This window comes from Myxococcales bacterium, assembly GCA_016720545.1.
In the GTDB taxonomy this organism is placed as follows: domain Bacteria; phylum Myxococcota_A; class Polyangia; order Polyangiales; family Polyangiaceae; genus JAAFHV01.
Window position 1 is genome coordinate 57,672 of the sequence record JADKKK010000014.1, and the last position, 57,671, is coordinate 115,342.

General features: G+C 70.3%; 42 protein-coding genes (2 of these 42 cut by a window edge). 22 read left to right on the forward strand and 20 right to left on the reverse strand.

The features are described 5' to 3' along the window. Positions 1 to 67, forward strand: the 3' end of a protein-coding gene (locus IPQ09_22625; protein MBL0196969.1) for a hypothetical protein. Its footprint begins 464 nt before the window's first position; only the last 67 of its 531 coding nucleotides appear in the window; its start codon lies off the left edge, out of view; it ends in the stop codon at positions 65 to 67. Positions 68 to 82: 15 nt separating this feature from the next. Continuing rightward, positions 83 to 1,648, forward strand: coding sequence for a DUF262 domain-containing protein (locus IPQ09_22630; GenBank protein ID MBL0196970.1), 1,566 nt, complete (start codon positions 83 to 85; stop codon positions 1,646 to 1,648). A 130-nt stretch (positions 1,649 to 1,778) separates the two neighbouring features. Here IPQ09_22630 and IPQ09_22635 read toward each other — a convergent pair whose 3' ends face one another. Beyond that, the gene (locus IPQ09_22635) at positions 1,779 to 2,039 is read right to left on the reverse strand and encodes a hypothetical protein (protein ID MBL0196971.1); all 261 of its coding nucleotides are present in this window, start codon (positions 2,037 to 2,039) and stop codon (positions 1,779 to 1,781) included. A gap of 127 nt (positions 2,040 to 2,166) precedes the next feature. Between IPQ09_22635 and IPQ09_22640 the strand changes: the two genes are divergently transcribed. The 4 genes from IPQ09_22640 to IPQ09_22655 all read left to right on the forward strand — a co-directional run bounded on the left by IPQ09_22640 (position 2,167) and on the right by IPQ09_22655 (position 12,745). After that, complete coding sequence (locus IPQ09_22640; protein ID MBL0196972.1) at positions 2,167 to 5,805, forward strand: hypothetical protein; 3,639 nt, start codon at positions 2,167 to 2,169, stop codon at positions 5,803 to 5,805. Continuing rightward, entirely contained in the window at positions 5,802 to 8,402 is a 2,601-nt protein-coding gene (gene pglZ / locus IPQ09_22645; GenBank protein MBL0196973.1) for a BREX-2 system phosphatase PglZ, read from the forward strand. Before IPQ09_22640 ends, pglZ begins: the two co-directional genes overlap by 4 nt. A 4-nt stretch (positions 8,403 to 8,406) precedes the next feature. Next, positions 8,407 to 9,756 carry a BREX system ATP-binding protein BrxD gene (gene brxD / locus IPQ09_22650; protein ID MBL0196974.1) on the forward strand — a complete coding sequence of 450 codons (1,350 nt, stop codon included), beginning with the start codon at positions 8,407 to 8,409 and terminating at the stop codon, positions 9,754 to 9,756. 184 nt (positions 9,757 to 9,940) lie between these two features. Continuing rightward, positions 9,941 to 12,745: a DEAD/DEAH box helicase gene (locus IPQ09_22655; protein ID MBL0196975.1), complete on the forward strand. Its 2,805-nt coding sequence runs from the start codon at positions 9,941 to 9,943 to the stop codon at positions 12,743 to 12,745. Positions 12,746 to 12,809: 64 nt separating this feature from the next. Here IPQ09_22655 and IPQ09_22660 read toward each other — a convergent pair whose 3' ends face one another. Together IPQ09_22660 and IPQ09_22665 are read right to left on the reverse strand one after the other, a co-directional pair. Then, entirely contained in the window at positions 12,810 to 14,639 is a 1,830-nt protein-coding gene (locus IPQ09_22660) for a DUF262 domain-containing protein (protein ID MBL0196976.1), read from the reverse strand. Positions 14,640 to 15,024: 385 nt separating this feature from the next. Beyond that, entirely contained in the window at positions 15,025 to 16,314 is a 1,290-nt protein-coding gene (locus IPQ09_22665) for a sigma 54-interacting transcriptional regulator (GenBank protein ID MBL0196977.1), read from the reverse strand. A gap of 162 nt (positions 16,315 to 16,476) precedes the next feature. On the opposite strand from IPQ09_22665, the gene IPQ09_22670 reads away from it, so the two are divergent. Genes IPQ09_22670 through IPQ09_22680 form a run of 3 tightly spaced genes read left to right on the forward strand, consistent with a single transcriptional unit; the run spans position 16,477 to position 19,785 of the window. Beyond that, complete coding sequence (locus IPQ09_22670; GenBank protein MBL0196978.1) at positions 16,477 to 17,268, forward strand: hypothetical protein; 792 nt, start codon at positions 16,477 to 16,479, stop codon at positions 17,266 to 17,268. Continuing rightward, positions 17,201 to 18,484 carry a serine/threonine protein kinase gene (locus IPQ09_22675; GenBank protein MBL0196979.1) on the forward strand — a complete coding sequence of 428 codons (1,284 nt, stop codon included), beginning with the start codon at positions 17,201 to 17,203 and terminating at the stop codon, positions 18,482 to 18,484. The genes IPQ09_22670 and IPQ09_22675 overlap by 68 nt, the downstream gene beginning before the upstream one ends. Next, positions 18,445 to 19,785: a tetratricopeptide repeat protein gene (locus IPQ09_22680; protein MBL0196980.1), complete on the forward strand. Its 1,341-nt coding sequence runs from the start codon at positions 18,445 to 18,447 to the stop codon at positions 19,783 to 19,785. Before IPQ09_22675 ends, IPQ09_22680 begins: the two co-directional genes overlap by 40 nt. A 474-nt stretch (positions 19,786 to 20,259) precedes the next feature. On the opposite strand, the gene IPQ09_22685 is transcribed toward IPQ09_22680, so the two are convergent. Then, positions 20,260 to 20,979, reverse strand: coding sequence for a hypothetical protein (locus IPQ09_22685; GenBank protein MBL0196981.1), 720 nt, complete (start codon positions 20,977 to 20,979; stop codon positions 20,260 to 20,262). Between the two features lie 521 nt (positions 20,980 to 21,500). Next, entirely contained in the window at positions 21,501 to 22,136 is a 636-nt protein-coding gene (locus IPQ09_22690; GenBank protein MBL0196982.1) for a hypothetical protein, read from the reverse strand. Between the two features lie 434 nt (positions 22,137 to 22,570). Here IPQ09_22690 and IPQ09_22695 point away from each other — a divergent pair, with 434 nt between their 5' ends. Then, positions 22,571 to 22,720, forward strand: coding sequence for a hypothetical protein (locus IPQ09_22695; GenBank protein ID MBL0196983.1), 150 nt, complete (start codon positions 22,571 to 22,573; stop codon positions 22,718 to 22,720). Positions 22,721 to 22,776: 56 nt separating this feature from the next. On the opposite strand, the gene IPQ09_22700 is transcribed toward IPQ09_22695, so the two are convergent. Next, a complete protein-coding gene (locus IPQ09_22700) occupies positions 22,777 to 24,132 on the reverse strand; it encodes an AgmX/PglI C-terminal domain-containing protein (protein MBL0196984.1) in 1,356 nt (451 codons plus the stop codon). A 103-nt stretch (positions 24,133 to 24,235) separates the two neighbouring features. After that, positions 24,236 to 26,068, reverse strand: a complete 1,833-nt coding sequence (locus tag IPQ09_22705; GenBank protein MBL0196985.1) for a hypothetical protein — start codon at positions 26,066 to 26,068, stop codon at positions 24,236 to 24,238. 161 nt (positions 26,069 to 26,229) lie between these two features. Between IPQ09_22705 and IPQ09_22710 the strand changes: the two genes are divergently transcribed. Continuing rightward, positions 26,230 to 27,999, forward strand: a complete 1,770-nt coding sequence (locus IPQ09_22710; GenBank protein ID MBL0196986.1) for a sulfatase — start codon at positions 26,230 to 26,232, stop codon at positions 27,997 to 27,999. Between the two features lie 127 nt (positions 28,000 to 28,126). Continuing rightward, positions 28,127 to 29,680 carry a polysaccharide deacetylase family protein gene (locus tag IPQ09_22715; GenBank protein ID MBL0196987.1) on the forward strand — a complete coding sequence of 518 codons (1,554 nt, stop codon included), beginning with the start codon at positions 28,127 to 28,129 and terminating at the stop codon, positions 29,678 to 29,680. Positions 29,681 to 29,699: 19 nt separating this feature from the next. On the opposite strand, the gene IPQ09_22720 is transcribed toward IPQ09_22715, so the two are convergent. The 3 genes from IPQ09_22720 to IPQ09_22730 all read right to left on the reverse strand — a co-directional run bounded on the left by IPQ09_22720 (position 29,700) and on the right by IPQ09_22730 (position 33,524). Next, complete coding sequence (locus IPQ09_22720) at positions 29,700 to 30,959, reverse strand: glycosyltransferase (protein MBL0196988.1); 1,260 nt, start codon at positions 30,957 to 30,959, stop codon at positions 29,700 to 29,702. A gap of 230 nt (positions 30,960 to 31,189) precedes the next feature. Then, positions 31,190 to 32,305 carry a hypothetical protein gene (locus tag IPQ09_22725; GenBank protein ID MBL0196989.1) on the reverse strand — a complete coding sequence of 372 codons (1,116 nt, stop codon included), beginning with the start codon at positions 32,303 to 32,305 and terminating at the stop codon, positions 31,190 to 31,192. Positions 32,306 to 32,384: 79 nt separating this feature from the next. Beyond that, positions 32,385 to 33,524 carry a hypothetical protein gene (locus IPQ09_22730; GenBank protein MBL0196990.1) on the reverse strand — a complete coding sequence of 380 codons (1,140 nt, stop codon included), beginning with the start codon at positions 33,522 to 33,524 and terminating at the stop codon, positions 32,385 to 32,387. 472 nt (positions 33,525 to 33,996) lie between these two features. Here IPQ09_22730 and IPQ09_22735 point away from each other — a divergent pair, with 472 nt between their 5' ends. Next, positions 33,997 to 34,992 (forward strand): hypothetical protein, encoded by a 996-nt coding sequence (locus IPQ09_22735; protein MBL0196991.1) that lies wholly within the window; start codon positions 33,997 to 33,999, stop codon positions 34,990 to 34,992. 152 nt (positions 34,993 to 35,144) lie between these two features. On the opposite strand, the gene IPQ09_22740 is transcribed toward IPQ09_22735, so the two are convergent. The 3 genes from IPQ09_22740 to IPQ09_22750 all read right to left on the reverse strand — a co-directional run bounded on the left by IPQ09_22740 (position 35,145) and on the right by IPQ09_22750 (position 39,467). Next, positions 35,145 to 37,214, reverse strand: coding sequence for a beta-galactosidase (locus IPQ09_22740; protein ID MBL0196992.1), 2,070 nt, complete (start codon positions 37,212 to 37,214; stop codon positions 35,145 to 35,147). A 147-nt stretch (positions 37,215 to 37,361) separates the two neighbouring features. After that, positions 37,362 to 38,426 carry a phosphotransferase gene (locus IPQ09_22745; protein ID MBL0196993.1) on the reverse strand — a complete coding sequence of 355 codons (1,065 nt, stop codon included), beginning with the start codon at positions 38,424 to 38,426 and terminating at the stop codon, positions 37,362 to 37,364. 96 nt (positions 38,427 to 38,522) lie between these two features. Further along, positions 38,523 to 39,467: a bestrophin family protein gene (locus IPQ09_22750; protein ID MBL0196994.1), complete on the reverse strand. Its 945-nt coding sequence runs from the start codon at positions 39,465 to 39,467 to the stop codon at positions 38,523 to 38,525. Between the two features lie 111 nt (positions 39,468 to 39,578). Between IPQ09_22750 and IPQ09_22755 the strand changes: the two genes are divergently transcribed. The 5 genes from IPQ09_22755 (at position 39,579) to IPQ09_22775 (ending at position 44,867) form a co-directional block, all read left to right on the forward strand. Further along, complete coding sequence (locus tag IPQ09_22755) at positions 39,579 to 39,950, forward strand: (2Fe-2S)-binding protein (GenBank protein MBL0196995.1); 372 nt, start codon at positions 39,579 to 39,581, stop codon at positions 39,948 to 39,950. A gap of 9 nt (positions 39,951 to 39,959) precedes the next feature. Continuing rightward, complete coding sequence (locus tag IPQ09_22760) at positions 39,960 to 40,760, forward strand: SDR family oxidoreductase (protein MBL0196996.1); 801 nt, start codon at positions 39,960 to 39,962, stop codon at positions 40,758 to 40,760. Position 40,761: 1 nt separating this feature from the next. Then, positions 40,762 to 42,825, forward strand: coding sequence for a PAS domain S-box protein (locus IPQ09_22765; GenBank protein ID MBL0196997.1), 2,064 nt, complete (start codon positions 40,762 to 40,764; stop codon positions 42,823 to 42,825). 245 nt (positions 42,826 to 43,070) lie between these two features. Further along, positions 43,071 to 43,598, forward strand: a complete 528-nt coding sequence (locus tag IPQ09_22770) for a response regulator (protein MBL0196998.1) — start codon at positions 43,071 to 43,073, stop codon at positions 43,596 to 43,598. A gap of 51 nt (positions 43,599 to 43,649) precedes the next feature. Continuing rightward, positions 43,650 to 44,867 carry an ATP-grasp domain-containing protein gene (locus IPQ09_22775; protein MBL0196999.1) on the forward strand — a complete coding sequence of 406 codons (1,218 nt, stop codon included), beginning with the start codon at positions 43,650 to 43,652 and terminating at the stop codon, positions 44,865 to 44,867. Positions 44,868 to 44,891: 24 nt separating this feature from the next. On the opposite strand, the gene IPQ09_22780 is transcribed toward IPQ09_22775, so the two are convergent. After that, on the reverse strand, positions 44,892 to 46,532 hold the full coding sequence (locus IPQ09_22780; GenBank protein ID MBL0197000.1) for a long-chain fatty acid--CoA ligase: 1,641 nt from the start codon (positions 46,530 to 46,532) through the stop codon (positions 44,892 to 44,894). On the opposite strand from IPQ09_22780, the gene IPQ09_22785 reads away from it, so the two are divergent. Beyond that, complete coding sequence (locus IPQ09_22785) at positions 46,510 to 47,220, forward strand: SEC-C domain-containing protein (GenBank protein MBL0197001.1); 711 nt, start codon at positions 46,510 to 46,512, stop codon at positions 47,218 to 47,220. The genes IPQ09_22780 and IPQ09_22785 overlap by 23 nt on opposite strands. 247 nt (positions 47,221 to 47,467) lie before the next feature. Here IPQ09_22785 and IPQ09_22790 read toward each other — a convergent pair whose 3' ends face one another. The 5 genes from IPQ09_22790 to IPQ09_22810 all read right to left on the reverse strand — a co-directional run bounded on the left by IPQ09_22790 (position 47,468) and on the right by IPQ09_22810 (position 53,675). Then, positions 47,468 to 48,607 carry a DegT/DnrJ/EryC1/StrS family aminotransferase gene (locus tag IPQ09_22790; protein ID MBL0197002.1) on the reverse strand — a complete coding sequence of 380 codons (1,140 nt, stop codon included), beginning with the start codon at positions 48,605 to 48,607 and terminating at the stop codon, positions 47,468 to 47,470. Then, positions 48,604 to 49,560, reverse strand: a complete 957-nt coding sequence (locus IPQ09_22795) for an NAD-dependent epimerase/dehydratase family protein (protein MBL0197003.1) — start codon at positions 49,558 to 49,560, stop codon at positions 48,604 to 48,606. The genes IPQ09_22790 and IPQ09_22795 overlap by 4 nt, the downstream gene beginning before the upstream one ends. Then, a complete protein-coding gene (locus IPQ09_22800; GenBank protein MBL0197004.1) occupies positions 49,557 to 50,882 on the reverse strand; it encodes a nucleotide sugar dehydrogenase in 1,326 nt (441 codons plus the stop codon). Before IPQ09_22800 ends, IPQ09_22795 begins: the two co-directional genes overlap by 4 nt. Before the next feature lie 86 nt (positions 50,883 to 50,968). Next, positions 50,969 to 51,946, reverse strand: coding sequence for a methyltransferase domain-containing protein (locus tag IPQ09_22805; GenBank protein MBL0197005.1), 978 nt, complete (start codon positions 51,944 to 51,946; stop codon positions 50,969 to 50,971). A 334-nt stretch (positions 51,947 to 52,280) separates the two neighbouring features. Continuing rightward, complete coding sequence (locus IPQ09_22810; GenBank protein ID MBL0197006.1) at positions 52,281 to 53,675, reverse strand: hypothetical protein; 1,395 nt, start codon at positions 53,673 to 53,675, stop codon at positions 52,281 to 52,283. Positions 53,676 to 53,941: 266 nt separating this feature from the next. On the opposite strand from IPQ09_22810, the gene IPQ09_22815 reads away from it, so the two are divergent. Continuing rightward, positions 53,942 to 54,262, forward strand: coding sequence for a TMEM14 family protein (locus IPQ09_22815; protein MBL0197007.1), 321 nt, complete (start codon positions 53,942 to 53,944; stop codon positions 54,260 to 54,262). Between the two features lie 36 nt (positions 54,263 to 54,298). On the opposite strand, the gene IPQ09_22820 is transcribed toward IPQ09_22815, so the two are convergent. Further along, on the reverse strand, positions 54,299 to 54,646 hold the full coding sequence (locus IPQ09_22820; protein MBL0197008.1) for a hypothetical protein: 348 nt from the start codon (positions 54,644 to 54,646) through the stop codon (positions 54,299 to 54,301). Positions 54,647 to 54,985: 339 nt separating this feature from the next. Here IPQ09_22820 and IPQ09_22825 point away from each other — a divergent pair, with 339 nt between their 5' ends. Then, complete coding sequence (locus tag IPQ09_22825) at positions 54,986 to 56,128, forward strand: hypothetical protein (protein ID MBL0197009.1); 1,143 nt, start codon at positions 54,986 to 54,988, stop codon at positions 56,126 to 56,128. Positions 56,129 to 56,267: 139 nt separating this feature from the next. Continuing rightward, positions 56,268 to 57,671 carry the 5' portion of a VWA domain-containing protein gene (locus IPQ09_22830; GenBank protein MBL0197010.1) on the forward strand. The gene runs 1,200 nt beyond the window's last position, so the window shows 1,404 of its 2,604 coding nt (coding positions 1-1,404); it begins with the start codon at positions 56,268 to 56,270; its stop codon lies off the right edge, out of view.

Here is a 57,671-nt window from a genome sequence, read left to right on the forward strand (position 1 = left end):
CCAGCGTGAGGGAGGGCCTGCCGAGCTGCTGCCTTTCGTTCGCGAGCTCGTGGAGCGGGTACGGTGACGGTGAAAGAACGCCATGGACAACGAAGCTAGCTTCCTCAAGGACCCCACCGTCGTCTTCATGACGTCGCTGCTCGCCGACGTGCGGCGCGGAGCGATTCAGCTGCCGCGGTTCCAGCGCCGCAGCGTGTGGTCGGTTGAGCAGAGACTGAACCTGCTCGACAGCGTGTATCGAGGCATTCCCATTGGAGCGATCATGCTCTGGCGAACGAGCGCTCGTGTCGCCTCCCGCGAGAGGATCGGGCCCCACGTCGTGCAAAGCGGGTCGGAGGCAGGACCGCACCAATACATCCTCGACGGGGGCCAGCGCATCGCGACCCTCCTCGGCGCGCTGTACGCTGAGCCCCCGGCGTCGCCCGGCGTTGTCGAGGGACCGGTCGATCCCGACGACACTTTCGAGTTCTACTATGACCTCAAGGAACAGTGCTTCGTCACGCGCGGACCGGAAGAGCTGGCGCCCGATCATTGGCTGCCGCTTCCGGAGGCCCTGCAGACGGTCACGCTGCTCCGATTTCAGCGGAAGCTGCAGGGTCCGGACGCCGACGAGTGGGTGATGCGCGCCGACACCGTCGCGACGCGGTTCCGTGCCTACAAGGTCCCGATCATCTTGCTGGGCTCGGATGACATCGAGCTGGCCACGACCACCTTCAAACGGGTGAACAGCACGGGCACCCCGATGAGCGACATGGACATGGTCGCCGCGCTCACGTGGAGCCCGACGTTCGACCTGGAGTTGCTGCTCGCAGAGCAGCGGGAACTGGTCCTGGTCGAGGCGGGCTGGGAGTCGCTGGAGGACGAGACATGGCTCCGCTGTATCAAGGCTACGCTCGGGCTCGACCTCTACGCTCGCGCGGACGAGGTACGGATCGCGCTCCAGAAGGACGCAGCCGCCGTTCATAGGAGCGCGGAGAGCCTCGGAAGCGTCTCCGCATTTCTGCGCGAGACGTGCCACGTGGAGCGACCTGCGCTCGTACCTTACGCCCACCAGATCCCGCTGCTCGTGCAGCTGTTCTCCGTGCACCCGAAGCCGACCCCGGAGATGCAGACGAAGATCGCGGCTTGGTTTTGGCTAACGACCTACGCGGGACTCTTCGCCGGCATCAGCGGTTACGGGCTGTCTCGGGCGCAGTCCGACCTCGAGCGGCTCGCGCGAGAGGGAATCCTTCTCTGGCCCGGGCGTCGTCCGTTCAAGCGGGAGCCGCTCCCGAGGCGGTTCGACTTCCGGCACGCGCGAGCGCGCGCGCTGTCGGTCCAGCTCGCGAGCCGCCACAAGGAGGGCCCGCTCGACCTGGCGAGGTTCGGGGCGGACGCGATGGTACAGCTCGTCACGAGGGGGCCCGACAAAGAGAGCCCGGGACACCGGTTCTGCTTCCCCGGGGGCGGCCGAGGGGCGCCCATCGAGCTCGCTGAGATGCTCCCATCATCGTCGGAGCGCCTCCACCATTTGGTCTCCGACGCCGCTTGGCAGGCCTATCAAGACAAGGACATGGAGACCTTCGTGCGCCTCCGCACCGCAGACTTGAACGCGATGGAGGAGGAGCTCGTCAGCCATTCGGCTATCGAGCTCGACGCCGCGCGATGACTCCCGCGAGCCCCCCCGTGCCCGTGAGCGCGGTCCGCACGGTCGCCCTTGCCTCTGGCTGCAGCGGCGCCCGCGGAGCCGAGACCGTCCCAGACCGAGCCAACAGACCCACGCATGGTGTCCAGCACGATCACGCGCGGTCGCCTGGCGCTTCCCACGCCATGTCGACCGGCGCAAGGAGGTCCTCCTCGCGGAGCAAGCTGCCGCGGAGCGAGGAGCTCGCCTCTCGCGGGAGCGGGACCACACGGGCCACTGGACGACCGCGCTTGGTGATCACGAAGGAGCGACGGCTCGCCTTCGCCTTCATGGTCATGAAGGTATCGCTCGTGACCACATCGTGCAACCCGGCCACGACCGGCATCGAGAGCTCACCACGGAGGCACGGAGACACGGAGCCGAGAGGGAGCGAGTCTTCGCGAACGCCCGCGCGTCTCGCACTCTCGAACCCAAAATCTCCCTCTCCCCTCCGTGCCTCCGTGTCTCCGTGGTGAACTCTCTTCTTTCAAGGTAACGAGCCCATGACGACCATCACTGAAGCCTTCGATCTCCCCCGCGCCGAGGACATCCGCGCCATGGGCTTCGTCGTGAAGCTCCGCGAGTCCGATCCCGACGGCGACGAGGTGAAGAAGCTCGTCTCGGACTACGTGGTCACCCCGGCGGTCGCGCGGGAGCTGCCCGGCATCCTCGACGCCATGAAGCAGGTGTTCGACCGCGGCGAGGAGTACGGCCGCTTCATCCACGGCAGCTTCGGCAGCGGCAAGTCGCACTTCATGACCATGCTGTCGCTCCTGCTCGAGGGCGCGCAGCCCGCGTGGGCGAAGCTCGGCCCGCTCTTCGGCGAGCACCGCGAGGCCCAGACGAAGAGGGGGCACGACGCCGCCGACCACAAGGCCTGGCTCGAAAAGGCCGGGCTCCTCGTCGTGCGCATTCATATGCTCTCGATCCGCGGCAAGACCACCGGCTTCGACCGCGCGGTCTACGACGGCTTCAACGCCGCGCTGAAGCGCCGCGGCAAGGCGCCCTTCGAGTTCCTCGACGTGGACGGCCTCTTCGAGGAGGTGCGGAGGGAGGCGAAGGAGTACGGCGACGTCGTCTGGAAGCGCCTCGAGGCGGAGGGCATCGTCGGCGGCGCGAGTGACTTCGAGGGCATCGCCAAGGGGTCGGTGCAGGCCCGCGAGCGCTTCGCGCGCGCGTGGCTCACCTACAAGGGGCGCGACCTCTCGAGCGCGGGCGTCGACCCACGGTGGAGCGAGGGGCTCCGCCGCATGGCCGAGCACGCCAAGGCGCAGGGCTTCGGCGGCCTCGTCCTCATGGTCGACGAGTTCCTGCTCTGGCTCGCCGAGAAGTCGGGCCAGGAGTTCGTGCGCGAGATCCACGATCTGAGCCTCATCGTCGACCACGACGGCGGGCAGCGCCCCCTGCCCATCTTCGTGTTCGTCGCGCGCCAGCGGAACCTTCAGGAGTTTTACCCGGACCTCGTCGACGAGACGAAGATCCACGAGCACATCGACCACCAGCTGAAGCGCTTCGAGACCACGAAGCTGCAGGACGTGGAGCTGCGCCACATCGTGCGCGGGCGCGTGCTCCGCGCGAAGGACCCCGCCGCCGTGCGGCTCGCGATCGCCTCGCTGGCCGAGCGGCACCAGAAGGTGCTCCCGGCGCTGCTCGCGGGGGGCGATCTCGACTACCTCCACGACGTCTACCCGTTCCACCCCGCGCTCATCGAGATGCTCGTGGACGTGACGTCGCTCATGCAGCGCGAGCGCTCCGCGCTGCGCCTGCTCTACGAGCTGCTCGTACTCCACTATCCGAGCTTGCCGCTCGGCGAGTTTCTCCCCGTGGGCTCGGCCTTCGCGGCCATCTTCCCCGAGTCCGGGGTCGAGGCGAGCAAGAAGATCGAGCAGATGCAGGACATCCACCACCAGCACTACGCGCGCCTCGCGCCCACCATGGTGCGCATGGCCGAGGAGCCAGGCTCGGAGCTTGGCCCCGAGCGCCTCCGCGCGCTCGACCAGATCGTCAAGACCGTGCTGCTCGCCGAGGTGTCTCCGCGCCTCAAGCAGGGCGGCCTCACCATCGAGCGGCTCGTGCAGCTCAACTCGGCCGACGTAGACGGCGAGACCTTCCGCGGGCAGGTGCGCGTAGCCGAGACGGATTTGCTCGCGCTGGCACAACGCGTCCCCGATCTCCAGATCGCGGGCAGCGGGAAGATCGCGACCGTGCGCTACGTGCTCGGCCGCGTGAGCCTCGGGGAGGTGCTCACCCGCGCCCGGTCGAAGTGCGACAACACCTCCGAGCGGTTCAAGGTCTTCATGGCCGCGCTGAAGCGCGCGCTCGGCATCGCCGCCGCCAAGGGCTTCGAAGAGGGCGGCCCGAACCAGGGCGACTGGGACCTGACCTGGCGCCGCACGAGGCGGCGCGGACAGCTCAAAATTGGCAACGTGCGCGAGATGTCGCAGGACGACTTCGAGCCGCCCGACGGCGCCTTCAAGGTGCTCGTGGACTACCCCTGGGACGTGGACGGCCACACGGTCGACGAGGACCGCATGCGCGCCACGAACGCGCGCAGGAAGAAGGGCACGCTCCACACCGTGTGCTGGCTCCCGCGGCACATGACGCCCTCCGAGCTGAACGTGCTCACCGAGCTCGCGGCGGTGCGCTACCTGCTCTCCGAGGTCGGCCAAGAAGAGCTCACGGGCACGCTTGGGCCGCAGGACCGCCAGAAGCTCCTCGAGCAGGCGGGCATCCGCGAGCGATCCCTTGTTTCGCAGCTCGACGAGCTCCTGGTGGAGGTCTACATCCGCCACGGCGAGCTCTACGCGCTCATCTCGGACGTGGACTCGAGCCGCCCTCGCGAGACCCTCGCCGAGAACCTCGAGCACATCACGACGGTGCTCATGGACCGCCGGTACCCCCAGCACCCGACCTTCTTGGCCGAGCCCAAGAAGCAAGACCTCGAGACGCTGCTCGAGTGGATGGTGCAGGCCGGCGAGACGAACGTCTCGGTCGGGTTCGACGAGGCCACGCTGAAGGCGCTGAAGAACCTCGGGCAGCCGCTCGACCTCGTGAACCTCGGGCAGACCAAGGCCTCGCTGCGCCTCGACTCCCGGTACTTGAAGGACGTGCTCCAGAAGGCCGATCACGACTCGTTCGCCTGGACACCCGTGGCCGAGCACCTCCGCGAGACCTACGGGCTCCAGCCGCTCGTCGTGGACCTCTTCCTGTGCTTCCTCTGCAAGCGCGACCACCGCGCGCTCCAGGAGCTCGACGGCGAGCCGATCGACGCGCGGATAGGCATGCCCGCCTCGGCGCGAGTTCGACTCCAGAGAGGCAAGCTCGTCAGCGCCGCGGACTGGGGACGTCTGCGCGATCTCGGCCACCAGCTCTTCGATCTCCCGAGGCCGCCCGCGCATCGCTCGCTCCAGGGACAAGACGCGTTCGCCAGCGCCCTGAGAGAGCAGGGGATCGTGAAGCGGACAACCCTCCAGGGGGTCCACCAGCGCCTCGTCGATTTGGGCGTCGGCGCGGGAGTGGCCAAGAGCGATAGGCTCGAAGAGGTGGCGAAAGCCAACGGTCGCCTCGCCGCCATTGTTCAGTCCACGACCGACAGCCACAAAGCGCTGAGCGAGCTGCTCGCGGCCTGGCCCGACGACGCGGCCGACCCGCTGCGCGCTCTGGTGAAGCAGATCGAGACGATCCGCGAGGCCGCGGGCGCGCTCGCCGACAGCGCGCGAGGGAACCTGCGCGCGGGCGCGAGCCACCCGACGGTGGGCGTCGAGGTGAAGGCCCACCTCGACGCGCTCGAGGGTCGGTTCGCGGCGACCCAGAACGAACAGCCGCTCACGCGAGAGTGGGTGCTCGACTGGAACAAGAAGGCGCAAGGGCTCATTCAGCGCCTCATCGAGCAGCAGCAGCAGGCCTCCGGGGTCCCACTCCCAGTGCCCGCGCCGCCCGTGGGCATCGCGCAGCCCATCGGAGCGCCCCCGCCGCCGCGCCCGGCGCTCCTCGAGCAGCGCCTCGACGCGAGCGACGCCGGCGCGGTGGATAGCCTCCTCGCCGAGGTGCGCAAGGCGCTCCGCGCGGCGCGAGGCTCAGGTACAAATGCACGCATTCGCGTCGTCGTCACGTACGACGAGAGTGGCGAGGGCGGCGCGTGAGCTCCGCGCAGCACCTGCTCCGCCGCATCCTCGAGCAAGCGGGAGGCGCCGCCGAGTCCGGCTACGTGCTGGTCATCGACGGCGAGGGCCTCGAGGACCTCCCGACCCAGATGGCGACCCCCACGGGCGCGTACGGCGTCCACCGCGTGGGCACCGAGCTCGGCCTCCGGCACCTCTTGTGGAAGGCCCGCGGCGCGCCGCTCATCGCGGTGCTCCCCGAGGAGCTCGCGCAGCGCATCCAGCGCGCTCCCGATCTGCTCCGTCGCGCGCGAAACCAGCGTGTTCACGCGCTCTCGGTGAACGACGTGCTCGAGGTGCTCCTCGGCGTACGCGTGGTCGGGGCCGACGCGCCCCACATGCAGGCGCTCGCGCTCGAGCACGTGGGCACGCTCGCGACCGCGATGAGCCACCGCACGCTGCCGACGGTGGTCGATCGACGACTCTTGACCGAGCTGCTCGTCGACGCGAGCGTCGGCGCGCAGGTGCGCACGCAGACCCCAGCGCAGCTCCTCGCGGCGTGGGTGACCGATCCGCCGCGCTGGTCTCCGAACGTGAGCCGGCTCGTGCGCGACGCGCTCCCGGCGCTCCACGGGGACGAGGGGCGCCTCCTCGCGTGGGCGCTCGCCGAGCCCGAGCCGCGCCTCCGCGAGCTCGTGGTCCACGGCGCGGTGCTCACCGTGGACGCCCCGGAGCTGCCCAAGCCCCCGTGGGGGCCGCTGTGGAAGGCCGCGGCCGAGCCGCCGCTCGAGATGGACCGCCGCATCCTCCGTCGCGCGGCCGCGCGGCTCGCCGAGGAGACCCTCGTGGCGCTCGGCGACGCGTCCACCTCGCTGCTCACGGTGGCCGATCGCGTCGGGCGCGAGCACCTGACCCCCGCGCAGCTCCAGACGAGCCGCGTGTTACCGCTGGCCTTCAAGGATCGCTGTCACGCCCTCGCGCAGCAGGCCGCGGGGGGCGAGCCCGTCGGCGCCGGCGAGATCGCGTGGCTCTCGGAGCACCGCGCGGCGCGCATGCACAGGGCCGAGCTCGCCGTCATGGACTCCCTGGCCCGCGTCTCGCGCTACCTCGCCGCTTCAGGCGAGCCCTCGGCCGAGCCTCCCCTCGATCTCGCCGCGCAGGTGATTGGCTATCAGCGGAGCGGGGCCTTCGCGGACCTCGCGATGACCCAGCTCCGCCGCGCGCTCGCGAGCAGCGCGAGCTACCACGCCGAGGCCGGCAAGGTGCTCGCGGCGGCGCGCGCGCGCCGCGACGAGGGCAACCGCGCGTTCGCTGCGGCCCTGGCGAGCGGCTACGAGTCGGCGCTCCATCAGGGGGGGATCCCGCTCCACCGCGTGTGGAAGCGCGTCGTCGCGCCCGTGTGGCAAGAAGCTCCCGCGGCGAGGGTGTTCCTCGTCGTGCTCGACGGGTGCAGCTATCCGGTCTTTCTCGAGCTCCTCTCCGCGCTGGCGGCGGACAGCGCGTTCCCCCTCGGCCTGCGGTCGAACGCCGACGGCCGGCTGTGCGGTCTGCCCGCGCTCGCGCCACTCCCTACGGTCACGAGCCACGCCCGAGGGGCGATCTTCCTCGGAGAGCTGCCGAACGATCCGCTCGTCGCCGAGACCGTATTTCGCGATCAAGACGAGGCGAAGACCGACAAGGCGCGACTCAACCAGAACGCGAACCTCGGCTCCCGCACCCGGCGCCTCTTCCTGAAGGGCGATCTCGGCGACGGAGGCCAGGCGCTGCTCGCGGCGCTCGACGATGCCGCGCTCGACGTCGTGGCCGTGGTCTTCAACGCGGTGGACGATCAGATCGGCTCGTCGAACACCGGCGCGACGGTGCGGCTCGCGCCCGAGGACATCACGGCCTTCAAGCCGAGCCTGCGCGCCGCCCTCCAGGCGGGTCGCCGCGTGCTCCTCACCGCCGATCATGGGCATAGCCTCTATTTCGATCGCGCGCTCCGCGTGGGCGCCGGCAAGACTCCCCGCTATCTCTCGCTGGGCAAGGACGATCCCGTGCCCGACGGCTTCCAAGAGATTCAAGTGGGCGGCCTCGGCGGCCCTCCCGAGCGGCGCGCGTTCGCGTGGCGGAGCGGCGCGTACCTCGGCCAGCCGCAGGTCGGGTTTCACGGGGGGTGCAGCCTCGAGGAGGTCGTGGTCCCGCTCGCGTGGATCGCGCGTGACGGGCTCGCGGCCGAGGAGCCCCCGTGGTGGTACGGGCGCGGAGCCCTCGCCGAGCCCGCGACCACGACGTCTTCGCGCCCCGTGGCGCCGCCGCTCGTGACGCCCCTCCCCTCGGACTCGCTCACGCAGCCTGGGCAGCCAGTGAAGCCGCAGCTCTCGCTCTTCAACCCGGCCGACAAGGCCGACGCGCTGCCCCTCTCGCCTGCGCTCCTCGCGAGGCTCTCGAACGACGAGAAGGCCGTGCTCGTGCTGCTCAAAGAGAACGGATCGGCGCGAGCCACCGAGCTCGCGGAGCGACTCGGCAAGAACCCCGGGCGACTCAACGGCCTGATGCGCACTCTGCACCGGACGCTTCACGACGAGGGCGTCACCCTGTTCGCCGCCGAGACCCTGCCGAGCGGCGAGACCCTGTATCGCTACCAAGGGAAGGACTAGCTCGATGTCTGTGATTCCCGAGTCGGCCGCGATCGTCAACGCGCTGCGGAGCGGCGTGGTGCCCAACCAGGGCCTCGCGCACTTCGCGACGGGCCTCGAGAGCCTGCTCGACGCCGTGAACGAGGAGCTCGATTTCGTGGCCACGGGCCAGGGCAGCTCGAAGTGGCTGCGCGGGGAGTACGGCGCCGGAAAGACCTTCGCCGCGCGCTACCTGTGCGCGAAGGCGCGGCAGCGCGGCTTCGCGACCGCCGAGGTGCAGATCTCGGTGAACGACACGCCACTCCACCACCTGGAGACCGTGTATCGCCGTCTCATCGAGCGCCTCGAGACGGCCGCCGACGGGCCGAACGCCTTCCAGGCCGTGGTCGAGGGGTGGCTCTACCGCCTGGGAGACGAGGTCACGCGTCTGCGTGGTCTGTCGGAGAACGATCCGGGCTTCGCCGACGCCACCGAGCAGCGCCTCGAGGACAAGCTCGCCGACCTGTCTCGGCGAAACCCGGCGTTCGCCCAGGTGCTTCGCGCGTACCACCGCGCCACGCACGAGGGAGACTTCGGTACGGCCCAGGGCCTCCTCGCGTGGCTCGCGGGCCAGCCGCACACGGACCGCTCGGTGCTGCGCGTCGCGGGCACCCGGGGAAAGATCGACGGACAGGCCGCGCTCACGTTCCTCGGTGGGGTCCTGCAGCTCCTCCGTCAGTCCGGGTACCAGGGCCTCGTCGTGGTGCTCGACGAGGTCGAGACCATCCAGCGAATGAACGCGCAGACCCGGCAAAACTCGCTGAACGCGCTCCGGCAGCTCATGGACATGCTCGGCAAGGGCGAGCTGCCTGGCCTCTACCTGGTCGTCCCCGGCACGCGGGACTTCTTCGAGGGGTACAAAGGGCTGAAGGCGCTCGCGCCTCTCCATCAGCGCGTGCACGTGACCTTCGGGGAGGACCCACGGTGGGACAACCTCCGCGCGCCCCAGGTACGTCTCTTGCCGTTTACCGGAGAGCGCTTGCTCACGGTGGGCCGCCGGGTCCGTGATCTCTACCCGGCGAGGAACGCGGAGCGCGTCGCGGCGCGCATCGACGATCGCTTCCTCGAGGCGCTCGTCGAGCAGGTGACCGCTGGCTTTGGTGGAAAGGTGTCTCTCGCGCCGCGCCTCTTCCTGCGTGAGCTCGTGGACGTGATGGACCGCGTAGATCTTCATGAGGACTACGTGCCTGCGGCGCACTACCGTCTCGCGTTGGACGACGGGAAGCTCAACGACGAAGAGCTCGCGGCGAAGCACGGGACACCGGTCGACGAGGCCGCGGAGGAACCTCCTCCGGAGCCCCCCGTCGCGGATAAGCCTCGACGCCTGGAGGGATAGGCCCGGTGCAAGCGAGAGGAGAATTCACCACGGAGGCACGGAGGCACGGAGCCGAGAGAGAGGATTCTTGTTCGAGAGGAGAGAGCCGCGCAACTCTCGCTCTCGAACAAAAAATTCTCGTCCTCCTTCTTGCCTCCGTGTCTCCGTGCCTCCGTGGTGAATTCTCCTCAGGGAGGGCCGCGCCATGACGGGCATCGCCAGGCTCCACCCCCACCTCCAACACGCGATCGTCCACGATCTGGGCTGGCGCTCCCTGCGCCCCGTGCAGGAGGCGACCATCGACGCGGTGCTCGACGGCTGCAACGCCGTCGTGCTCGCGCCCACCGCGGGCGGCAAGACCGAAGCCGCCATTTTTCCGCTGCTCTCGCGCATCCTGACGGAGGGCCCGAAGCCCGTCTCGGTGCTCTACATATGCCCGATTCGCGCGCTCCTGAACAACCAAGAGGAGCGCCTCGAGAGCTACGCGCGGATGGTGGGGCTCGACGTGTTCAAGTGGCACGGCGACGTGAGCGACTCCGCGAAGAGACGCTTCCGCGAGTCACCCGCGCACATCTTGATGACGACCCCCGAGTCGCTCGAGGTGATGTTCATCAGCGCGAAGACCGACGCGCGCGCGCTCTTCTCCGAGCTGTCGGCGGTGGTCATCGACGAGGTCCACGCGTTCGCCGGAGACGACCGCGGCGCTCACCTCGCCGCGCTGCTCGAGCGGCTGACGGCGCTCTGCGGGCGAGACATCCAGCGGATCGGCCTCTCGGCGACCGTCGGGAATCCGCGCGTCATCGGCGAGTGGCTCCAGGGCTCGAGCGAGCGCCCGTTCCGGCTCGTGGATCCGCCGCGCCCCCGCGCCGAACGCGATCTGCGCGTCGAGTCGGTGAACGACCTCGCCGAGGCCGCCTCAGGGATCGTGTCGATCGCGCGTGGCAAGAAGAGCCTCGTGTTCGTGGAGAGCCGCTCCAAGGCGGAGGCCGTTGCGCAGGCGCTCGCCGGCTCGGGCGTGGAGGTCTTCATTCACCACAGCTCGGTGAGCCGCGCCGACCGGACGCTCGCAGAAGAGCAGTTCGCCAAGGGGCAGAACACCGCGATCGTGTGCACGTCCACGATGGAGCTCGGGATCGACGTCGGCGATCTCGACCACGTGATCCAGGTGGACGCCCCAAGCACGGTCGCGTCGTTCTTGCAGCGGATGGGGCGCACCGGGCGACGGGCCCACACGCGCGCCAACTGCACGTTCTTCTGCCTCACGCCGGAGTCGTTGCTCCAGTCGGTGGCGCTCCTTCGCCTCGCCGAGTCCGGCTGGGTGGAGGACGTGCGGCCCGCCTCGCAGGCGATTCACGTGCTCGCTCACCAGGTGATGGCGTTGATTCTCCAGGAGGGCGGGATCTCGCGTCACCGGCTGCTGCCGTGGATCGAGGCGGCCTACCCGTTCTCGAGCGTGCGCGCCGAGCGGCTCCACGAGCTCGTCGACACGATGGTCGAGCGCGGGATTCTCTACGAAGCCGATGGGCTGCTGTCGCTCGGGCAGCGCGGAGAGAAGCTCTACGGGCGAAAGAACTTCTTCGAGCTCTACGCGGTCTTCACGGCCCCGCCGGTGCTGCGCGTGCAGCACGGGAAGGAAGACGTGGGCCACATTCAGGCGCTCTTCGTCTCGATGCAGGATCGCGAGGCGGGGCCCCTCTGCTTTCGACTCGCGGGGCGCGCGTGGGAGGTGGGGCTCGTCGAGTGGTCAAAGGGCGTCATGCACGTGAAGCCCGCGGAGCGCGGGCGAGTCCCGAGCTGGCTCGGGTTCCCCGGTACGTTGTCGATGGCGCTCTGCCAGGCGATGCGCGAGGTGCTCCTCGAGCGCCCGAGCGAGGGCTCAGGCTCCGAGGCCGCCTGGCTCAGCCTGGTCGCCGCGCGTGAGCTCCGCGATCTGCGGCGCTCGTACGAGGACGTGCTCGACGAGGAGACCGCGCCGCTCGAAGAGGGCACGGATGGGGTGACGTGGCACACCTTCGCCGGCGCGGCGGTCAATAGGCTCCTCGCCGCGGGGCTCGAGTCCGCGTGTGGGAAGCGCTGGATGGCGGGCAACCTGTCGCTCCGGTGCAAGGATCTCACGATGGGAGCGGCACGTGACGCCGTGCGCGCTTTGCCCGCGCTCGACTGGGAGCGCACCGCGTCGACCGCAGCGCGCGCGATGGCCCGCGGGATGGTGAGCAAGTTCCAGCCGTGTCTGCCCGAGGCGGCGGAGGACCGACTCCTCGGGGAGCGGCTGCTCGACCTGGCGGGGACGTTGCGCTTCTTGGGAGGCCTCCGGCTCGGGGGCACGCACGCGGCACCAAGGGTCGAAGGACCGAGGCTCCGTGACGAGGAGGCGCTTGGACCGCTTCCGCAGGCTGCGCTCGGTCTGTCGCCCGACGCGGCCGACCATGCGCCTCGGGCCGAACGTGAGGGGCTTGGAGCGCCGAAGAACCCCATCGAGTGGATCGATACGCCGGAGGGCCTCCGCGGCGCGCTCGCCGCGCTCCTCGCCGAGCCGGTCGTTGGCCTCGACGTGGAGACGGCGCTCGACTTCGGAACGCTGTGCCTTGTGCAAATGGCCACTCCGACGCGGACCTATTTGATTGACCCGTTCGCGGTGGGGGACCTCGGGGCGCTCCAAGAGGTGATGAGCGCGGAGCGCCCGCAGAAGGTCATCCACAACGCCCAGTTCGAGCGACGAGTGCTCGCGCGCGTCGGAGTCGCGCTCGGGGGCGTGTTCGACACCCTCCAGGCGTCGCGGCGTGTGCATGGGCGGAAGATCGCCGGTGGGCACAGCCTCGCGGTGGTCTGTCAGCGCGAGCTCGGGTTCACGCTCGACAAGGGGGAGCAGACCTCCAACTGGGGGCGGCGGCCCCTCGACGCGGCGCAGGTGCGGTATGCGGCCCTGGATGCCGAGGTGCTGCTGGAGCTCTACGCGCGGCTCGAGACAGCGGAACCGAGCGAGACGACCCAGCTCGCGCTGCGACCCTGACCGTTGTAGCCGCGCAGCGGTGAACCGAGCTAGGTCGCAGATTCGCTGCTGCCCAGCGGGCCGCTCACGACGAGCCGGAGGTCCCTCGAACTAGCGCGCCGCCGAACGTCTTGCACACCTCCGCAGAGTCGCGTCCTTCGACGGGCTTGCCCATCGCGTCTTCGATCAGGTCCAACAGGCGAGATGCGCGGTCGCGGATGAATCCGTCGAAGTCGTCGGCCCGAAGAAGGTGGGGTGCGATCGCGTGAGTTGGAAGCAGCTCGTCGAGGCCTCTCGCGTCGATGCTCCCCTCACGCTCCAGGCTGGCGAGATAGGTACTCGGCTTGTGGCCCCCGATGGTGCGATTCGCCTTGGCGGTGATGGGCGACTTGTTGATGACGCTGTTCCAGCGGTCCCGCTCGTAGCCCATCTTCTCGCAGTGAGCGCGGGGGAAGATATGATGGATGTCGACCGCGACGTCATAGTAGTTCGTGATGTCCAGCGGGTCGCCGTTGCGGAAGTCGCGAGCGCCCAGGTCGAGCAGGAGCGCCATGACACCCTTGTATGCAGCGCTCAGCCTCGTCTGCATCGAGAGAAGACGCATCGGAGAGAAAGTCGCTTCCTTCACCGTCCTTGGCTCCGCACCGCCCCCAATCCACGCGAGCACCTCGGGAACGTCGAACGCGTAGCGTCCCTCGTTGGCGCTTCCATACAACTCGCCAAACACTCCGCACCAGTACCATCGCGCGAGCTTGTCGTGCACGGCCGCCTTCTCGAAGTCGCCTCCGAGCTCCGAGCAGATCACGCTGAGGGGGATGAGCTGCGTCTGATACGGCAGGGTTCGCGTCTCATAGACCCGCGCGCGGTTGAGGAAGCGTGCCGCGCGAACGAATCCTTCGTGGATTTTCGCGTTCTCCGCCACGTACGCGTCCAGCTTGAGGTCGAGAATGTCCTTGCGTCGGCATCCAATCGCCCCGCCGCTCTCGACCGATCGCCGATGTGTCGCGCTGAGCGTCGCTGACATGATGAAGTCCGTACCGTCAACGTCTCGCAAGATAGGATACTGATGTAGCGACGTGTTTCGAGTCGCCCAGTCCGCTCGAAGCTCGAAATCGTCCGCGGCGTATATCGCAGTAAGCAGCTCGAACACCGTCAATGGCACTCCACCCATGTTCACGTTCTCGAACACGTGACACACGGCCTCTTTTGGAGTGTCGCGAAGGAGCTCGATGAGGGGCACCTTGTACTGCTGAAACCGAAGCCAGACCTCCATTTCGAAACGACCCAACGCTTCGAGAGGCTCCTGGGCGAAGTTGTAGTGACGTTGGAAGCCGTTCTTCCACTGCGCGAACTTGACGTTGTCGTACACGAGCGCGAGTGGAAAAAACCGGACCGCGTACTCCTTTTCGGTCGTGCTTACGTCCAGGTCGACGTTCCGGCCGAAGTCGCTCGTCAGCATTCGGGAGGGCGGCAGCGAACGTACTGCGTCGTTGCGGTCCTCGGCGGCGTCGAGACAGCGAGTCATCTCGAGGTAGTAAACGCGCTCGATGCGCTTCTCCTTGTTCTTCTCGGTGCAGGTCTTGACCGGCTTACCGCTCATCAGCGAAGCGAAGAGCGACGTGAGGCGCTGCTGTCCATCCAAGATGAGCTTGCTCGGCTGAACAGGCTTCGCGAGCTCCACTCCCTCGATCGTTCGAGGTTTGAACTTGGATCCCTCGCCGCCGGTCTCGAGGAGCATCGCCGCGCCGATCGGGTACGAAAGGGAAATGCTGGCGATCAGCTTCTTGATGCGCTCGTCCTCCCAGACCCAGCCCCGCTGGAAATCAGGAAGTTGATAGTTCCCCCTCCGCACTTCGTTGAGGAGCTCGCTCAAGAGAGGTTCGCTCGTGCTGAATGTCGTGCCCGTGGCTGTCATGGTCTTGGCTCCCGTGCTCGCTGCGTGAGCTCCGCCAACCAATGACGGGGTTCATCGAACCCCGGGACGATACACGAAGGGGGCTGGTCGGATCGCCAACAACGACGAGCGCGCCCCGTTGGAGCGGGCCTCGCGTGCGGCGCAAAGGGGGCAGCGGCGTTCGACGATCTGCTTGGACGGCCAGATCCGCCGCCACGCTTCCGCGCGAGCTGCGCAACGGCGGACTCGGTCCACGGCCGCTTCCACTGGGCAGCGTCGACCCCCTGGAGCCGGTCTCTCGCCCTCGAGGGAGGAGCAAAGGTGGACCGCGTAGAGTACTGCCGCGCGTGGGGCTCGTGTATCGATGCCCGGAGACGCGAAGATAGCCGCGCCCGGCGAGGGAGCCTCAGCGCGGGGTCTGGCCGGCGCGGAACCGTCGAAGCATCCCACGTGAGATCCCCAGCCGCCGCGCCGCGCCGCTCTCGCTCCCCTCGAGCCGGAGCGCCTCGGTCACCCGCTCCAGCGTGAGCGCGGAGGCGCGGCCGCTCGCGACGGCCGAGGGCGGCCCGAGGATGGTCTCGATCGCCTCGAGCGTCAGGCTCGGGCGCCGCTCGGCGGCGAACGCGCGGCTCAGCACCGAGGCGACCTCACGCACGTTGGCTGGGAGCTCGTGGAGCATGAGGCGCTCGAGCGCTTCCACCTCCACGTTCGCCGCGAGGAGCTCCTCTCCGTTCTGCCGCGTCACCGCCTGCGCGATGGCGAAGAGGTCCTCGACGCGGTCGCGGAGGGCGGGGAGCGCGATGCGCGTCGCGAGGCGCGCGAGAAGATCGCGGCGGAAGGCGCCGGCGGCCACCGCCTCGTCGAGGTCGCGGTTTGTGGCGGCGATCACGAGCACGTCGACCGGCAGTGGCCTCACGCCCCCGACCGGGAGGAGCTCGCGGTTTTCGAGCACCCGCAGCAGCTTGGCTTGGAGGTCGGCCGGAAGCTCACCGAGCTCGTCGAGAAACACGGCTCCTCCTTCGTGCTCGCGGAACACGCCTGGCGAGCCCCTCCCGCTGCCCGAGTAGGCGCCAGGCACGTACCCGAAGAGCTGCGCTTCGAAGACGCCCGAAGCGAGCCCCGCCATGTTCACCGCACCGTACGGGTGCGCGCGCCCGACGGCGGCGGCGACGGCCCGCGCGGCGAGCTCCTTGCCGGTGCCCGTCTCGCCCTCGATGAGCACGTTGGTGAGCGGGCGATCGCGGAGCGCTTCAATGTCGGCGGCGACCGCGCGGAGGCCGAAGGGGCCCACGAGCCTGCCATCGATCGGAGCGGACGGGTCGTCGCTCCCGCGGAGCTCCTTGCGGTACACGAACAGCGTGCGGCCGACGCGCACGACCGCCCCGTCGGCGAGGGCCGCCCGCTCGCCCGGGCCGAGCCGACAGCCATTGACCCAGGTGCCGTTTCGCGAGCCAGCGTCCTCGACGCCGAGCCCGCCGCGGTGCGAGAACACGAAGTGCCGTGTCGAGACCCTCGTGTCTTCGAGACCTCGGGAGGCGAGCCATTCCCTACCCACGGGCTCGTCATCGAGGGGCACGGGCAAGGCGCGCGCCGTGGGGAACCCCGCGACGAGCGCCTCGCGCCCTCGTGCGCGCTCGCTCCGGGTGGGCTGAGGGTGCTCTTCGGTGGAGGGCGCGGTGGGCTTCGCGGCGGTCATCCGTCTCGCACTCTATCCCGACACGGCGGAGGAGCGCCTGATCGCGATCCGGCCGGGGGCGAAGCGCGCGGATCGCGATCCGCCGAGGACGCCGAAAAGCCCTGTAGTTTCCGCTGGCACCTCCCTTGCTCAAGGGCTCTCTACCGCAACCCCAGGAGTCCCATGATGAGCTCGCCCGTCCGTTCCCTGCTCGCCGCCACCCTCGTCTCGCTCGCCGCGCTCGTCTCCGCGTGTGGCAGCGCGCCCGCCCCGTTCGCGCTCTTCCCCTCGGGTCAGTCGGTCCTGCTGCTCGATGCGCCCGTGCACCTCGGAGACAACCGGGCAGGCGGCCAGAGCTTCCCGAACGGCACAGCCGAGGCCGGGCGCATCTGCTCGCTGGTCAACCTGCCGCGCGCAGCGCAGGCGTACTTGCAAGTGTCGAACGTGCGACAGAGCGAGTCGCTGGGAGACATGGTGACGATCAACGGGCGCGGAATCAGCCTGCCGATGACCCTCGAGCGCGACCACGCCGGCGTCACCCCCAACGCCACGAGCGCGTCGCCCATTCACGCCGTATCGCTTCCGGCGGGGCCGAGCGAGATCTGCCTCGTGGCGGGCATGCGCCAGTGTGGCGATCTCGACGACTTCGAGGTGGACCAGCCTCGCGCTGTTCGTTCAAGGCATCGACGAGCGCGAGATCTCCGTCCGCCGCAACCTGACGCAGGGGCGGCCCGCGCCCACCGCCCCCCCGAGCGTGCCCTGGGGCCGAGACCAACACCCCTACGTGACCGCCAGCTATCGCTCCTGCGACCAAGACTGAGCCGACCAAGGCTGAGCCGGCGGCGATCCGCCGTGGTCGTGGCGCGCGTCCCAGGTTACGCTGCCGTCGGGGGACACTTTGCAGAGCATGACGACGATCGACGCGGACCCGTTCCGCTGGGTGGGCGCAACGATCGAGGGAAAATACCGAATTGACGCCCTCGTCGCCGAGGGCGGCTGCGGCGTCGTGTATGTCGGCCATCACCTGGGCTTCGACCACCCCGTCGCCATCAAGTGTCTCAATCTCGAGTCGTTCCCCGCGAGTCGTCGGGAGGCGTTCCTCGAGAGCTTTCGCGCCGAGGGTCGCATCATGTCTCGTCTCTCCCAAGAGTCTCCATCCATCGTGCGCCCCATCGACATCGGCGGTGCGCTCTCGCCCTCCGGCCAGTGGACGCCGTACCTCGTCCTCGAATGGGTGCCCGGGCGGAGCCTCCAGGAAGACCTCGCCGAGCGCGCAGCGTCCGGGCTCGGCGGTCGCTCGATCGCGGAGGCGCTCGCGCTGCTCGAACCCGTCGCTCAGGCGCTCGGTGTGGCGCACGACCAGGGGATCGCGCACCGCGACGTGAAGCCGGGCAACATTCTGCTCACCACCTCTCGAGGACTGAGCACGTGCAAGCTCGTCGATTTCGGCGTGGCGAAGACCATGACCGTTGCGCGCATCGCCGCCGGCGTCGAGACGACCGCGGTGGGGCCCAAGGTCTTCACCTCGGCCTACGGCGCCCCGGAGCAGTTCGATCCGAGCTACGGCGCGACGGGCCCTTGGACCGATGTGTTCGCCTACGCGCTCGTCTTCGTGACGGTTGTCGCGGGGAGGCGCGCCCTGGAGGGCGACGACCCTCAGCGCCTCTGGGCGCAGGCGGTCGACCCGGAGCGGCGCCCCACGCTGCGCGCGCTCGGCGCCGGCACCTCCGACGAGCTTGAGCGTGTGCTGACCCGTGCGCTCGCCGTCGACCCGCGCAACCGGTACCGCACCCTGCGCGAGCTCTGGGCCGACCTCGCTGCCGCGTCGCACGCCGGCCCGAACACGCTCCGCGACCCGCCACGCGTCGCCCGCACCGCGATCGAGACCGCGCCGCCCCTCTCGCTGGCCGCGCCGCCCTCGCTGGGGGCGCCGGTGCCGCCGACGCTCCGCGATCCGACGCTGGCCGCGCCTCCGGCGCGCCCGCTCGACAACCTCGTTCGCACCGAGCCGGCGCGGACGGGTGAGCGCGCCTCGTTCGCCTCTCCGCCTGGGCCGCCGCCGCCGCCAGCGCACATCCCCCGGCCCCCGCCAGTGGGTCGGGACCGCCCGGAGGTGGCCCGCTGTCCGCGTCCACGGGCGCGCTCATCGCGGTGCTGCTGCTGCTCGCGGCGACCGTCGCGCTCGTGGTGATCTTCGCATTGCGCGCGCCCTCGCCGGCGGCGAGCGCGGCTCTCGCCGTGGACGGCTCGGCCGCCGTCGTCGACCCCGCTCCTCCCGCTCCCGAAGCCGAGCAGAGCGCCACCGACGGGACCGACTCGAAGCGGCCGGTGCTCGCGCCGGCCGACCTCGGCTTCGTCGACACCCGCGCTGGCTCGGGCTGGGGTAACCGGTGTTTTGCGAGCCTTAAGGCCGGGAAGTGGGGCTGGGCGAAGGCCGAGTGCGACGAGGCGATGAAGCTCAATCCGGCTTCCCCGAACCCCCGCGCGAGCCTGCTCTACAACCAAGGGCTCATCGCAGCCCACGCTGGCGACGTCGACGAGGCGCGCAACCTCTACACGGAGTCGCTCAGGCTCCGCACCCACAAGGACGTCCAGGAGGCCCTAGCCGCGCTGGGTAGCGCGGTTGGCCGCGTTCCCGGGAACAAGGACCTGAGCGTCGCCGTCGCCGCAGCGCGCGCCGCCGCGGTGAGTAAAGGCTGGAAGTACGAGGGCATGAGCGCGGTACCGGGACACTCCGCCGCGATCGTCCAGTATTCGAAGACGCCGGGAGGCGCGCTGCCTCAGGCGCGGATGGAGTTCGTGGGCGCGGGCCCAGTGGTGTCGTTGGAGGCTACGACGCTCGAGCAGAAGAAGTCGGGCGAACACGAGATGTGGAATCTCGCGGGTGACGGTCGCCGATTCGTGGTCATCGAGGGCGCCGCGGCGATGCCCCAGACGGCCAGCGAACGCACGATTGAGCTCGTGGGCGACACGTGGCGCGAGTCCAGCCCGGCTCCCGGCTGGCCGACGCGCGGCGTGGATGAAGACGGCGACGGCGTGCCCGAGATCCCTGCGCACATCGTGGGCCTGACGATCGTGCAGTGCCCCCGCGTCAGCTGTCCGACCTACGGGAAGGGCGTCAGCGTCCAAGGCATCATGGGCTGGGACGGAGCGGGGTTCGCGAAGGACCTCGCGTCCTTCGTGCCCCTCTACCGAGCGCGCCTGGCGCGGGCCCGCGCCGACGCCGTGACCCTTAGGGCGGCCCGGATCGACCCGTCGGAGTGCCCCACGGCGGCGCTCGACGCGGCGGCCCGCGTGTACGTCTACGCGACGCTCACCGGCGTGGACCGCGCGGCGGCGATGCGTGAGGCCGACGACACGATGGCGCGCTACTCGCTCTCCGCCTGCAAGGACGACATGACCTTCAACGACTCCTTCAAGGACTGGCAGGTCCTCCGTTCCGAGCTCTGGAAGACGCCGCTTCCCTCGCTGACTCGGGCCCGTCGCCGCTGAGACGGCGTGTCGGAAGGCGACCGCGCGTTGACGTTTCGTGCCCTGACCCCCGCCCCGCCGATGGCCCTCGGGCGTGTAGAAGCGCACCGGCGGGCAACTCCTCGAGGCGCACATGAGCGCCGCGTGGCGCGCCTCGACGGCCGTGGGGCACTACGCGAGCCGCGTCGCCCGCCGCGAAGAGCCGCGATCAAGTCGGCGTGCACCGGGATCGTCGGAGGTGCGTTCATGGGTAGACTCGTCGGTCGAGGGCAAGATGTTGACGATGACCATCCCGAAGATGGACGCAAGTTGAGCACCGGCGCGAGGGCAACCCCGTCCACTTGAACCGGGTCAGCGGCTGGACGTTCAACTGCCATCGTCGCCTCCCTTCCTGTACGGGCACGATACCGTACATCGTTCACGATCTCGTCCCCCCCGCGATGTAGGCCCCAGGCGACCGTCGACGTCAACCGAGGCGCTGCGGCCGGCTCGCGCTCAACCCTTGATGCAGCGGTACCCGTGGAAGCCGGTCGTGTCGGCCTTGCAGCGCCCCTCGCTCTTGCAGACCGGCGAGGCCTTGCAGTCCGCGTTGGTGGCGCCGCAGATCTTCCCTCCGGAGCTCGGGCTCACCACGGAGCAGAGCCCCTCGGTCTTGCAGAGCGGCGCGCGCTTGCAGTCGGCGGCCGAGCCGGCCGCGCAGGTCCCCCACCCCGGCCCCATCGACTGAAAGGTGCAGTGTCCCTGCTTCGTGCACACGTCGGCGAGCTTGCAGTCGGCCTCGCTCACCACCGCGCACGTGACCGAGAGCGAGCAGTTCCCGCGCGCTTTGCAGGCGCTGGAGGCGCGGCAGTCCTCCACCGACTTGGGGACGCAGCGCTCGTTCTCGACGGCGCAGGCGCCTTGCTCCTTGCAGTTCGTGGACTTGCGGCAGTCGGCGTCGCTCGTGGCGATGCACACCACGGAGGTCTTCTTGTCGATCACGGGCCCGTGCTTCGCGTCGCCCGGATCGATCACCGTCGACAGATCGACGACCTTGGCCGTGCACTGGCCGTCGACCGCGCAAGGGCACGAGTGGCTCGACGCCGCGGAGCCGCCGCCGCCGTCGGCGCCCGCGTCGCCCTTGGTCTTGCGCAGGCGATCGCACCCGGTGAGGAGGGGGAGGACGCACGCGAGGGCGACGAGCACGGAGGCGCACGCGGCGCGACGGAAGGGCATGGTCTACGATCCCACGGGTCGCGGGGGAGCGGCAACGGGCTCCTCACTCGCGCACGGGACGCGCATGACGAAGGAGCGCCCCACCCGTACACCCCCCTAGCCCCCCCCGGGCCATCTTCGCGCGGCTCGAGGAGTGCCACGCCGAAGTGCGCGCGACCTGGCTCTGGCTCGAGCGCCGCAACACGGCTGCAGCCCGGCAATTCCCCGGTCTGATCGCGGGCGGTGGCACGCAGCGGACGACGCGCGCCTGGCCAGCGGCGCCCGCCGGGCCTCCGAGCCCCGCCCGCCCACGCGACCCCGAGCTTCATGAGGCTCGGGGTCCGCGCGCGGAGCCAGCGGCACCCCTGGCTCCTTAGCACCGCGGTCTCCCCGCGCGTGAGGGAAGCCGCGGAGCCCGTAGACTCCTCGGGTGTCTCGCTTCGGGGCTCGGGCTCGGGCTCGGGCTCGGGGTCGTCGGGGGTCGGGGTCGCGGTCGGGTGGCGTTGGTCTTTTCCCGACACACTCCTAAACGAAGCGGGCGCTCACTGCTTGACGAACTTCGCCGAAAAGAGCGAGACGCTGTCGTAGCTCGTGAACGCGCCGCATGTAGACGTCTGGGTGCCGGCGCCGCGATTGTTGTCGACCTTCGTCTCGCACAGAATGATGCCTGCGCCGCCGTCGGGGTTCTTCTTCGTCACGCGGCGCACCGTCTGGGCTCCGTTGTCGTCCACGACGTAGCTCAACTCGCCCGCAAGGAGCACCGCGTACTTGAGCTTCGTGCCGCTCGGGACCGGCGAGCCTGGAAAGATCCGCGCCTCGGTCAAGTAGTAGAGCCCTTCGCCGACCGGTCCGCCCGTGCCGACCGGGAGCGTGCCGGGATCGTCGATGACCGTCACCGAAGGCGCGTTGGTCACGAGGTCGTGACACTGCGCTCCAGCGTCGCCCGGGAGCGCCCCGGTATACGCAGGACACCCCCCGCTGTCGTTCCCCGCCTCGGCGACGGGGGCCGCCGTGTCGGCGCCGCCGTCCAAGGCAGGCTGCGGGCTCGTGTCGCTGCTCGCGTCCGAGGGGGCAACGGCGCCACCGTCCGTCGTCGCGGGGGTGCTGCTGCACGCGGCCGCCAACCCGAGAACGCAGAGACAAAGAGGGACCGCGAGGGCGAAGTGGACCTTGTTCATCCATGGAGGCTACACGAAGACCAGGCGGCGAGCGCGGGAGTCTCTCCCACGCGGTCTGCATCATGCGGGTGGCCCGCCGCCGGGGGGCCGCCGGCCCCCTCGGCGCCGGGGCCTGGGTCTCGACGACGAGACGCTTCCGCTCTACGGCAACGTCTTCCCCAGGGAACCCGGCGGGGGGGGGGGCACCGCCCTGTGGGGGGTTCGTGCTCCGATCGGGGGGGGGCCCGCGCGCCGCGCCTCTCCCCGCCCGGCCGTCTGGGCGCCTGGTCCAACGAACCTCGGGTGAGCGCCCGCAGGCCAGAGGCTGTGGTCCAACAGCTCGTCGGTGTGCTCAAGGAGGAACGTGTGAAGGAGACCCTCATGACCGCCGGTGAGATCCTGATGCTCGCGGCGAAGCTCGCGGCGAAGCTCGCGGCGAGCTGCACGGGCGCCGTGTGCTCTTGCAGAAGCTGCTCACGCTCCGCTTCGGTCCGCTCTCCGAGGGGGCCATTCTGCGCGTAGAGGCCGCCGACGTGCCGACCCTCGACACCTGGGCGGAGCGCGTCCTCACCGCCGCCTCGCTGGACGAGGTGCTCGGCCCCTGACCGCCCACGTCGCGGGCGGCCGGGAGGTAGTCAAGGCGATCCGGCGCGACGCGTCCTCACTCTCCCGGACTGAACATGACAGGGTAGGTGACTGTCACGCTCCCGCTCTCCGGCCGTGGGAACTTCATGCTTCGAAAGGCGCCCAAGACGCACACGACGACGCCCGCGTCTTGCAGATCCGAGTTGCCTTCTTGCGCGCTCGAGACCGCCCCGCTCGGGTCGATGACGAACTTCACGACGACCCGCCCCTCGAGCTTCGGGTTCGCGCGGAGGCCGAGCTCGTAGCAGGAGCGCAGGCGCCCCAAGTTTGGGTGCACGACGCGCCGGATGACCTCGGGGGACAGACCACCTTTCGTCAAGGCGGCGCCCGCGCGCACGGCGCCCTTCGCCCGGTACTCGCCGGGGCAGTCGCGAGCGCCGACGGGCGGGCCGTCGGAGGCGTGGAAGAAGTCGTTCACCTTGACCCCAACGCGCGTCGCGGGCGCCACGACGGTGGTCTGGGTCCGCCCTCCGTTCGCCCCGCTCATCGCGTTGGTCGGGTCGATGCGCAGCCCGCTGAGCGTGCACTCGCCTGGTAGCACGTTCGGCACGGTGAACGTGCCATTCGCGGCGGCGACCACGCGGCGCTGAAACCCCTTGAACATGACGTCGACGACGAGCTGCCCGCCTCCCGCCGTGGTCGCGCACTTGCCATCCCGCTCCACGAGCACGCCCGTCACGTTTGCGCTCGCGGCGAGCGCCGTGACCTTCAGCGTGGCGCGCGACTCGGCGCCCGGCGTGAGCTTCACGGGGGCCTCCGAGTGCATGGGCCGCCGCGGGTCCTTGTCGTGGTGGAGGGTCACGACCGCGTCGCCGACGGGGAGCCCAGTGAAGGTCGCGGCGCCGTTGTCTCGAAGAGTCGAGCTGAAGCCGTGATTGCCCACCGACACGTTCACGAACGCGCCGACGCAGGCCTTGCAGTCTGTGTCGACCACGAGGGACGCGGCCTCCGGGACGGTGATGGTCAGCGCCACCGCCGACTGACCCTCCGCGATCTCCTGGGTGACCCACGTCTCGGAGCGGCCCTTCTTCGAGACCTTGATCCGCCAGGAGCCGACGGAGAGCCGCGACGCGAAGTGCCCCGCGGCGTCTGTCGTGGTGGCGGGCGGCGAGACCATGCCCACCGGCTGGATCTCGATCGCCGCGCCCGCGATGGGCTGGCCAGCGCCGTCGACCACGGTCCCCGCGAGCGCGGTCCCGGGGAGCGCCTGAGCGGCGGTAGACGCCCCGTCCGCAGCGGGCGACGCGTCGGTCACCGGCGCGGTCGTGGTGGGCGTGCTCGTGGCGGGGGAAGGGGCGGAGAGGGCTGGGGGATCCTTGCAGCCCGCCGCGACGAGCGCGAGGACCACGACGGGAAGAAGACTCGCTCTCATGGTGACCTCTCCTTGTGCGTACAACGCTAGCTTAGCCAGCTATCCACTCTGCTCGGCAGGCGCTCTTCATGGTGTCAGCGCTCGGGTTCGAGCCGCCTCGACCTCAGAGGTCGTCGAGCCAGTGCTCGTTGCGGAAGCGCGCGAGGAGGCGCGCCGCCGAGCCCGGTGGGGAGAGCGCGCCGTAGAGGTCGAACGGGTTCCAGAGGCGGATCACGTTGCCGTCGATCACGGTGGCGGCGACGGCGCGTTTGGCCTTCGCGTCTTCGCCCGCGCCAAGCATCGACGTGAAGAAGCGCCGAAGCGCGGGCAGCGTCGCGATCCCTCGTGGCATGTCGGCCCAGCGCTTCGGGCCGTCGCTGATCGCGAGGAGCTCGAGGCGCTCGAGGCCCGAGAGGTCGAGCGGGAGCGACGCGGCCTGGTGGGCGAAGAGCCCGAGCCGGCGGAGCGAGGACATCCGCTCGAGCGGGCGGAGGGCGCCTTCGGTCGCGCCGTGCATGTGGACCACCAGCGTCTCGAGCCCGGACAGCTCGGGGAGCCAGTCCGGGAGGCGCTTCACCGAGAGGTGCAGGTGCCGCAGCGCGGGGAGCCCGGCGATCCACCGAGGCGGCTCGTCGCCGTCGAGGGCGAGCGTCTCCAGCGGGTTCCCCTCGGGGAGCGCAGCCTTCGTCGTCCACAAGAAGCGGAGCGGCATCCGCGCCACGTCCTCCGACGTGAGGAACCCGTCGGGGTAGATCGCGGCCTCGAGCCGCAGCTCGCGCGCCGCCTTCGGTCCCGGGCGCCGCCACGCTCCCATGTCGAGGAACGAGAGCGGCCGCGCGAGCAGGTCGGGGGGCGGATCGTCGCCGCCGACACCGAGCACCCCCTCGAGCGAGGGAATGCGGAACAGCGCCGGATCCCACGTCGCCGAAGACGAATTCCAGCCGAGATCGATCGCGTGGAGCTTCCCGAGTCGCCCGATGTCGGCGGGCAGACCTCGAGGGAGGCTCGTGTCGTAGAGCGAAAGGATCTCGAGGTCGGCGAGCTCGTACACCTCCGGCCAGAGATCGCGCATTCGCTGGTGGTACAGCCCGAGCGCGCGGATAGGCATCGACGGGAGCGCGCGCCGGAGCGTCGGCGAGACCTTCTTGCCCGCGAACCACCGCTCGGCGAGGTCGAGGATCACGACCTCGCCGGGAGAAGCGAGCAGCGCCTTGCCCTCGAGCGCCGTCCGCACGGGAGCGCTCGCGAGGTCGAACGCCGGCGCGGCGCGCGCGGGCGCGGCGGCTCGGGTCCCTTCTTGGGCCGCGGCCGCCTTGGGCTTCGCGCGCTTCGGCGGGCGCGCGGCCTCGGGGGCGAGCGGCAGCCCGAGTTTTTGGCGGAGCGACTGGCAAAGATCGCACGCGCACCGACCCTCGCGGATGAGCCCCCGCACGCGCTCGCGGTCGGCGGCCGGGACCTTCGAGAGAGGGTATACCGAGTCGAACACCCGAAACTCGTGGTCGTCGCCCGCCGTGGGGTTTTGGGTGGTCACCGCGAGCTTGGTCCCGAAGTAGAAGATCGGGTCGGGGTTCTTCGCGAGCGCGTCCTCGAGCGTTCGCGGTTTGGGGCCGAGCTCGGCGCCGTACGGGCGGATGCGCTCGGCGAGGACGTCCCACATCTCGAGGGTGACGAGCTCGGCCCAGTGGTACGAGGCGTCGGCCTCCCCGACGCAGAGCCCGGCCGCGTCACCGAACGAGAGGGTGATGTTCCCCTCGTCCGCGAACCAGCTCCCGTCGCGGATGCCGTCCGAGGACTCCATCGCCAGGTACGCGCCGGTGATGTCGCGGAGGCCCTTCTTCTTGGCGAGGGAGTCGATGCGCCGCGCGAGCACGCCCCAGGTCGTCTCGAGCAGCGCCTCCCGGGTCGGCCCGTCCGCGGGGCCGCGCGCGAGCGGGATGAAATAGACCGATCCACCCATGAAGCGAGGGTGACACACCTGGGCTCGCCACATCCAGCACGGTCGGAGGGCCGACCCGCGCGGCTCTTCGGTGCTCCACCAGGCCTCCTTCGTGTAGCGTCGACCCATGGGGCGTTGGATTTCGTTGGGGCTGCTTCTCGCCGCGGGTGTCTTCTCGTGCAATGGCACCGGCGCCGACAAGGTCGGGTGGAAAAGGCGGCAAGGGCGGCAAGAGCGAGGCGCCGGGGCCTAGCGCGGTCGCCACTGCCGCTCCGAGCGGCAGCGGCGCGGTCGCGGTGACCGGCAAAGGGCGGCCCGACGGCAAGGCCCGCCCGAACATCCTCTTCGTGCTGGCCGACGACCAGCGCGCCGACACGCTCTCGTGCATGCCGAAGCTCGGCAAGCTGCTCGCGCGCGGCACGACGTTCAAGAACAACTTCGCCTCGACGCCGCTCTGCTGCCCAGGGCGCTCATCCGTCCTGACTGGCAAATACGCCCACAACCACGGGGTGCTCTCGAACGGAGACATCGAGGACGAGGACGGCAGCAAGTCGCCGGGGGCCATCGACTTCCGGAAGAATGGCAACGAGTCGAAGACCTTCGCCGGGTGGCTCCAGCAGAAGGGGTATCGCACGGGGTACTTCGGCAAGTACCTGAACGCGTACGACAAGATCCTCGAGACCGAGCCAACGCACGTCCCGCCCCACTGGGACGAGTGGCGCGCCTTCTCGCACGCCGAATATTTCGACTTCGACCTGCTGGAGCGCGGCCTCGGCGAGGCCAAGGCGACGCGCCGCTGCTACCTCTCGAACGAGGCGGAGGACGACGGCGATCGCAAGGGGAAGAAGAAGGGCAAGGGCGCCGCGGCCGAGAAGAGCGACGGCGAGGAGAACGCCAAAGGGAAGAAGAAGGGCAAGAAGAAGGAGCGCAAGTGCAAGGGCGTCGCCGACGAGGTCGTCCGCAACGGCAAGGAGAACTACTCCACCGACGTGCTCCGCGATCAGGTGATCGGGTTCATTCGCAAGGTGTCCCAGGAGGGGAAGCCGTGGATTGCCCACTTCGCCCCGAAGGCCCCTCACGGTCCCTTCTTGTCTCCGGCGCGGTACCAGCCCGATCCCGACGAGCCGACCTTCTCGAAGGAGGCGCTCGACCGCCTCTCGAGCTGCGCTCTCTTCGACTGGAAGGGTCGCCCCCCGAGCTACCTCGAGGCCGACATGACCGACAAGCCGCAGTGGATCCAGGAGACCAAGGCGAAGCGCACCGCCGAGGACCGCCTCGACCGCGTGCGGCACATGCAGCTCGCCAGCGTGCTCGCCACCGAGGACGCGATCGAGGACATCCTCAAGGTGCTCGGGGAGCTCGGCGTCGCCGACGAGACGATCATCGTCTACACGGGCGACAACGGCTTCGCCTGGGGCGAGCACTGGCACACCCACAAGAACTGCGCGTACGAAGAGTGCATCCGCGTGCCGCTCGTGGTCATGGACCCGCGCGCGGCGGGCGGGCCCCGCACGGTCGACGACTTCACGATGAACGTGGACCTCGCGCCGACGTTCGCCGCTTGGTCCGGCGCGAGCGTGCCCGAGAAGGTCGACGGCATGAGCTTCGCGGGGCTCGTGGACGGGACCGCCAAGGGGCCCTGGCCACGCACCGAGGTGCTCTCCGAGTGCTGGGGCCCGGGCATCGCCGGCCGCCCCGACACCCACGCCGCGGTGCGCACCAAGAAGTGGAAATACGTCGAGCACTACGCCGACAACGCGCGCACCAAGCTCCGCGTGCACGACGGCAGCCCCGAGCGCGAGCTCTACGATCTCGAGAAGGATCCGTTCGAGGTCGACAACCTCCTAAGGCTCTCCCCGGCCAACCTCGCGCGGACCGGCCACACGAAGGACCTCGTCGACACGACCACCGCCGACCTCGCCGCCAAGCTCAAGGCGCTCGAGGCGAAGTAGCGCACGCGGCGGCGCGCGCTTGGCCCGCGGAGACGGGCGCGGCGGGGCTATTGAACGGGCGTACTCCCGAGGGAGGGGCGCGGGAGTTGGTGGTTGACGGGGCGCCAGCCGCCACCCACCATGTCCCATGAGCGTTCGCAGAGCTTTGGTGACGGGCCTTGCGGCGTTGGCCGTCCTCGCGAGCTGTACATCGAAAGACCAGGAGATCACGCTCGGCGAGAGCTCCGATGCGCTCATCGCGAACAACGCGCTCCTCCGCGGCGCCTCTCTCGCCCCGGGGCAGCTCGCGTTCACCTTCGACGACGGCCCGGGCCCACGCACCCGCGAGCTCTCTACCTACCTGAAGAGCCAGGGCATCCCCGCGGTGTTCTTCATGAATGGCCGGCACCTGGCGACGCCCCTGCCGCCGCTCGACAACAACGCCGACATCGTGGCCAATCCGGCGGCCCTCATGGCGCAGCTCCAGGCCGACGGTCACCTCATCGCGAATCACTCCACGACCCACGGCGACCTGACCCTTCAGATAGTCGAGCCTAACGGGACGACGGTCGTCTACGAGGAGCTGCTCCAGACGGACAACTCCATCAGCCCGTACGTGCCGCCGCGGACGTTCCTCTTCCGCGCGCCCTACGGCTACTGGAACCAGGCAGACTTCGACGCGCTCAAGCTCACTCCGATGAACAAATACATCGGCCCCATCTTCTGGGACATCGGCGGGACGGCGCGGAGCTATCCCAACGCCGGCGCCGACTGGGCCTGCTGGCAGGGGCAACTCTATACGTCGAGTGGCGCCCTCGCGAACGGCACCGGCTACGCCACCACGGCGCAGTGCAGCGACGCGTACATCGCCGAGATCAACAGCCTCGGGAAAGGCATCGTGCTCATGCACGACCCCTACCGTTGGGCGCGGGGGTCCACCGTGGATATGGTCAAAGACATGGTGCCGAAGCTCAAAGCGCTCGGTTACACGTTCGTGCGCGTCGACAAGATTCCACAGATTCTGACGGCGCTCGGCTGCGACACCACCTGCGCGACCTGCTCGGGCACACAAGCCGACGAGTGCCTCACGTGCAAACCCGATGCGTACCTCGTCGGGAGCTCCTGCTCGCCGTGTACGGTCTGCGCTGCCACGGAGTACGCGCAGGTCGCCTGCAGCGCCACCGCCGACACCAGGTGTGCGGCCTGCTCCACGTGCGAGGCCGGCACCGCGCCGACGGCCGCCTGCACACCCGCGGCCGATACGGTCTGCACCGTCTGCCCACCAGGGACCTATTCCGACGGCACCGGCCCGTGCGTGCTCGCCGCGGTCGACGGGGGCGCGGTCGACGGGAGCACCGACTCCGGGCCCGGGACCTCCGACGCCGGGAATCCTGGAGACGCCGACGCCGCGCCCGGAGCCGACGCCGCGCCCGGAGCCGACGCCGCGCCCGGAGCCGACGCCGCGCCCGGAGCCGACGCCGCGCCCGGAGCCGACGCCGCGCCCGGAACTGTGGACGGTGCAGTCCAAGGAACCGCGGACGCCGCGATGCCTCGGGCCGACGGTCCCCAGCCCGAGGCGGCACCTGGCGATGGCTGCAGCGCGGGCGGACGCGCACCCGCTTCGCCCTTCGCGGGAGCCGCCCTCGCGCTCGCGTTCACCTTCGCCCTTGGCCGCCGCCGCAGAAGCGCCACGACGGAGTAGTCCCGAGCTCCTTCGCGGGTCAGCCTCGGGAGCGCCGCGAGCGGCCGTTCGCCTCGATCGCGCGCAGAAGCTCTTCGTAGCTCTTGACCCCGGCCTCGTTCGAGAAGTGTGGCCGCGCGATCTCTCTCGCCCGGGCGAGCGAGGCGTGATCGTCGGCGCTCGAGCCGTGCTCCGCGTGGGCGGCCACTCGCCGCGCCGCGTCGTCGAGCGCGTCGTCGTCGAGCGAATCGAGCGCAAGGCCCGACCCGGTCCGCCGGACCCAAGACATCATTTCGGAGTTGCAGCCATAGGCCATCGGCCTCACGCCCGACGCGAAGAACTCGGCGAGCTTGGTGGGCATCGAGCCGCGCTTCGCCGCGACCTCGTGGAGAAGAAGAAAGCCCCAGTCGATGTTTCGGAGCCAGTCCGCCATCTCGTGGTGAGGCGCCGCGGTCACGCTCCAGCGATCGGCCGGCAGCCCCTCGCGCGTGAGCAGCTCGCCGTAGGCGTCCGTCTGTTGGCTGAGGACGAGGAGGTGGGTCCGGGGGCTCGCCGCGAGGATGCGGCGCGCAAGGCCCATCGTCGCGCCGACGTTGTAAGACGAGTTTAGCGCGCCGACGATGCCGATGACGACGCGGTCCACGAGCCGGCGCTTGAGGTCGCCTCCGGGGCCGTTCGCGTCCGACACTGCGCGAGGCCCGGCGGGCCGGAGCGAGAACCGGTCGAAGTCGGCGCAGGTGGTGATGACCCGCAGGGGGCGACCGTCTCGTCCGCACTCGGCCTCGAGGTCATTCGCCAGCAGCTGAGTCAGCGTGACGAAGCCCGAAGCCGAAGCGAAGAGGCTCCGCTCGACGAGCTTGCCCGCGGCGTAGGCGGCAGGCCGGCCGAACCAGTCCCGGCGCTCCTCGACCCACGTCCCGCGGACGTCGAACAGGTACGGAACGCCGAGCGTGGCCTTCACGGATCGCGACACCAAGGCCCCCTGATGCGCCCTCGCGTGCACGAGGTCGACGTTCTCTCGGTGCGCGATCGCGTGCGCGGTCGCGATCGTGCGCCCGAGCGACTCCGCAGCGCGCCGCCCCGACCCCGCGACCTCGACTTCGACGGAGGTCCACCGGACGTCGCCGAGGGCCTCGCGCACGTGCCGCACCTTCTCCGGATCTGCGAGGTCTTTCGGACGCTCACAGCTCAGCAGGTGGTAGTCGAACCCTCGCTTCGCGAGCGCCGCGATGGGCCGAACGACCTGCGAAAAGGCCAGGGGTTGCAGCACCCCGTCGAAGGACACGTAGAGGAGTTTCACGAAGCGCCAGGGATGAGGCCCCACGGGCTCGGGGGCGTTTGAGAGGTGCTGGGCGGCACATACCAGCTTGGGCCACCCCGAGCAACGGGGTCGGCGCAGCCCATGCTACCCCCGCATCCGTTCTGCCGCTTCGCCGCCGATGGTCGAAGCTCGGAAGCGAGGTCGCTCCGGCCCGCCAGACCGCCGCTGCGGGGCCGCGGGAGGTCGCACCAAGAGAAGCGCGTGACCGCTCAGCCACCGGCGGGCGCACTGGCCACGCATTGGAGGTGGGTGAGCGCGCCCACCGGCGGGGTGCCCGCGGCCGAGAACACGATGGCCTGGTAGCATGCGTCGAGGACCTTGCTGGACTCGGTGTTCTCGACGTAGCACCAGCCCGCCGCGGTGTCGCGCGCGCAGGTCTCGCCGGGCTTCTTCACGATCTGGTTGGCCTGGCAGACGGTGAGCGACGCCTCGTCCGATGTCTCCTTCTGGCTCTCGCGGAACTCCTCGAGGATCTCGGGAGCCGGATCCGTCAGACCGTACGCCGCGCACTTGTCGCCCTTGTTGGGGAGGGTCTCGAGGATCAGGCAGGAGACCTGGCCCTTCTGGTCGCGGGCGAGCTTCTGCGGGAGGCACTGGTTGGCGAGCGCGTTCTTCAGGCGGTCGACGATCGACTTGACCGCGGGCCGGTAGCCGTAGCGCGGGTTGGGCTTGCCGTCGACGTCCTTGGCCTCCTGCTTCTCGGCCGCGCCCTCGCCCGTGGTGAGCGGGCAGAGCGAGCTGATGATGCCCTGGTCCTTCAGCGCGTGGACGACACGGAACTGACGCTGCGTGGGGTACGCCTTCGCGCGGCTCTGCGTGGTCGCGGCGGAGCAGAGCGGCGGGTTCTTCGTGCCGTCGGGTCGCAGGTCTCCTTGTTCGTGGCGCCGCACTGCACGGGGCCGCGAGGGGAAGGTGCAGGCGTACTGGAGGTCTGGCCCTTCGTGTCCCAGTCGCGCAGCTCCTGCCGTCGAAGTTCGTGCCCGGCGTCGCGCTCGGCGCGGGCCGGCCGTTGCGCGGCTGACCGACTGGTCCATGCGCGCGTCCATGCCCTCGAGGTTGTACTTGTCGGGATCGCGACCGATGATCTTGACCCAGTCTTCCTCGGTGACCTTGCTCTTCTCGACGTTGCTCGCGTCGAAGTGGATGAGGTCCTGCGGGACACCGCCGACGACCGCGAAGAACACGAGGTCGGGCGCGCGCGGCCCCTTCTCGAGGTTGCAGAGGGCGTCGGCGTCGCCGCCGGCCTTCGGCAGGTTCTTGGAGAACAGCGGGTTACGGCACTTGCCCTGCCCGATGTAGTTGCCGTTCGCGTCGTGCTCGGTCACCCGGTCGGGGATCGGGTCTTGGTGAGGCCGTCGACGTAACGCTTGATGGGGTACTGCGGGTCGACACCGAAGCGCTGCTTCATCTTGTGGAAGCGCACGTTATGTCGTCGTCGCCCTTGCCATAGAAGCCGTCGTTGTCCTTGCACTTCGCGTCGGCCTGGACCTTGGGGTCGTTCTTGAAGCCGCAGGAGGTGCAGTCGGCGCTGCCGGGATTGGTGTCGCACGCGGTGGTGCCCTTCGGCGCGGTCGAGCCGCCACCGCGGTCGGGCTCGCGCTGCGCGCCGGCGATCCCCATCGAGGCCGGGAACTTCGTGTTCATGAACGCCCAGCCCTGGTGGCCGATGGCGAGCGGATCGACGGCCGAGTCGTCTTCGTCGGTGAGCATGACGATCGCGACGAGCGAGTCGGCGCGGAGGAAGTCCGCGCGCTGCCGGAGGATGGTCTCGTCGACGCCGTCGTAGTCGGCCCCTCGCGGGCTGCGCACGACCCTCGCGTACGGGTCGGGCTGGACGAGGAAGTGGTACCAGCTCTCGAGGCTCGCCTCGAACCGGCAGCCGTACTCGTTCACACCGCCGATGAGGCCGGCGAAGGCGGTGTTGAAGTCGGCCAGGGTCGTGTACGGCGTCGAGCCAGCCGACGGCTTCTTGGCCTCGTTGCGCTTCACGCCCGGAAACCAGGAGAGGAAGTTCGAGGGCGACGCGTTCCCGATCGGCGTCTCTTTGGCGCCCGAGCGGTTGATGAGCTGCCCCTTGTCGTCGTTGTGCGCGTTCAGCGTCTCGTCGGTCGGGTTCTGCGCGTCGGCGCACGCGTCGGAGCCGAAGCCGCCCATGGACGACGAGACCACGCCGACGTGGATGTCGACGATCGGCTTGAACTCGGCCTTTCCGGTCTTGCACTCCTTGCCCTCCTCGGCGGCGGGGTCGGCGCGGTCGCCCGTGGGTCTGCCGCTCTCGTCGACGCAATTCGGGGTGGAGAGGCTCTCGATGAGGTCGGGGACGGCCTCGCTGATGATGGCCTGCTTGTCGCCCATGGAGCGCGAGTTGTCGATCACGAGCAGCAGGTCGATCTTGTCGACCGCGGCCTGCCGGATGGCTGACGCTCGACCCCAGGGACCCGAGAGCGTCGGAGTGGGCGCGGAAGCGGTCACCCCCTGACAGGCCATCAGTCCGCCCACCACGGAGGAGACCGTCAACCCGCGCATGGTTCGCATGGTTCGCATGGTTCGCATGGTTCGCATGGTTCGCTCCCGAATGACCGATGTCGCGCGCGGGAGATGTTTGGAGGGCCCTGGATCTGCCCGCCCGACGCGGCGCTCGTGTCAGCCAAGAGACTATGCGCAGCACCGCACGCTTTCCAAGCGGCTTCTTCGAGCGAGGATGCGAGGGCGGCTTTCAGGATGCGTGTGTAGTGCTCGATCGCCTCGGCGCCGGGCGCTGAGCCTCTTGAACGTGAACTTCCCCTCGGCAAACGGACAGGCTGACTATGCCGCCATGGTGGCGAGTTGTCTCTTTAGTTCGAACCCGATCGGGCTCGTTGTCGATAAACTAGTGGCGCCGGGGTTTTGAGATTTGTCGCGGGCGGTTATCGTGGCTTCCGCTACGATGACGGAGCCGTCCCGCCCCACGGCTTCGGCGGCGCCGTCCCTTCCATTTCGAGGACTAATGGGCGAACGAGCACGGATACCCTGGGGAGTGATCGTGATCGTGCTTTGTGCGCTCGGCGCGCTCGGCGGGGTGGGGGCGATCGTGGAGTACGCGGCGCGCGATCCGGAGTACGACCGTGCGAGGAGGGCTTCTCCCGCGCTTGCTCCCCGCGGGACGTCGATCTTGGCGCTCGCTCGAGTGAGCACCCCCCTGCCACCGATGAGCGACAGGGTGCGCGCCATGCCGCTCGTCACCTTGACTCCCCAGGCGCTCTTCTTGGGAGACGCCGAGGTCATGGCGACCCCTTCGCGCGAGGCGCTGGTTCGCTTCGGGCTTCAGGGAAGGCCCACGACGGCAAGTGACGAGCAGCCGACATTGCCCACGCTCTTCTCGATGCTCGAGCCGTACCGCCCGGCGGCACCCCGGGCGAGGGGGCCGCGCGGGCTCGAAAAGAATCTGGACGACCGTATGCCGCATGGCGGGGTCCGCGTGCTCTTGTCAGAGAATACACCGTACCGGGCCTTGCTGGACATCGTTCAAACGGTGGAGAAGGCGGGGCACACCGACTTCTATTTCATCTCGGTCGGCCCGGACCAGCGCGGGCCCGACTTCGCGTTCAAGTATTCTACACGGATGGGGAGGGACGGGCACCGCTGCGTCGAGGCGAAGGTAGACCTGCTCCTTGTGCCGGAAGGCGTTGGCATGGTGGCACGCCGCGCGGGCGTTGGCATGGTGGCACCCGTGGGCGCGGGCTGCGAGCAGGGCGTCGGACTTACGATTCCGCGCCAGCAGGTCGCTTCCCAGCTCGCCGCTTGCGTGAAGAAGGTGCTTCATCATGGCTGCGTGGTGCGTTACGGCATCACCGCTACCCCGGAGGTGTCGCCGGGAGCGGTCTACGAAGTGCTCACGGCGCTGGAGCCTCCCCAGCACGATGAGGGCGACGAGTACCGGTGGCCCGAGTTCGCGGCCGTCGCGTTGAAACTGCTTGAGCCCATTGGGCCGATGTCCGTCGAAGAATGGCAGCGCACATACTCGATCAAATGATGCGCCGTGGTCCACGCTCCGGCGCACACACCCGCGCCGGGTACGCTCCCGCCTCGAAGCCGCGCCTTCGCCCGGCCCGTGCCGCATGGAAGACGATCGCCCCCGCCAGTCGTGCATGGGCATATGAGGCCGAGTCGCTGACCGGGTGACCCTCACTCCACGCCCATCACCCGCACGGTGCGCGCCGGCACGTCGAGGGTGAACGCGCCTGCCTCCGCCACGACGGGACCCGTGGGCGTGCGCTCGAGCAGATCGCGGAGCGCGCCGACACGCCCGACGGAGAACGTGACCTCCACCGCGGCGTCGGTCGGGTTCATCACGAACACCACGCGGGCCTCGCCCTCGCGATCCTCGTGGACGGTCACGAAGCACGAGGTGGGGCTCACCGGGTAGGTGGGCAGGCCGAGCTCCCGGACACGCTCGGCGACCAGCGCGTCGGCGTCGGTGGCCTCGTCGAGCGCGCACACCTCGAGGCCCTCGATGGCGTGCGGCGTCGCCATCGTGCGCATCTGCCCGTCGCGCGACGGCACGCGCGGGCCGAGCGTGACGCGCGCGCCGGTTTTGCGTGCAGACTGCAGCTTTTCGACGAACTCCGGCTTCAGGCCCGCGACGCTCGCGCACACGATCCACGAAGCTCCCGCGGTCGACTCCTCGAAGCTGTCGCCGCCCGCGTACGCGAACGGCACGCCGCGCGCGAGCAGCGCACGCTCGAACGCGAGCAGGAACGACTCGGCGACGAACGTGGGCACCTCGCCGGTGCCGAGCTCCTCCTCGAGGCACGAGTCGCGAAAGCCCACGCCGATCACGTTGAAGAGCGTAGGGGTCACGGGGCCGAACGCGTGGGTGGCGCGGGCGAGCCGCCGGAGCGCGCGCGGCACCACGAGGCGCACGGGCACCCGCCGGCGGAGCTCGTGAAAGCGCACCGTGTCGAACAGTGAGTTCAACCGGCGGTACGCGTCGGCCAGCGGCCGCGGCGCCCCGTGCGGATCCACCGGCGCGCCGATCCAGCGCTCGCGGTCGACCGCCATGTAGAGGTTGTACGCGCGGAGGCCGTAGGCCATCGCGGCGAGCAGCGTGTAGAGCGAGTCGTGCTCGTCGAGCGGCGCGAAGATGGGCGGATAGCCCGCGCCCATCTCCGCCGCGAAGGGCGGGCCCCCAAAACCCTCGGCGCGCGTCGCGAGCTCGGTCGTGCGGCGCAGCAGCGTCATGTGCGCCTCGGGCGTGGCCGGGTGGTAGTAGTCGAGCCCGACGAGGTCGACGATCTTCGCCATTCGGCCCGCGTTGAGCGCGGTGGCGGCCTCGCCCGGCGGCAGGTTGTGCGACGTGGGAATGCCTCTGAAGCCCGCCTCCTTGCCCACCTCGGCGAAGCGCACCATGGCCGACGCGAGCAGGTGCTCGTGGAAGGTCATCCAGTCCATGTGGCGCACGAGGTCGTCCGGCGCCTTGGCGTCGAAGCGGGTGGGCGGCGACACGCTGGCGAAGGTGGTGAGCTCGCCCTGCTCGCGCCACGCGGCCCGCAGCGCCTCGATCGTGTGGTACTTTTCGCGCAGAAACTGGCGAAAGAGGCGGAGCGCGTCGGGGTGGTAGTCCTGGTCGTACGGCCCGTCGCGGAAGTACAGCGCCCCCTCGTTGTCCACCTGAAAGAGCACGATCGGGCCCGCGGGATACACCCGGTCGGCGAGCTCGCGCCCGACCGCGCGGAGCCACTCGGCGGCCTCGTCGTGGAACGTGTCGCTCGCGTAGCTCGGCACCGGGAAGGCGACGGGCACCATCGGGAGAATGACCGGGTTGTTCTTGGGCGTGCGGGCCTGGCAGGCGGGGTCCCACACGACGCGCTCGGGGACGCCGAAGAAGGTGAGCTCGGCGTTGATGTGCGGCCCGGGCCGGAGGATGACGTAGAGCCCGCGCTCGGCGGCGAGGTCGACGAACTTGCGCACGTCGAGCCGCGGATCGATCGAGCCGAAGTCGTAGCGGTTCTGCGAGAGCTCGTGCACGCCCCACGGCACGTAGATGTCGACGAGGCGCATGCCCATCGCGCGGAGGGCGTCGAGCGCGGGCGCCCAGTCTTCCACGTCGTGGCGGAAGTAGTGCATGGCGCCCGCGACGAGCGGCACGAGCACGTCGGGGCCGCCGCCCGCGGGGCGCAGCAAGAGCCCGTCGGGGTGCACGGAGACCGCCGGCGGCGACCTGCGGATGGCGGAGGGAACGCCGCGTTCAGTCATGAGCACGACGGTTAGCATCGTCGGCGCCGCCGCGCAGCAACCCCGCGACCCGCGCCTCCACTCTCGCGGCCCCTCGCGAGGCCCTCGCCTCCCCCTCGCTTCCCCCGCTCGCCTCCCCCTCGCTTCCCCCGCTCGCCTCCCCCTCGCCTACGCGCGGAGCTCGTCGCCGACCGCCCGACTCAGGAGCGCGTGGAGGCGGCGCATGCCGTCGTCGTGCGGCGCGAGGCGCTCGAGCGCGGTGCCTACCTTCCCGACGGTGGGGGTCACGAACTTCAGGAACGCGCTGTTGTTCTTCTCGCGGTCGATGAACACGAAGCGGCCGGCGTCCTTCAGCTTGCGCTGCACCGTGACGAGGTCGAACTCGTAGAGGAGGCCCTCGCGGCCGGCGGCGTCGAGGCCCGCCGCGTCGGCGTATTCGCCGAGCCGAGCCTCGACGAACGCGCGATCGAAGGTCTGGTAGCTGTCGTTGAGCAGGGCCACGAGATCGTACACGCGCGGCCCGAGGAGCGCGTCTTGGAAGTCGATCCACACGAGGCCGTGCGTCTTGCCGGGGCGGCGGGGCTCGTCGCGCACCATGAGGTTGCGCGACTGGTAGTCACGGTGGGTGAAGCCCCGGGAGAGCTCGGACACGCGCCGCGCGAGGGTGTCCGCGTGGACGGAGAACTCGGCCGCGTCGTCTGCGGTGAGCGCCTTGCCGCGCGCGTCGAGGCCCCACTCTCGGAAGTGCTCGATCTCCCAGCGGAGCAGGGTGTAGTCGAACGAGCGACTGGCCACGATCGACCCCGCGGGGAGCTCGCGGAGCGCGGCCTGCGCCTCGGCGAGATCGCGGACCGCACACGTGTAGAGCGCAGGCTTCTCGGTCGGCACGCGCGAGAGGTAGTTGGCGAGGGTGTCCTCGCCGAGGTCCTCGAGGAGCAGCCAGCCGTTGGCGGTGTCCTCCGCGAACACCTCGGGCACGTCCACGCCGCGGGCGGCGAGCAGGTCGCGCACCTCGAGGAACGGCCAGCGCTCGGTCGTCGCGCCGTTGTGCACCTCCTCCGGCTTGGGGCCATCGGGGACGAACATCGCGACGAGGCTCTTCCCGCCTTCCTGCGGGGTGACGCGAAAATAGCGGCGCGTGGAGGCCCCGCCCGGCATCTGCGAGATGTCCACGGAGGCCGACGACCAGACCTTCGCGCACAGGCGCTCGAGGGGCGCGAAATCCAACTCCATTCCCCATGGTCAACCCATTCGCCGCGCCACGCGAAGCGTTTTTTTTCCTGACCCTGCGACCGCGGGGGCCCGGCCCACAGGCCCGCCGAGGCCGAGCTACGCGAGGATGCCACGGTGAGGCTTCGCGGGCGCCGGGACCTCGGTCGCGTCGATGCGGCGCAGCAGGTTGATCTCGATGGTACGCGAGATCGCGAAGAGCGCGAGATCGTTGGGGTCTAGGCCGAACGGCTGCTCGAGCTCGTCGCCGATCGAGTCGAGGCCGAGGAGCGCGTACGACACGAACGCCACGACGGCGACGGAGGCCCAGCCGAGCGCCTCCGCGGTGCCGAAAGGCAAGAGGGCGCAGTACGACCCGACGATCCGGTGCATGAGCACAGTGTACGAGTACGGGATCGGCGTGGTCTTGATGCGCTCGCAGGCGCCCTGGACGTCGGTCAGAGACACCAGCGACTGCTCCAGGATGGGTGCATGGTACATGTGCACGAGCCCGCGCCGGCGCGCGGCGAGGAAGTGCTCGCCGAGCAGCCCGAGCAGCGCGATGGGCACGTTCTCGTGGGGGGCGATCGCGGCGAGCTCCTCCGCGGTGAGCACCTCGTCGAGCCCGAGCCTCGCGTCTTGGTCGCGCAGGTGGTGCCGGAACGCGTGGACGTAGGCGACGACCATGCGCACGAGCCGCTCTTGCTCCTGTCGCACGGCCGCGTGCTCCTCGGGCGAGGCCCCCTCCGGCGCCACGATGAACGTCGTGATCTGTCGGGCCAAGCTGCGCGTGGTGTTCACGAGCGCGCCCCACAGCTTCCGCCCCTCCCAGAAGCGGTCGTAGCTCGCGCTGTTCCGGAAACCCAAGAAGATGCCGAGCGGCACGCCGATGAGGGTGAAGGGAGTGGTCGTGAGGCTGAAGTGGAAGTGTGGCAGGTGGTGGTAGGCGTACGACGAGATCACCGCGAGCGTAGTGACGCCGGCCACGCGGGGCCAGATGCGTGGGAGGGCGCGTCCGCCGAGCGCAATGTCGTAGATCCACGCGTTCTTGGTCTGCACCCACATGGCGGCCGAGGGTATCCTCCACGGGGTCCTAGGGCTAGACCACCAGCGCCGTAGCTGCGCGAGGCGCCTCTCTGGCCCCCCGGAGAGGGTCGCGGCTGCTACGCTCGACACATGGCGAAGGCGTTCGTGTGCCGGTGCGAGGACGTCACTGTGCATGAGCTCGATGACGCCATCGCCCGTGGTTACACGGACATCGAGTCGCTGAAGCGGTACACCGGCTTCGGCACGGGGTACTGCCAGGGGAAGGCGTGCGTGGCCCTCTGCGCGCGGCGCCTGGTCGAGGCCGGACACTCGGCGGCGCTCCCCTTCACTCCCCGGCCTCCCTTCCACCCGCTGCGGCTCGCCGCCCTAGCGGGGCTCGCGGCGATCGCGGAGGAGGACGCGCGCGACGAAAGAGCGCGCGAGGCGCGAGCGGTCGCTGGGTGTGCGGCATCGGACGAGGACGAACCGGTCGAGGCGGGGCCAGAGGCCTCGGGGGAATAGGGCGGAAGGATGAGCAGCGTATTCGTGAGTGGCCTCTTGGCGGGGCGCTCGGCGCTCGTGACGGGCGGCGGCAGCGGGATCGGCGCCGGCCTGGCGGTCCGCCTCGCCGAGCAGGGGGCGCGGGTGATGCTGGTGGGGCGCAAGCAAGAGAAGCTCGACGCCGTGCAGCGCCAAATCGTGGCGGCCGGCGGAGTCGCGGCGACGAAATCGTGTGACGTGCGCGACTTCGCGAGGGTCGAGGAGGCGGTGGCGGCGACCGTGGCGGCGCATGGCGGGCTCGACATCCTGGTGAACAGCGCGGCCGGCAATTTTCTGGCGCCCGCCGCCACCCTGAGCGCGAACGGCTTCCGCACCGTCATCGACATCGACTTGTGCGGCACGTTCAACTTCTGCCGCGCCGCCTTCGGGGAGCTGTCGAAGGCCCGAGGCGCGGTCGTCAACATCACGGCGACGCAGGCGACGGTGGCCACCCCGCTCCAGTGCCACGCCGGGGCCGCCAAGGCGGGCATCGAGAAGCTCACGCGCGATCTCGCGCTCGAGTGGGGACGCTTCGGCGTGCGGGTGAACGCGATCGCGCCCGGGCCCATCGAGGGCACGGAGGGCATGACGCGCCTCGCTCCGGGCGACGCTCCCGCCGCCCTGAAGGCGCGCGTGCCGCTCGGCAGATACGGCACGATCTTCGAGATCGCGGAGGCGATGACCTACCTCGTATCGCCCGCCGGCGCGTACATCACGGGCGCGACGCTGCTGGTCGACGGGGGCACGACGCTCATCGGTCCCGGCCCCTTCCTCGACATGATGGGCGGTTGACGTGTCCGCCGCGGAAGCGCCGGCGAACGAGCACGCGCGCCTCGAGTCGCTCGGCCGCACCGCCCTCGTGGGGACGCCGCGCGAGGCCGCGTTCGACGACCTCGCGGAGCTGGCGGCGACCGCCTGCGGGGCCCCGATCGCCGCGGTGAACCTCATCACGCGCGACCGGCAGTGGTCCAAGGCGCTGTTCGGGGTGCCCGCGGGCCTGACGCTCGACGTCCCGCGCGAGCACTCGCTCTGCGCGCACACGCTGCTCCACGACGGCGTGTTCGTCGTGCAGGACGCCCGCGACGACGCGCGCTTCGCCACGACCCCGTTCGTGACGGGGTCGCACGGCCTGCGCTTCTATGCGGGCACGCCGCTCGTCATGCCCGACGGCTCGGCCCTGGGAGCGCTCTGCGTGATGGCGACCGAGCCCCGCGATCTTTCGCCGGAGCAGCGGCGCGCGCTCGCCGCGCTCGGGCGCCTGGTGGTCACCCAGATCACGCTCCACGAGGCGCGCGAGAGCGCTCTGCGCGAAGCCGCACAGGTCCGAGCGAGCGCGGTCCCGCCGCTCACGCAGACCGCGCTCGAGGCGTCCGCGAGCGGGATGGTGATGGTGAACGACGAGGGCGCGATCGTGCTCGTGAACAGCGAGATCGAGCGGATCTTTGGCTATCCGCGGGCCGAGCTGCTCGGTCGACCGGTCGAGGTGCTGTTGCCCCGACCCGCACGCGAGCGGCACCCCGAGCTGCGCGCCACCTTCCGCGCCGACTCGCGGCGGCGTGCGATGGGCGCGGGCCGCGATCTGTGCGGCCTGCGGCGCGACGGGACGGAGTTTCCGCTGGAGATCGGCCTCACGCCGCTCGAGACCCCGCAGGGAAAGATGACCCTCGCGACGGTCGTCGACCTCACCGTGCGCCGCGCCTCGGAGGCGAAGATCCTGGAGCAAGCGCGCGCGCTCGCGAGCACGACGGCCCTGCAGACGGCCATCCTCGCCTCGGCCAACCTGGCCATCGTCGCCACCGAGCTCGACGGGACCATCCGCAGCTTCAACCCCTGGGCCGAGCGGCTGCTCGGGTATGCCCGCCACGAGGTGGAGGGCACGGTGAACTACACCGTGTTTCACGCGCCCGACGAGCTCGCCTCGCACGCCGCGACGCTGTCGCGAGAGCTCGGCCGGGAGGTCGCGCCCGACTTCGACGCCATCTCGGCGCGGGCGGCCGCAGGGCAGGCCGACTCGCGCACCTGGACCCACACCCGGAAGGACGGCTCGCGTTTCCCTGTCGCCCAGGCGGTGACGGCGCTGCGCGACGGCGGCGGCCACGTCGTGGGCTTCCTGGGCGTGGCCAGCGACGTCTCGCACCTGCACGCGGTGGAGAGGCTGAAGAGCGAGTTCGTCGCCGTCGTGTCCCATGAGCTGCGCACGCCGCTCACGTCGATCCGGGGCTCGCTGCGGCTCCTCGGGTCGGAGGTGAAGGGCAAGCTCCCGCCCGAGGCGCGCGCGCTCGTCGAGATCGCCAGCGCGAACACGGAGCGGCTCATTCGGCTCGTGAACGACATCCTCGACATCGAGAAGATCGAGGCCGGCAAGCTCGCGCTCAAGCTCGAGCCGCTCGATGTCGGGCGCCTCGTCGCGAGCGCGCTGCAGGGGCTGAGAGGCCTCAAAGACGGGGCCGCCGCGACGAGCGACGTCCCGCCGGGGCTCACCGTGCGGGGCGATCGCGATCGGTTGACCCAGGTGATCGTCAACCTCGTGTCGAACGCGGCGAAGTTCTCGCCCGAGGGGGCGCCGGTGCAGGTCTCGGCCGACCCGGTGGGCCCCTCGCGGCTCCGCGTGTCGGTGAGTGATCGCGGGCCGGGCATCGACGACGCGGAGGTCGGCAAGCTCTTCGGGAAATTCCAGCAGCTCGACTCCCGCGACGATCGACAGCGCGGAGGCACGGGCCTCGGCCTCGCGATCTCCAAGGCGATCGTCACCCAGCACGCCGGCACCATCGGCGTGGGCCGCAGGGCCGGGGGTGGCTCCGTGTTCTGGTTCGAGCTGCCCACAGCCCAGGCGGGCGCCGCGGAGGAGACCTCGTGATCCCGCCGGTCCCCGTCGCCGACACCGCCTCGCTCCGCGAGACCTATCGCCTCGGTCTCGCGGCGAAGCTCGCGGCCATCGCGGAGGCCATCGCGGCGGCGCGTATCAGCGCCTCCGGCTCGCTCGACGACGCCGAGGCCCTCGCCCACCGCCTCCACGGCAGCGCAGGGGCGTTCGGTTTCGGCGCGGTCGGCGAGGCCGCTGGGCGGCTCGAGCGGGCCCTCTGCGTGGCCTCGCGAGCTGCGATGAGCGAGCGCCCGTGGTGCGCCATCGAGCTCGCCGTGGCCGAGCTGCACCGGGCCGTCGCGAGCGCTCGCGAGACCGTTGCGTGCGCAGCGCCGTCGGGCCCCGTCGCGCCGGACAGGGTGAGCACGGTGCTCATCGTGGACGACGAGGCCGACATTCGCACCATCGGTCGCATTTCGCTCGAGGACGTGGGCGGAATGCGCGTGCTGCTCGCGCGGAGCGGCGAGGAGGGCCTGGCGATCGCCGCGAGCGAGCGCCCCGACGTCATCCTGCTCGACGTGATGATGCCCAAAATGGACGGCCTCTCCACCCTCGCGCGCCTCCGAGAAGACCCGCGCACGGCGTGTATCCCCGTGCTCTTCGTGACGGCGAAGGCCCAGCCGCACGAGGTGGAGCACTATCTGCGCGCGGGCGCGCGCGGCGTGATCGCGAAGCCGTTCGAGCCGCTCAGCCTGCCCGAGGAGCTCCGGCGCGCGCTCTCGGCCCCGCAGCCCGCGGACGGTGGTCACCACGGCCACGGCGCCTGACGACGCCACGGCGCTTGACGCGGCCGCGCGCCCGCGTGCTAACCATCCTCGATGCGAGTCGTCTTTCTGTCGCCCGCCTACCCCGCGGAGATGTGCCACTTCACGCGCGGGCTCGCCGAGGTGGGGACCACCGTGTACGGCGTGGGAGACACCCCTCGCGAGGCCCTCCCCAGCGCCGTCCGGCCCTACCTGGCCGACTATCTCACGGTGCCGCGCATCACCGACGAGGCCGACGTCTCGGACCGCGTCTCCGCGTGGCTCCGCGGGCGCACGATCGATCACGTGCTGACGAACTGGGAGCCGCTCGTGCTGCTGGCCGCGCGGCTCCGCGAGCGCTGGGGGATCCCGGGCATGTCCGTCGACGTGGTGCGGGGCTTCCGCGACAAGGAGATCATGAAGGTGCGGCTGCGCGCCGCGGGCCTCCGGGTGCCGCGATCGTGGCGGGTGCGCACGGCCGACGAGGCGCGCGAGGCGGCCGAGCGCGTGGGCTATCCGCTCATCCTGAAGCCCATCGCCGGCGCGGGCTGCGCCGACACGTACCGCGTCGAGAGCCGCGCCGAGCTCGAGCGCGTACTGCCCACGATGAGCAACGTCGCCGAGGCGAGCTGCGAGGAGTACATTGAAGGTGAGGAGTTCACCTACGACACGGTCTCGCTGCGGGGTCGCCCCGTGGTCGAGAGTATGACCGCCTACATCCCGAAGCCGCTCGAGGCGCGCACGCACGAGTGGATAAGCCCCATCGGGATCAGCATTCGCGACCTCGCGCAGCCGAGGCTCGCGCCGGGGCTCGAGCTCGGGCGCGCGGCGCTGGCGGCCCTCGGGATGGGCAGCGGCTTCACGCACATGGAGTGGTATCTCACCCCCAGCGGGGAGGCCGTGTTCGGCGAGATCGCCTGCCGTTCGGGCGGCGCTGGCATCGTCGACCAGATGAACTACACCTGCGACACCGACCTCTTCCGCGAGTGGGCGAGGGTCTCGTGCTGGGGGCACTTCGAGGGCGAGACGACTCGCAAGTACAACGTGGGGATGGTGTTCAAGCGCGCCATCGGCCGAGGGCTCGTCACGCGCATCGAGGGCCTCGGCGCGTGGCTCCACGCGTGCGGCCCGTGCGTCGTGGAGGATTCACTCCTTCGCCCCGGGACGCCCCGGCGCGACTGGCAACAAACGACCCTCGCCGACGGCCGCTTGATGGTGCGTCACCCCGACTTCGGCGAGACCCTGCGGATGTGCCAGGCGGCGGCGACCGACGTGCGCATCTACGCGCAATGAGGGAGTCAGCCGGGCGTCAGCGGGTCAGCCCTCGACGCGCTCCACGACCAGCTTTCCGGCCGCGTAGTCGGCGCGCACCTTCTTCTTGTCGAACTTCCCGACGCTGGTCTTCGGCACCGCGGCGAGCTCGGTCCACCGCTCGGGCAGCTGCCACTTGGCGACCTTGTCGGTGAGCGACTCTTTGAGGTCGCGGAACGTGGGGGCCTTGCCGGGGCGGGGCACTACGCACGCGAGCGGACGCTCTCCCCACTTCTCGTCGGGCACGCCCACTACGCACGCCTCGAGCACGTCGGGGTGGGCCATGAGGTGGTTCTCGAGAGCCACGGAGGAGATCCACTCGCCCCCCGACTTGATGACGTCTTTCGCGCGATCGGTGAGGGTGAGGTAGCCGGTGGGCGAGAGCGTGCCGACGTCGCCGGTGCGGAGCCAGCCGTCCTCGAATTTCTCAGGATCGTTCTCGGGGTAGTAGCTCCCGGTCACCCAAGGCCCTCTCACGCAGAGCTCGCCCGAGGTCTCACCGTCGTGGCGGATCGCCTGGTTGTCGGGGCCGAGCAGCTTCGCCTCGACGAAGGCGGAGAGGCGCCCCTGGGTGACGCGGTAGGTCCACGCCTCCTCCCCCGTGACGCCCTCGGGGGGCACGGCTACCGAGCCGAGCGGGCTCGTCTCGGTCATGCCCCACGCGTGCACGATCCGCATGCGGTGGCGCTCTTCGAAGGCCCGCATGAGCGAGGGCGGGCACGCGGAGCCGCCGACGAGCACCATGCGAAACGAGCTCAGGTCCACCGGGTGCTGGTCGACGTGGTGGAGCAGCGCGGTCCAGATCGTCGGCACGGCGCCGCCGAACGTGGGGCGCTCCGCCACGATGAGCCGCGCGATCGCCTCGGGCTGGAGGAAGCGATCGGTGAACACCAGGCTCGCGCCCACGAGCATCGCCGCCCAGGGAAGGCCCCACGCGCACACGTGGAACATCGGCACCACCGCGAGGATGCGATCGCTCGACCCCACCCCGGTGCTGTCGCCTAGGCACAGCTGCATCGAGTGGAGCATGGCCGATCGGTGGCTGTAGGATACACCCTTTGGCGAGCCCGTCGTCCCGCTCGTGAACGCGATGGCGCAGGCCTCGCGCTCGTCCACCACCGGATAGTCGAAGGGCTCCGCGGAGGCCTCCGCGAGCAGCGCGTCGTAGTGGTGCACCGCCTTCCCCGAAGCGGCGAGCGCCTCGAGCGCTGTCGGCTCGGCCTGTCCCACCACGACCACGTGCGCGACGGTGATGCAGTCCCCGACGATGCCCATGAACAGCGGCAGCAGCGAGGCGTCGACCAGCACGACGTGGTCGGAGGCCGCGTTCGCGATGAACGCGACCTCGGCCGGCGGCAAGCGAATGTTGAGCGTGTGCAGCACCGCGCCCATCGCCGGCACGGCCATGTACGCCTCGAAGTGCTCTTGGTTGTTCCACATGAACGTCGCGACCCGCTCGTCGCCCACCACGCCCAGCCCGCGGAGCGCGTGCGCGAGCCGCGCCGCCCGCCGCGCGCACTCGCGGAACGTGGCCTTCCGGCTGCCGTGCTCGGTCGCGGTGGTGACGGTCGCGCCGCCGTGCACGCACGCCGCGTGGCGGAGGAGGGTCGCGAGCGAGAGCGGCGTGTCCATCATCGTGCTGCGCATGGTCGTGGGCTCCTTGGAAGGCGTGGGCGTCGCGGTACTCTATCCGCTGTTCGCGCTCGACGCCGAGGGGCGCCGCTCGGCGCGGCCGAGGGTCGCGAGGGGCTCGGCGGCCGCGCGTAATCCCGCGTCGCCGGCCTGCGCCGGCCTCGTCTACACTCGCGGCGTGAAGAACAGCGAGCCCTGCCCTTGCCGCTCCGGCCACCCGTACGGCGCGTGCTGCCGCCCGGCCCACTCGGGCGCCGTCGCGCCGGCCACCTGCGGCGCGCTCGTGCGCGCGCGCTACTCGGCCTTCGCCTTGGGCGACGGGGAATACCTGTACGCCACGCTCGCGCACGATCACCCCGACCGCGCGACCGAGCCCGAGGCGGTCGACGCCCGGATCGCCGAGCTCTCACGCGCGGGGCGCGCGCTGAAGTACATGGGCGTGGTCGTGGGCGACGAGACCGAGACCGAGGCGCTCTTCCTCGCCAAGGTGTTCGAGCGCGGACAGGACCGCTCCTTCGCGGAGCTCTCCACCTTCACGCGCGCGCTCGACGGCGAGGGCGGTGTGGGCGGCGCGCTGCGCTACGCAGGCGGCACCCTCCTCCCTCGCGCAGCCCTCCCGCGCGGCATGGCGGACGGCGCGGGGCTGCGGCGCGACGACTTCCTCGCCCTCGCGGCGACACACAAGGACACGGTGCGGTCCTGATATCCGCCCGCGGGCTGAAGCCCGGGGCAGTGAAAGCCGGGGATCAACCCGATCAAAGCCCGCAGGGCGGGCTCGCCGTTAGCCGCCTGTTACAAGTCAACGGGCTGTCGAGGTCGCGAAAGAGCCCGCCGCCCCGGCGGGCTTCGCGCACCGCCACCGTGAGCTTTTTCCCTGCCCCGGGGCTTCAGCCCGGGGGCCTTTGCACCCATTTGCGATGCACTATTCAGGTGTTGCGCTTACTTGCGCGCTACCCGAAGGTGGCGAGCACGGCGCCGATCTCGGAGACCACGCGCGCGAGATCGGCCTCGGTGAGGCCGTCGTAGAGGGGCAGCGTGAGCGAGCGCGCGAACACGCGGTCGGCGACGGGGAAGTCGCCCGGGCGGTACCCGTAGCGCGTGCGGAAGTACGTGGTGAGCGGCATGTGCCAGGTGCCGATGTTGGTCTCGATGCCGCGCTCACGGAGGACGCGGATGAGGTCGGCGCGGTGAGGCGCAGCGGCCTCGGGCAGCGTGGCCACGTAGCTCTGCACCGCGTGCTCGGCCCCGGGCGCCACGTAGGGCGCGGTGAGCGCGGTCTTGGCGAGCAGCCCGTCGTACACGCGCGCGAGCTTGCGCCGCCCCGCGAGCACCGGCTCGAGCCTCGCGAGCTGGGTGACGCCAAGCGCGGCCTGGAACTCGGTCATGCGGGTGTTGAAGCCCGGCATGATGAAGTCGGCCGACGGCGCGGTGGGGTCTTGCCCGTGGTTACGGAGCGCGCGCAGGCGGTTCGCCAGGGCCTCGTCGTCCGTGGTGATGGCGCCGCCCTCGCCCGTAGTGAGCGCCTTGCGAGGGTGGAAGCTGAAGCAGCCCATCACGCCCATCGCGCCGGCCTGCTTGCCATGCCAGGTGGCGCCGAGCGCGCACGCGGCGTCCTCGACGAGCGGCAAGCCATAGCGCTCCGCGATCGCGAGCAGGCGGGTCATGTCGGCGGTCTGCCCGAACGTGTGCACGGGCAGGATGGCCTTCAGGCGGCGGCGCGCGTCCTCGGTCTTGGTGACCCGGGCGAGCGTGGCCTCGAGGGCGTCCGGGCACATGTTGAACGTGCGCTCGTCGATGTCGACGAACACGGGCTGCGCGCCGCACAGCTCGATCACGTTCGCGGTGGAGAGCCACGAGTACGCCGTGACCGGCACGAGGTCGCCGGGGCGGACGTCGAGGGCGAGCAGCGCGAGCTGGAGGGCCGCGGTGCAGTTGGTGAGGGCGACCGCGTGCTTCGACCCCGTGATGGCCTTCATGGAGGCCTCGAACTTCGCGACCTCCGGGCCTTGCACGAGGAAGCCGGTCTTGAGGACCCGGGCGACCGCCGCGAGATCGTCCTCGTTGATGCTCGGGACCGAGAGTCGGATCACGCCTGGCTCCGGTAGTACTCGGCGGCCCGCGCGATGCCCTCGTCGAGGTCGACCTTCGCGTTGAAGCCGATGAGCTCGCTCGACTTACGCACGTTGGGGATGCGCATGGCGACGTCCGCCAGATCACGCGGGACGAGCGTGATCTTGCTCTTCGAGCCGAGCACCCGGACCGTGGTCTCGGCGAGCGCGTAGATGGTGCAGACGGCGCGCGAGTTGCCGATGTTGAAGGTCTCGCCCACGGCCTTCGGGTGCTCCATCGTGAGGAGCACGGCGTCCACCATGTCGTCGACGAAGCACCACGCGCGGATCTGGCTGCCATCGCCGTGCACCTCGATGGGCTCGTTGCGGATCGCCTTCTGGATGAAGTTCCTGAGCGCGCCCTCGCCCACCTGGCCGGGGCCGTAGACGTTGAACGGACGCACGACCGTGGTCGGGAGCCCGTGCTCCTTGTGGTACGCGATCGCGAGGTGCTCCTCGGCGAGCTTGCCCACGGCGTAGGTCCAGCGGGGCTCGCCCACGGCGCCGATGACCGTGGAGTCGGTCTCGGCGGAGCGGAAGGCGTGGACGCCGAACACTTCGCTGGTGGAGAAGCACACCACGCGGCTTACCTTGGGGAGCGCCGCCGCGGCCTCGAGCACGTTCGACGAGCCGAGCATGTTGACCCGCAGCGTGGTGCAGGGGCTCTTCGACACGGTGTCGATCCCGGCGATCGCCGCGCAGTGCACCACGATGTCGGCGCCCTCCATGTGGCGCTTCACGTGGGCGGCGTCGAGCACGTCACCCTTCACGAGGGTGAGGTTCTTGTGATCGCGGAAGCCCTTGTCCTTGAGCGAGTCGCGCGCGAGGTTGTCGTACGCGACGATCGTGTTCTTCTCGATGAGCCGCCCGATGAGCGTGGACCCGATGAAGCCGGCGCCGCCGGTGATGAAAATCTTCGCGTTCTCGATGGTCATGATGGCTCTCCGGCTGCGTTGCCCAGGCTTCGAAAGACGAGCCCGGCGGTCTCTGCGGCCCCCGCGTCGACGACGTGGCGTGCGTCGACCAGGACCTTCGTGCGAAGCTTCTCGGCGACCGCGCCCCAGTCGAGCGCCTTGTAGGCCGTGTGGGCGACGAGCAGCACCGCGGCGTCGGCGCCTGCCAGCGTCTCGTTCAAATCGCCCTTGTATTCGTGCACATACGGGTCGTGTACGGCGCACGTCGCGCCGGCCTCGATCGCGTGCCCGATGAAGGTCTCGGAGGGGCTGTGGCGCGTGTCGTCGCTGTCTTCGAGGTAGGAGAAGCCCAGCACCGCGAGCTTCGCGCCGGAGAGCGAGCGCCCCGCCTGCTTCAGCGCCGCCTCGACCAGCGAGAGCACGTGCTTCGGCATGCCGTCGTTCCGCGCGCGCGACGCCGCGATCACCTTGGCGTCGAGCTTCGGCGCGCCGTGCGCGAGGAGCCACGGGTCCTTCGTGATGCAGTGGCCGCCGACGCCGGCGCCCGAGAGCAGCACGTTGCGCCCGGGAGACTTGTTGACGAGCTCGCGCACGCGGAGGAAGTGGCCGCCCGAGGCCTCGCAGATCATCGCGAGCTCGTTGGCGAACGCGATGTTCACGTCGCGGTAAGTGTTCTCGGCGGTCTTCACGAGCTCGGCCGTCACGCAGTCGGCGGCGTCGAGCTCGCCCTTCACGATGGTGCGGTAGAGCGCGACCATCGCGCGCGCGGTGTCGGGCGTGCTGCCACCGCACACGCGGGAGAGCTGGGTGAGGTTCTGGAGGAGGCGGCCGGGCATGACGCGCTCGGGGCAGTGGCCGAGGAAGAAGCCCTCGTTGCGCTTCTTCCCGGAGACCTTCTCGAGCAGGGGCGCGACGACGCTGTCGACCGTGCCCGGCGCGATGGTCGACTCGACGATGACGAGCACGCCGTCCTTCATGACCGCGCCGAGGTTCTCGCACGCGCCGCGGAGCGCGCGGTACGCGGGCCGGTTGTCGCCCTCGACCGGGGTGTCGACGTCGATGAGGACCACGTCGGCGGTGGCGAGCGGCGCGTAGTCGGTCGTCGCGACGAGCTTCCCCGTGCGGACGACCTCCGCGATCATCGGCGCGAGCCCCGGCTCTTCGCCCTCGATGGGGCAGCCGCCGGCGGCGATCGCGGCGACGCGGTCGGTCTTGAGATCGACACCCGTGACCCGGAACCCGGCGCTGGCGAGGCACGCGGCCACAGGCAGACCGACGTACCCGAGGCCGATGACGGCGACGTGCGCCTCTTTGCGTTCGATTCTTTCGATGAGTGCAGTCATGGAGCCGAGCCCTCGAAGAGCGTGGACCCGCGCGGGGCGGGGCCAAGGTCACACAAACACAAGACGGGCACGCCGAGCGCGAGGGCCTAGCGGGTGCCGCCGACGATGATGGGCACCCGGGTGCGCCACTGCCACCGGGCGACGCCCTCGGCGCGGAAGACGGCCTCGACCTCCTGCCAGGTCATCGGCGAGTCGAACTGCGGCGAGAGCGCGTCGAAGGTGTCGAGCACCGCCTCCTCGTAGCGCTGCTCGCGGTTGAAATCGCCCCGATTGTAGACCGACACGGGCAGCGCGAAGGCGACGGCCTTTCCGAGCACGGGCACGTGCTTCAGGGTGTCGGTGATGGGGAACGCCACCGGCATCGCCTTGCGGACCAGCCCGAGCAGCTCGTCCTTGCTGAGCGTCTTCGTGTAGGGGCGCACGAGGTACTTGCCGTTCAGCTTGGTCCAAGGGCGCCGGGCGTAGATTGTGAAGGCGAAATGGCCCAAGTCGCGGACACTACGGATGACGTTGGCGATCACCCGCGGGGGATCCGGCGTGTGCTGGACGACCCCGATACAGTACGCGTAGTCGAACGCTCCCTTCCGAAACGGAGGCTCGAGGAGGTTGCCCTGGATGACGTCGACGTTGGGGAACCCGGCGAGGGTCTGCTTCGTCGCCTCGACGGCGGCCGAGTAGTCGAGCGACACCAGGTTCGGGCCGCGAGCCGCCGCGATCTCCGAGAAGCGGCCCGCGCCGCAGCCGGCGTCGAGGACCCACTTGTCCTTGAGATCGACCTCGGTCCAGCCGGTCTCGTCGTCGAAGCGGGCCTTCGAGTGACCGGCGCCGGTGACGCTGTCGAGCTGCGTGCCTCGGAACTTGTTCCACTGCCAGCCGAACGAGTCGGCGTAGGTCTCGCCCTCGACGAACCGGGGAATGCCCCGCACGATAGGGTACTCCTTGCCGGTGGCCTCGGAGATGAGCGCGCCCGACTCGATCGAGTCGCCGCTGCCCTGGTCCGCGCGCAGCCGGAGGGTGGCTCCGGTGACGGGCTCGGCGAGCACTTCGAGGAGCTTCTCTCTCACGACACCACCACGCCCGCGTTGATGACTCCGGCGACGGCGGTGCGCACGTCTCTCTCTTCGACGTTGATGAGCATGAGCGCGGATCCCTTTCGAGCGGTTGCGGGCGTAAGTTGCCGCCGCGAAGGGAGAAGTTCAATCGAAATGTGGCCTAATTTCGCTGACTCCCGAGCCGCGCGCCGCACGCGGGATCGCCCGCAAGAAGACGAACCAAGCTTGCGATGTTGCTCATCTTTCAGAAACGCGTCAGCCACCACGGGCCCAGCGCCGAGCGTCCGGTGAGCGGCGCGCGCCGTGGCCGTGGCCGTGTCGCGCGCGGGCGGGCGGGCGCATGGGACTACTTGGCCACGCGAAGCACCCGCGTGCCGCTCTTGTACCAGGCGTGGGTCGCCGAGACATAGAGCGGCGCCTCCACCGAGTCTGCGGACATGGGCGCGAGGGTGCAGGTGTTGAGGGTGCCGATCTCGGACAGCTCACACCGGCCGAGGCCGGTGGCCTTCCCGACGTAGAGGTAGCGCTCGTCGATGCTGATCGTGGTCGCGCCCGTCCCGAGGTTGAAGATGCGACCTGGGGCCGAGCTGCGAATGACGCCGAAGTTCGCGCCCTGACGCACGCCGACCGCGGGGTATACGAGGTCCACGCCGCCGAAGCTCTTGGGGCTCGTGACCAGCTCCGTGGGAGGAGCGGGGTTCTCGGAGTTGCCCCAGAAGATCGTCCCGAGCACGGTGCTGACGAGGTCGGTCCTCGTGGTCATGGAGCCCGTCGGGGTGACCGTCTGGGTGCCCGGCACGAGCCGCACTGTGGCGTCGCCGTTCGAGTGCTTGGAGGGAGAGCCGCGGCCGACGCGGTCGAGCCGTGTCGCGCCCGCGATCGACGCGAAGCCGTACCGGAAGCCGCCGACGCCGCGCTCGTCGGTGATGCACTTGTAGAGGCCGCTCCAGCCGTCCGCGCCCGAGTGGGACGACCTCACCAGGGGCTCCGTGGCGCGGTTGAGCCGGTCGACGCACGAGAACGTCGCAGAAGGACCCGCGACCGCACCGTCGACCGAGCGCGACGCCGCCACGGTGAAGACGGAGCCCGCGACCCCCGCCGCCGGGTACTGAACGAAGCCGCCCGCCACGGAGATGGGGAACGGCCGACCGGTCATCGTCGATTGGGTGATGTTGGGGATCGCCGCGGCGTCGTCGCATCCCGGGAGGGTGCACGAGTACACCGAGGGGTTGCCCACCGTGTACACGAGGGTCGTGCCCTCGAAGTCGAACGTGCGAAGGTCGACGATGTCCGCCATGGTCCGCACCGCGGGCTCCGCGGCACACACCTTCGCCTCGCAGACGTTCGGAGAGGCGCAGTCGCCGTCGAGGACGCAGGCCTCGCCGAGCGCGCAGAGCCTGCCGCCGCTCACTCCGCAGGGGGTAGGCGCCGCGTCCGCAGCGTCCGCCGCATCGGGGCTCGCGTCGACGGGCGCGTCCGCGGTCGCGTCCACGACGGTGGCGTCCGGGCTCGCGTCCACGCTCGCATCGACGCTCGCGTCCGGGCGCGCGTCGGGGCTCGACGTGTCGGGCACGGAGGCGTCCGGCGCGGAGACGTCCGGCACGGAGGCGTCCGAGACGCCGGTGTCCGGAGCGGCGTCGTCGCCGCCAGGGACGCCGACGCTGGAGCCGCACCCCACGAACACGGAGGTGGCGATCCCGAGAGTCGCCAGCAGCGTGGCACCGAGGCGGAGGTTCTTCATGGGAGGGTTCGGCTTTCTGCCACGCACCGTGGCGGTGTGACAGCGTACCACCACCCGAGGACGAGACTCCACAAGTCAGGAACGGGACCGACGTGGCTTCGCGCTCGACGACGCGAGGGTCACGAGGAGCGCTCCGGCCGTGAGCACCAGCCACGCGGCGAGCCGGACGGCGACCGCGAGAGCGGGTCGAGGCTTCACGTCGCGTCTCTCGGTTTCGGCGCGGGCGAGAACGAGACGCAGGCCAGGCTTTCGGCTATTCGAGGCGCATGCACCTCGCCCTCGCCGCGTACTTCTCTCTCTTCGGTCTGGTCGCGCTCGGAGGGGGCGTCATGGGCTACGTGAAGGCGAAGAGCCGCGCGTCGCTCATCGCCGGTGGAGCTTCGGGCGTGCTGCTCTGGGTCGCTTCGGGGCTCCTCGGGAGCGCGCACGTGGTGGGGGGCGCGGTGCTCGGCGGGGTCGTGTCGCTCGCGCTCGTGGGCCGATTTCTCCCGGCCTACCTGAAGACGAAGAAGGCCATGCCCGCCGGCCTCGTCGCCGCGCTCGGGGTGGGCGGCGTGCTCGGCGCGTGCGCCGCGGCGCTGCGGTAGGCAGCGCGCGCGTCACGCCTTTGTGAGGGACTAACGTTAGCGCAAGGTCCCGCCAGCCGAGAGGCCGCTCGGCACCTCCGTGGGGATGGTCTGGTCGAAGGTGCCGTCGCTCAGGGCGGCGAGCAGCGCCTTTACGTCGGCGGCGTCGCGGCGGTCGGGCCCGCGCACGTCGTCGAGCTGAGGGTCGAGCCGGCGATCGGCGCGGTCGTAGAAGTCGAAGACCTGGTCGAGCGTGGCCAGCGACCCCGAGTGCATGTACGGCGCGGTGCGGGTGACGTTGCGGAGCGAGGGTGTTCGGAACGCGCGCGCTCCCCCGCCCTGGTCGGCCGGGGCGCCGGGGAGATCGGGGGCGCCAATACGGTGAAGGGCGTAGTCGGAGAACATCGGCCCCGAATGGCAATGATCACATCCGCTGCGGTTGAAGTGTCGGTCTCCACTCCCCTGTGCGCGGCACGCCACGAACGGATCACCGACCGCGAAACAATTGGCCATTCTCCCGAAGCGTTCAGGTTCACCCCCGTTCGACGGTGGTGGCGCTCGGGCTGGCCGCAGAGGATGTGGCGAGGCACGCGTCTGCGTAGAGCAGCGCGCGCACGACGACGCTCGGCCCCTCGTGGCGGCCATCGGCTTTTGGGGCGAGGAGCGCGTGCAGGCCCAGGCGATTTCGGCTACCGTTGCTCGCGCGGGCGCGATCGACGCCCCGCGATTCGCTGAGGAAACGCCATGAAGTCGCCCGCCGTTCGCCCCCTCGCCGCCTCCGTCTGTGTCGCCCTGATCGCCGCCATGGCCGCGGGCCTGCCGGGCTGCAGCGCGACGTCGACCGACGACCCGGCGGGCAACGAAGACGCCATCTCGAAGAAGCCGCCGCAGTACGTGCTCCTCGCCTTCGACGGCTCCTACGCGAACGCCTTCTGGGCCGAGTCGCGCGAGTTCGCGCAAGAGGCGAAGCGCAAGGGCGCTCCGCTGAAGTTCACGTACTTCATCAACGCGGCGTACTACCTGCCGAAGGCCGCGGGGGCCTCCTACGCGCCGCCCAAGCACGCGCGAGGGGCGTCGGCGATCGGGTGGGGCGGCACCGACGCCGACGTGGCGAAGCGCATCGAGCAGACCAACCTCGCCTTCCAGGAGGGCCACGAGATCGGCTCGCACACCGTGGGCCACTGGGACGGCTCCACCTGGACCGCGGAGGAGTGGGACAGCGAGTTCGATCAGTTCGACAAGCTCCTCTTCGAGACGCCCCACCCCGGGGCCCCCGCCTTCGCGTTCACGGCGAAGGACTCGGTCGGATTTCGCGCCCCGCAGCTCGGCCACAGCCCGGGGCTGTTCCCCACGCTGCGTGAGCACGGCTACACCTACGACACGAGCAAGAGCGCGGCCTCCAGCCACTGGCCGGAGAAGGTGAACGGCATCTGGGACATGGCGCTCGCCCAGCTCCGCATCGTCGGCTCGAGCAAGCGCACGCTGTCGATGGACTACAACTTCTACGTCGCCGACTCCGCCGCGGCGCCCGATGCTGGCAACTCTGCGACGTACAAGAAGCGGATGCTCGACACGTACCGCGCGTACTTCAACGCGAACTACACGGGCAACCGCGCGCCGGTGCACATCGGCCACCATTTCTCGAAGTGGAACGGCGGCGCCTACTGGGAGGCGATGAAGGAGTTCGCGCTCGAGGTCTGCGCCAAGCCGAACGTGAAGTGCACGACCTACAAGGAGCTCGTCACCTTCTTGAACGCGCGCACGGCGCAGGAGCTCGCGGACTACAAGAACGCCGCGTTCATCCCCGAGGGCGACACCGACAACGCGGACGGCGCGTACGTCGGCGACGCCTCCGGGGCGCACGACGAGGCCACGCCCACGCCGTAGCGAGCGGCGACACGGCGCGGCTTCGCGTGGCTGGACATCAAATGAGAAATCGACATGGACGCTGTCACCGGAGCCGGGTGACGTCGCGTTGACGGAGCGAGCGTGACGAGAACGTCCTCGTCCGCGCCAAGGAGCCCCCATGTCGCCTCGCATGTCGCCCATCGCCGCCACCGCTTCCGCCGCCTCCTGCCCCGCGCGCGCCCTGCCGCTCCGCGAGAGCCACCTCCGCGCCGACGCGGAGGGCGGGCTCGCGCGGCTCACGCTCGAGCAGACCTTCGAGAACCCCCACGACGAGGCCCTCCACGTCACGTACACGCTGCCGCTGCCCCACGAGGCCGCAGTGAGCGGGTTCTCGTTCCTCGTCGGCGACCGCACGATCGAGGGCGTGATCGACACGAAGTCGAGGGCGCGGGAGGTCTTCGAGGACGCGCTCGCCTCGGGGCACACCGCCGCGCTCCTCGAGGAGGAGCGCTCGACCGTGTTCACGCAGGAGCTCGGCAACATCCCGCCGCGCGCGCGGATCACTGCCCGCATCACCCTCGACATGCCGCTCACCTATGTCGCGCTCGCCCCGCTCGCCACGCGCGGCCAGTGGGAGCTGCGGTTTCCCCTCACCGTCGCGCCCCGCTACCTCGGAGAGGCGGGCCGCGTGCCCGACGCCGAGCGACTCGCGGTCACCGTGCGCGACGTCTCGACCGACACGCCGCGCGTCGCGCTCTCGCTCGTCGTGCGCGACGCGCTGCCCGACGGGCGCTCGCCCGAGTCGCCGTCCCACGCGCTCCAGTGCGCGCGCGAGGGCGCGCGGAGCGGCGAGGCGTTCGCCGTGTCGTTCGGCGGCGCCGACGGGCGCGTTCCGCTCGATCGCGACGTGGTCGTGCGGTGGGACGCGACCACCGGCGCGCCGCGCGCGACCGCCGCGGTGCACGTCGCCGAAGAGGAAGACGCGGCCTACGCGCTCGTGACCGTCGTGCCGCCCGGCGCGGCGCCCGGCGCGGGCCCCGAGCACCCGCGCGATCTCACGGTGCTGCTCGACACGAGCGGCTCGATGGGCGGAGAGCCGCTCGCGCAGGCCAAGCGCGTCGCGAAGGCGCTCGTCTCGTCGCTGCGTGAGGCCGACCGGGTCCACCTCGTCGAGTTCTCGAACGACACGCGCTCGTTCCTGCCCGCCGCCGCGGCCGCGACGGCCGACACCAAGCGGGACGCGCTCGCGTGGCTGTCCAAGCTCCGCGCCTCGGGCGGCACCGAGATGCGCACGGGCATCCTGCGGGCGCTCCGCGACGTGCGTCCGGGACGCCACGCGCAGGTGGTGCTCGTGACCGACGGCCTCATCGGCTTCGAGCAGGAGATCGTCGAGGCCATCTTCCGCGACAACGCGCACGCCGCCCGTGTCCACACCGTGGGCGTGGGGTCTGCGGTGAACCGCTCGCTGCTCGCGCCCGCCGCCCGCGCCGGCCGCGGCGTCGAGATCGTGTGCGGCGTCGGCGAGGACGTCGAGCCGCTCGTCGCGCGGCTGCTCGCCCGCACCACCGCGCCGATCGTCACC

Excerpts from the sequence above, each read along its gene's own strand:
- IPQ09_22630 (MBL0196970.1), top strand. The coding sequence starts at position 83 with ATGGACAACGAAGCTAGCTTCCTCAAGGACCCCACCGTCGTCTTCATG.
- IPQ09_22640 (MBL0196972.1), top strand. The coding sequence starts at position 2,167 with ATGACGACCATCACTGAAGCCTTCGATCTCCCCCGCGCCGAGGACATC.
- brxD (MBL0196974.1), top strand. The coding sequence starts at position 8,407 with ATGTCTGTGATTCCCGAGTCGGCCGCGATCGTCAACGCGCTGCGGAGC.
- IPQ09_22655 (MBL0196975.1), top strand. The coding sequence starts at position 9,941 with ATGACGGGCATCGCCAGGCTCCACCCCCACCTCCAACACGCGATCGTC.
- IPQ09_22660 (MBL0196976.1), bottom strand. The coding sequence starts at position 14,639 with ATGACAGCCACGGGCACGACATTCAGCACGAGCGAACCTCTCTTGAGC.
- IPQ09_22665 (MBL0196977.1), bottom strand. The coding sequence starts at position 16,314 with ATGACCGCCGCGAAGCCCACCGCGCCCTCCACCGAAGAGCACCCTCAG.
- IPQ09_22670 (MBL0196978.1), top strand. The coding sequence starts at position 16,477 with ATGATGAGCTCGCCCGTCCGTTCCCTGCTCGCCGCCACCCTCGTCTCG.
- IPQ09_22675 (MBL0196979.1), top strand. The coding sequence starts at position 17,201 with ATGACGACGATCGACGCGGACCCGTTCCGCTGGGTGGGCGCAACGATC.
- IPQ09_22685 (MBL0196981.1), bottom strand. The coding sequence starts at position 20,979 with ATGCCCTTCCGTCGCGCCGCGTGCGCCTCCGTGCTCGTCGCCCTCGCG.
- IPQ09_22690 (MBL0196982.1), bottom strand. The coding sequence starts at position 22,136 with ATGAACAAGGTCCACTTCGCCCTCGCGGTCCCTCTTTGTCTCTGCGTT.
- IPQ09_22700 (MBL0196984.1), bottom strand. The coding sequence starts at position 24,132 with ATGAGAGCGAGTCTTCTTCCCGTCGTGGTCCTCGCGCTCGTCGCGGCG.
- IPQ09_22705 (MBL0196985.1), bottom strand. The coding sequence starts at position 26,068 with ATGGGTGGATCGGTCTATTTCATCCCGCTCGCGCGCGGCCCCGCGGAC.
- IPQ09_22710 (MBL0196986.1), top strand. The coding sequence starts at position 26,230 with ATGGCACCGGCGCCGACAAGGTCGGGTGGAAAAGGCGGCAAGGGCGGC.
- IPQ09_22715 (MBL0196987.1), top strand. The coding sequence starts at position 28,127 with ATGAGCGTTCGCAGAGCTTTGGTGACGGGCCTTGCGGCGTTGGCCGTC.
- IPQ09_22730 (MBL0196990.1), bottom strand. The coding sequence starts at position 33,524 with ATGCGAACCATGCGAACCATGCGCGGGTTGACGGTCTCCTCCGTGGTG.
- IPQ09_22740 (MBL0196992.1), bottom strand. The coding sequence starts at position 37,214 with ATGACTGAACGCGGCGTTCCCTCCGCCATCCGCAGGTCGCCGCCGGCG.
- IPQ09_22745 (MBL0196993.1), bottom strand. The coding sequence starts at position 38,426 with ATGGAGTTGGATTTCGCGCCCCTCGAGCGCCTGTGCGCGAAGGTCTGG.
- IPQ09_22750 (MBL0196994.1), bottom strand. The coding sequence starts at position 39,467 with ATGTGGGTGCAGACCAAGAACGCGTGGATCTACGACATTGCGCTCGGC.
- IPQ09_22755 (MBL0196995.1), top strand. The coding sequence starts at position 39,579 with ATGGCGAAGGCGTTCGTGTGCCGGTGCGAGGACGTCACTGTGCATGAG.
- IPQ09_22760 (MBL0196996.1), top strand. The coding sequence starts at position 39,960 with ATGAGCAGCGTATTCGTGAGTGGCCTCTTGGCGGGGCGCTCGGCGCTC.
- IPQ09_22770 (MBL0196998.1), top strand. The coding sequence starts at position 43,071 with ATGAGCGAGCGCCCGTGGTGCGCCATCGAGCTCGCCGTGGCCGAGCTG.
- IPQ09_22775 (MBL0196999.1), top strand. The coding sequence starts at position 43,650 with ATGCGAGTCGTCTTTCTGTCGCCCGCCTACCCCGCGGAGATGTGCCAC.
- IPQ09_22780 (MBL0197000.1), bottom strand. The coding sequence starts at position 46,532 with ATGCGCAGCACGATGATGGACACGCCGCTCTCGCTCGCGACCCTCCTC.
- IPQ09_22795 (MBL0197003.1), bottom strand. The coding sequence starts at position 49,560 with ATGACCATCGAGAACGCGAAGATTTTCATCACCGGCGGCGCCGGCTTC.
- IPQ09_22800 (MBL0197004.1), bottom strand. The coding sequence starts at position 50,882 with ATGACTGCACTCATCGAAAGAATCGAACGCAAAGAGGCGCACGTCGCC.
- IPQ09_22810 (MBL0197006.1), bottom strand. The coding sequence starts at position 53,675 with ATGAAGAACCTCCGCCTCGGTGCCACGCTGCTGGCGACTCTCGGGATC.
- IPQ09_22815 (MBL0197007.1), top strand. The coding sequence starts at position 53,942 with ATGCACCTCGCCCTCGCCGCGTACTTCTCTCTCTTCGGTCTGGTCGCG.
- IPQ09_22820 (MBL0197008.1), bottom strand. The coding sequence starts at position 54,646 with ATGTTCTCCGACTACGCCCTTCACCGTATTGGCGCCCCCGATCTCCCC.
- IPQ09_22825 (MBL0197009.1), top strand. The coding sequence starts at position 54,986 with ATGAAGTCGCCCGCCGTTCGCCCCCTCGCCGCCTCCGTCTGTGTCGCC.